This is a genomic window from Faecalibacterium prausnitzii (assembly GCF_019967995.1).
In the GTDB taxonomy this organism is placed as follows: Bacteria; Bacillota; Clostridia; order Oscillospirales; family Ruminococcaceae; genus Faecalibacterium; species Faecalibacterium prausnitzii_E.
Window position 1 is genome coordinate 569,805 of sequence record NZ_CP065377.1, and the last position, 57,671, is coordinate 627,475.

The following is a 57,671-nucleotide window of genomic DNA, read 5'->3' on the forward strand; positions in this document are numbered from 1 at the left end:
ATGGCGTGGAGCAGTTTGCACATCAGCGGCTCGGCCTCGCCGGAGGCTTCGATCTTGTCCAGCCCCGGCCAGACGAAGCTGCGCTCCAGAAAACGGAGCATCAGGGTGTCGTTCCGCAGGGCCTCGATGATGTGGTCGATGACGAAGATCATCTTGTCGGGAAAATCCATCGGCGCGCTGGTGCGCTCACAGGCCGTCACGGCGTCGTCCAGCAGCTGGTAGCTCACGCGGGCCAGAAGCGCCTGGGTCACAGCACCTTTGTCGGCAAAATAGAGATAGAAGGTGCCTTTGCCCACCTTGGCGCGGGAGGTGATATCCTCCACGCTGGTCTTGGATGCGCCCCGCTCCAGGAACAGCTCGTATGCTGCATCCAGAAGCGCCCGGCGCTTTTCCTGCTTTTTGCCTTCCACGGTATTCATGCTTTGGGTCGATTCCTCTTTTCTGCGATGTTCTGTCGTGTAAACATTATTTTAGCAATGCTTTCCTCCCGGTGCAAGCCCCAAATAGCCGATCGGTGTTAGACAATTTTCAGTGGATGATAAAAAAACTGACGTTTGGTCAGTTTTTGTCTTGACACTTTCCGCCAGCTGGTTATAATAGTGCTTGCTCAGAAGTGACTGCGAGTCATTTTTGAGCGCCAATTCTGTTCCAACATTTCAATGGAGGGTTTTCATGAAAAAGATCGCACAGGGCATTGTGCGTCTGCGCAAACTGATCTTAACAGTAGCCATCCTGCTGTTGATCCCTTCCGCGATAGGCGCCGTTGCCACCCGCATCAACTACGACGTCCTCACCTATCTGCCGCAGGAGCTTGACTCCATGATCGGCGAACGGGCATTGGAGGACGACTTCCATCTGGCCTCCACCGGTATGATCACGGTCGAGGGCCTGCCCACGAACGAGCTCATCGCCATGAAGAAGGACATCGACGCCGTGCCCGGTGTCACCCAGACCTTCTGGCTGAGCGATGTGATCGACCCCAGCATCCCTACTGAGATGCTCCCGGCGGACATCCAGCAGTTCATGTTCGGCAAAAATGATTCCACCATGCTCATCGTCCGGTTCGACGGCCCCAGCGCCAGCGACGAGACGATGAACGCGGTCAAGGAGATCAAGAAGGTGCTCCGGAAGGATACCTTCTTTGGCGGCATGAGCGTCATCCTGCAGGACACCAAGGCCCTGATCAATGAAGAGATGCCGCTGTATATCCTGTGCGCTGTGGGCGCCAGTATGCTGGTGCTGTTCCTCTCGCTGGAGAGCACCATCACCCCGGTGCTGTTCATGCTGGGCCTGCTGTTCCCCATCGTGTACAACTTTGGCACGAACATCTTCCTCGGCCAGATCAGCTACATCACCCAGGCGCTGTCCACCGTGCTGCAGCTGGGCGTCACGATGGACTTCTCCATCTTCCTGCTGCACCGCTATCAGGAGGAAAAAGAGCTTCGCTCCTCCAATGAGGAAGCCATGGTCAGCGCCATCTGCAAGACCATGACCTCCATTTCCGCTTCGTCGCTGACCACCATCGCAGGCTTCCTGGCCCTGTGTGCCATGCGCCTGACGCTGGGCCGCGACATCGGCATCGTCATGGCAAAAGGCGTGGCGCTGGGCGTTATCTGCACCGTCGTCATCCTGCCGGCGCTGATCCTGACCTTTGATAAGTGGGTCGAGAAATACAAGCACCGCACCATCATCCCGCAGCTGACCAGGACCAGCTACTTCGTTTCCAAACATGCAGCCCCCATTGTGGCGGTCTTCCTCGTGCTGCTGGTGCCCTTTGTGGCGGCACAGCAGAAGACCGAAGTCTACTACACCCTGTTCGATTCGCTGCCCCAGGACCTGACCGGCATCGTCGGCACCAACAAGCTGGGCGAGGATTTCGGCATGACCACCTCGCACTTCATTCTGGTGCATGACGACCTGACCGCCACCCAGGTCTCCGACCTGTGCGACGAACTCAAGGACGTGGACGGCATCACTCAGGTCATCAGCCTGGATTCCGTCACCGGCCCCGGCTTTGATACCGGCCTGCTGCCCGACAGCGTGACCGAGATCCTGCAATCCGGCGGGTACAAGCTCATCCTCGCCAACAGTTCCTATAAGACCGGCACCAACGCCATCAACAACCAGCTGGACGAGATGAACGCCGCCATCAAAGCGGTGGACCCCGAAGGCGTCATCACCGGCGAGGGTGCCATGACCAAAGACCTGATCGAGGTCGCGGATGTGGACTTCAAGAACGTCAACGTCTGGTCCATTCTGGCCGTTGCCGCCATCATCTTGATCTCTTTCCGCAGCCTGTCCATCCCGGTGCTGCTGGTGGCCAGCATTGAAGCTGCCATCTCCATCAACATGGGCATCCCGTACTTCACCGGCACCCAGCTGCCGTTCATCGCCAGCATCGTCATCGGCACCATCCAGCTGGGCGCAACCGTGGACTACTCCATCCTGATGACCACCCGTTACCACGAGGAGCGCAGCTACGGCCGCACCCCGAAGGAAGCAGCCCAGCAGTCGCTGGAGCATTGCAGCCAGTCCATCCTGACCAGCGGCCTGACCTTCTTCGCCGCCACCGTCGGTGTGGCAGCCATCAGCAAGATGGAGCTGCTGAAGAGCATCTGCCTGCTCATCTCCCGCGGCGCACTCATCAGCATGGCTGTCATCCTGATCGTCCTGCCCGCTGCCCTGATGCTGCTGGACTGGATCATCCGCCACACCACCCTGCACTGGCTGGTCCCTGAACCCGCCTCGAAATCTGAAAAGGAGTAATCACCATGAAGAAATCGCTTCGTTTCGCCAGTGCGGCGCTGGCGCTGACTCTCGCCGCCAGCATGACGATGCCTGCCTTTGCCGCAGGCAAGTCCGATTTTGCCAAGTCTGAGAACGTCTACGCCGTCATGAACGCCGATGGCTCCATCAAGAGCACCAGCGTCAGCGAGCATCTGTACAACGCCAACGGCCTGTCTGGTGTGACCGATGTTTCTTCCCTGACCGACATCCAGAACACCGAGAGCGATGCCGCCTTCACCCAGGACGGCGAAAAACTGGTCTGGAACACCGACGACACCGACGTCTATTATAAAGGGACCACCGACCGTGACCTGCCCATCTCGGCCAAAGTCACCTATACGCTGGACGGCGTGACCGACAGCCTGGAGAACCTGATGGGCAAGAGCGGCCACCTGACCATTCAAATCGACCTGACCAACAACGAGACCGGCACCGTGAATGTCAACGGCACCGACCGCACCATCGTCACCCCGCTCATCACGGCGGTGGGCGTCATCTTTGGGGAGGACGCCTCCAATGTGACCGCTGAGCACGGCGTGATTGAGTCTGCCGCCAAGAGCAACGTGGCCGCGTTCGTCACCCTGCCCGGCGTGAAGGATTCGCTGTCCGGTCTGCTGCCGAAGGACCTGTCCACGGTGGAAGATTATTTGCAGGACAGCGTGACTGTGGAAGCCGATGTGGAAAATCTGGCAGCTCCGCAGATCATGCTGGCCGCAGCCACCAGCCCCGATGCGCTGGGCACGGACAATGTCTTTGATCTTGACAGCATCAACGAGCTGACCGACGGCATCCAGCAGCTGAACGACGCCATGAGCCAGCTCATGGACGGTGCGTCTCAGCTGGAAGACGGCGTCTCGCAGCTGGCCGGCGGTACGCTGGCTCTGCTGGATGGTGCATCCCAGCTGAAGACCGGTGTTGCCGCGCTGGACAACGGCCTCGGCCAGCTGACCAACGGCCTCGACACCCTGACCTCCAACAATGCCGCCCTGAATGCCGGTGCCCAGCAGGTGGCCGACGGCGTTCTGGCTTCCGCAAACAAGACCCTGATGGAGGGCGGCCTCATCGACACCCCCATGACCTGGGACAACTATGAAGCCGTCATCGACGAAGTCCTGACCATGAACGACAAGACGCTGGCCGCTGCCCGCAAGAAGATGGTCCGCACCATCTGGGAGCAGGCCCCCAGCTTCAAGGACAGTCAGCTCGACCTGGCCCTCTACCTCTCCGCGACCAAGACCAATCATGATCTGGAAGCAGCCCTCCGCCTGATGCAGAACTACGACCCCTCCATGATCTGCGGTCTGGTGCAGCTGCTGACCAATGCCGACGCCCAGCAGATCGCCCACGAGGAGCTCAAGCTGCAGGCCGAGAACAGCGACGATATCGCCAGCGTCCGCGCTCTGAAGACCAGCCTGAGCCAGATCCAGTACTTCGTTTCCAGCGTCAACCAGTACACCAGCGGTGTCGCCACTGCGGCCGACGGTGCCCACTCTGCCAAGGACGGCAGCGCCCAGCTGGCCTCCGGCAGCAAGACCCTTTACGATGGCGTGAACACCCTGAACAATGGCGTCAGCCAGCTGACCGACGGTGCCACCCAGCTGAGCGATGGCCTGGTCCAGTTCAACGAGGAGGGCATCTCCAAGCTGACCGGCTCGCTGGACACCGACCAGATCCACGCCCTGAAGACGGTCCTGGACGAGATGACCAGCCGCCTGGAAAACTACACCAGCTTCGCCGGTGCACCGGAAGGCGCTTCTTCCAACGTGAAGTTCATCTACAAGACCGGTGAGACCGTGGCCGCCGCCGAGAATACGGCTGTGGCCGAGACCACCACCCAGGAGGGCAGCTTCTTCACCCGCCTGTGGGAGCGCATCGTGAATCTGTTCAAGTTCTGAACACTTTGAAGTAGAAGGAAAACAGGAACGCCCCCTGGTATCGCTACGATACCAGGGGGCGTTTTGCTGCCATTTGGCAGGATAGAACGTTCTCAGAACCAGTTGATGTCCACGATGACCAGCTCCGGCGGATTGTTGATGCGGGGGACCGGCGTACCCTTGCCGTCGCCCAGACCGCGGCTGATGATGAGGGAGGTGTCGCCGATCTGATGCAGCCCCGCGGTCAGCGTGGGCAGGAAGCCCTGATCCGGCGTGTAAAGCCCGCCGATGCCGGGGATGCGGATCATCCCGCCGTGGGTGTGGCCGCAGAGCGCCAGATCGACCGGCACGTCAGAGAAGAAGCCATCCTCCAGAAAATATTCCGGGTAGTGGACCAGCAGCAGCTTGAAGGCATCCAGCTGCTCAAAACTCTCGAAATATGCACTGGCGTACCGCTCGTAGGAAGCGGGTGCTTCGGCCACGCCGCCGATGGCGATGGTGTTGCCGTTGACCTCCAGCGTCTCAGTCTCGTCTGCCAGGAAGTGGACGCCGATGGCCTCCAGATCTGTCCCGATGGGGGAGTTGTGAAAAACGATCTTGGGCCATTCGTGGTTGCCGGGCACGTAGTACACCGGCGCGATCTTGACCAGCTCGGTGCACAGGTCGGTGACGACGGAATAGTCGTCCACCAGCTTGTCGTTCATGTCGCCGGTGATGGCGATGATGTCCGGTTTGAGCGCGGTGATCCGCTCGATCAGCTCCGCATTGTGGTCGCCGAACTCATGCAGATGCAGATCGGACAGCTGCACGACCCGGACGTTCGAGGTCAGCTTGTCGGACTGGACCTGATAGTAGCTCTCGACGAAGCTCTGATGCTTTGCAATAAGGGTGAAGATGCCCCACAGGGCCGCCAGCAGCACCGCCAGCCCCAACACGAACTGAAAGATGCCCAGGACGATTTTTTTCAAAGGGCCGAAACGGGCCTTGCGGGGTGCGTAATGAGAAGCCAAAGATTATCCCTCCTGTCTGGTTTTAGAGCGCATTGCCTCACGCAGCAGTGCGCGGATGGAATAGGCATTGTTGGCCTTGCTCTCCGAAATGCCGATGGCGTATTCGTAGGTCGCCTCGGTGCTCTCGGCGTTGTAGGCCGCGATGAGGCGGTGGAAGTAATCGGCAAAGCTCTCGGCGTCCTCCATCCGGCACTGGTCGAAGAAGCCGATGAACTGCTGGCCGCCGTTGTAATAGACGGTGCCGCAGGTGGCCGAGGCTTCCTTCAGGAAGCCGGCAAACTGGTCCAGCATCGCGTTGCCGCGTTCGCGGCCGTAGGCGGTGTTGATCTGGCTCAGGTTGGTCAGCTCCACCACCACACAAACGGTATCGTCCGGCAGGACGCGGCTACTGTTGTTCCGGATGAACAGATCACAGGCGGTGCGGTTGGGCATATCCAGCGACTGCTCGGTGAAGAACAGGTATTCCACAAAGTCCTGGATACGGCCCAGCAGGATGGCGCCGCAGACGCCCAGGATGAAGAAGACCGCAACGCCCAGCAGGATATACAGCTTGACGTTGATCTTCTCGCTGACCGTGGTGCTGGCCAGAACGCCCAGATTGACCGCGCCGCAGTATTCATTGTACTCCTTCATGGTGATGGAGAGGCTCTCATACAGGGAGTTCAGCTGACTCTGCAGGGCGTCGATCTCCTGCTCCACAGACTGCTGGGAGAAGGCCTTGTTCTCGCTGGAAACATCCGTGGAGTCGGCTGCATCCTGGAACACGTCGATGATATACTGGCAGTAGGCAGCGTCGATGACGTTGTTGGACTTGCGGTTCAGGATCGTCACGTAGTCGCTGATGAGGGTGTCGTAGACGGTGGTGCGGTCTACTTTGGTGTCATACTCGTAGACCTCGCTCAGCACGAAGCCGCCGGCGTCATCCTCGGTGCCGGTCCGGGCTCCTCTTTGATAGTAGAGGGAGCCGTCCTTGTTCTTGTTGCCGTAGCTCTGGATGACTTCCAGTACGGCGGCGACCTTCTCGGTGTCCACATCGCCGTCCATGATGTAGGTGTTGTAGCGCTCCTGGTATTTTTTGAGCAGGACTTCCCGGTTCTGCGTCAGCTTGCCGCCCAAAATCTCGGAGAAGAGATAGGGGATCTCAACGTCGCCGACGTAGTTGTACTCATCGAGCAGGTCCGAGAGAGACATCCCGGTGTGGGAAGAGATGAACTCTGGGTGCGATTTCTGGCAGTTGATGAGGTTGGAGGAGATCTCGGAAACGGTGTTTTTCAGGATCTCCGCCTGTTCGAGGTAGTCGTAGCCATGGCCGTCCAGCGCAGAGGCATTGTTGGGGATGGTGTAATAGTCCACGTATTTTTCGCCGAAGCTGGCAAAGTAGCAGCTCAGGATCTCATCCAGCATGGTGCGGGCGTACTCGGTGTTGTAATTGCTGCTGAGCGAGAGCGTGACGAGGTATTCGGTGGATTGGTATTCCTCCACGTCCTCACCTTTTTCAATTTTGGCCGCCTGGGTCTTGGCCACATCGTCGGGCACGATGGGGGTGACCGTGCCGCCGGAGCGGATGGTATCCACGTTGACGGTCAGGTCCAGATTTTCAATAGCCTGCTTGACGACGGAGGAAGAGAAGATCTCCGAAACATCCAGTTCGCCGCCGCTGGGGGTCTTGCCGTCCTCGGCCTGGGAGTAGTTGTATTTGATGATGGACTGCGCCGTATAGGCCTGATTGCTGGTGGCATAGCGCATGAAGAACACACCCGCACAGAACGACATCAGCGCGATGAGCGGCCACCATTTTTTCAGATATCGGATGATGTTAAAGCTTTTCATTTCGTTTTGTCCTTATCGCGGATGACTTTGCTCTTGGCGAGGACCCAGGCGCAGAGTGCACAGAACGTGACGCCGCCGGTCAGGATCATCCACTTGATGCTCAGCTCGTCGGCCAGGGAACGTTTCTCGAAACTGATGGTCAGGTAGTTTTTGGTCTTGTAGCGGATGTATTCCTTGTTGAGGATCCGGGAGGTCTCGATAAGGTTCTCCAGCTTCTGCTTCATATCCTGGATCATGCTCTCGGCGGTCGCAACGCTGGAAGGCGTATTGGCCGTCTGGGCATTCATCTGGCGGATGGCGTATTCGTTTTTCTGGATGATGGCCATCGTATCGTTGGCGGAGTCGTTGGCGCTCTCGGCTGCCGAGGCCTGGTAGTCAATGGCGACCTTGGTGCGGGACATATAGAAGTTGTTCTGGGTGTCCAGCGTGGGGATCAGAACAACGGCAGTCAGGGCCGAATCGTAGATCTCGATGGTGTGCAGGCGGTTCTGGTATTCAGCCATGAGTTTCTGGTAGCTGATGTTTTTCAGAAAGTTCTGGTATTCCAGCTTGCTGATGTAGCGTTCCCGGTTTTTGGAGAGGCCGCTCTGCAAAACATAGGAATCGTATTTTTCAAGGTCGATGCTGGTGAAATTGTCCACCATCTGGCGCAGAGAGGTGAAGGTTTCGCCGGTGAGTTCGGAGCGGAAGGTGCCGTTCTCCTTGGCGTTGGTGTTCAGGAAGCGGTGGAGCTTCTGGCACTCCTTATCAAAGAAGGAGCCGATCTCCATGTACTCCTGCTTGTCGCACTCGGACCAATCGGGGGAGATGCCCATCTCGACGTAGGTATAGTCCTCGTAGAAGGCCTCTTTGTAGGACGCGATGATCAAGCCGAGCATATCTCTGGCCGAGATGCGGGGGCCGATCTCGTCGTTCTTTTCGTAGGTGATGGTGTAGGTGGTGGCGATCTTATAGCTCGTGGTGTCGGAAGGCAGCTGCATTCCGTTGACGTTGGAAGCCCAGGCCGTGATGTTTTCAGCCATATCCTGCGCGGTGACCTGGCCTTCGAGGCCGGCCTTCGCGATGGCGCGGTCCAGCACGTCGTCCGATTTGATGAGCGAGATGTTGAACCGGGTGTTGTTGGGGTAAAGCCCTCTGGTGGCTTCCTCGTAGTTCAGGGCGATCATCATCTTTGCGGTGCGGGCTTTCAGGTGGTACATCACGAAGCTGGTGGAGCACATCACCAGAAGGATGAGGGCCAGGTAGAGGAGGCGGTGCTTCCACAGCCCCTGGAAGAGAAGTTCGACCAGCGCCCAGAACTTACTTTTTTGCGGGCGGTTCGGTTGGTTTGTTTTGGGAGATGGCATGGTTGTAGATCACCTCGTTTCGATCCAGCAGCTTCATGGCGTGGCCGATGGGCAGCAGCATGAAGATCGTGTTCATATAGCAGTAAAAGGCGGTGTTGTCGGTCGCGTAGGTCACAAACGCATAAATGGTGCAGTACAACAGCAGGAAAGCGGTCTCGGTGCCGTACTGCTTCTGGCACCAGACGACCTTGCCCTGCCAGCTGAGCCAGATCCAGAAGGAAAAGCCCCAGAAGCCAAGCTCAATGTACATGGTCACAAGGTCGTTGTGCATCCCGCCGAAGTCGTGGGTGCCAAAGACGCCGATGCCCGCTGCGTTCATGATGCTGATATACCGCGTGACCCAGCCGATGCCGTAGCCGCGGAACGTAGGGCTGAAGGAATACAGGTCGGTGAAGGCTTCGTACAGGCCCTTGCGGCCCATGGTGTCGATGCCCAGGGTGTCCACCGTCCAGCTGAACAGGCCCGACCAGATGAAGAAGACGTAGAACAGGCAGGCGGCGATGGCGAAGATGGAGATGGAATGGAGCACAAAGTTCTGCCCCTTGGGCTTGAGCCGGGTGATGAACAGGTGCATCACCAGCACGCCGAGCATACCGATGAGGGCGATGCGCTTGAGACCCAGATAGAAGAAGCCCGCCGCCAGTGTGAGATGGACGACCCGCCGCCAACCTTTTTCAAAGAGGGCGTAATAGAGGACCATCAGACCGAACCCGAAGGTCAGGTCGTGGACTTCCAGCGCTTTGATGGGCGCATTGGTGTCTACGCCGCCGGATTTGGCAAAGGCGATGAAGCCAGTGATGAACTCGCTCAGGCCGTAAGGCCGGAGGCTGTCGAACACCAGGATGCAAACATTGGCGATGCACATGCCGTAGAAGGTGTAGTCGATGGCTTTGCCGCCGAACAGATACACTGCTGCGCACATCGAGGTAAGCGAGATCATGTGGTAGAGGATGGTGGAACACCCGCGGGACATGTAGTTCAGCTGCTGGAAATCCAGCGACCAGACAAGCATGGACCACGCCGCCATCATCACAAAGGGGATGAGAAAGATGATGTAATATTCCTCGATGAGGGGCAATCGGTTGAAGTCTCCGGTGATGAGCAGAAAACAGGCGGCCAGGCCGACCACGGCGGCCTGCACCAGGTACTTCATGAACCAGGGCAGGCCCATGCCGCGGTACCAGAACCCGATGCCCATCATGGCAATGTAGAGCAGCGGCAGCCAGAACGGCCGCTGCGCCGATTTCCGCTTCAGGAATTGTGTTCCTCCATGCTGCGCAAGATACTCCCAGTTTCCGCTGCCATATCCCCCAAAGAGTAGTTTTATAAAACTTTGCATCTGCCCTCCTGTGCGAGCCTGCGGGCAAGCCGCGGCTCTTCGCGTTCGTTCAGTTCAAAAGCTCCACGATGGCCTGATAGTTGCGGGCACAGTTCTGGTCATCCACCTGGTCGAACAGTGCGTCCACACGCTTTGCGTAGAAGGGGGATATCATGCCGTTCTGGGCCAGAGCGCGGTCCAGCTCCCGGAAGAGCGCTGCCTGCTCGGTGACCACAGGCCCGAAGCCGTCGTCCCGGTAGCTGAAGTAGCCGACGTCGTGGTGTACGCCCCAATACTGTGCCTCATCGAACTGGTAATAGAGGAGGGGCTTTTTCATATAGGCAAAATCGAACTGTACGCTGGAAAAATCGCTGACCATGACGGCGGATTCCATCAGAAGGGTCTGCACATCGGCCTGACCCAGCGCCGCGATCTTCACCCGCGGGTTGGCGGTGTGGAAGCTGCTCAGAAAACGCTGCACCTCGAAATGAGGGTAGAAGACGGCCTCATAGCCGTGCTTCTCCAGCAGCGCCTCCAGCTCCGGGCTGGAGATGACGTCCTGCCAGTGCCGGAAATAGTCGCTCTGCTCAAACTCGGCCTGGGTCTTCCGCTCGATGGCGTAGGTGCGCCAGGTGGGCATCAGCAGCAGCTGGCGCTTGGTCTCGTGGGGGCGCAGCAGGGCGTCAAACCGGCACAGACCCAGCCGTTTGACAATACCGGCTGGATAATGATAGGCAGATTCTACAAAATCCCGTTCTTTTTGCAGGGAGCAGACGAAAAGGTCGGTGCGGATGTTGGGGTAGTGATACCATTTCATGTCGTCGATGATGACCCCATGCTGCAAAAAGGCGCGGGGGCCATGGACCACATGGAGCTTGTCGAGCATGTAGTAGCTGTCGATCTCCGGGGTGTAGCCCAGCACATGGGTGCTGATCTTCATTTCCGATGCGGCGCAGAGCAGATAGTGCTTCCAGCTGCGGTAGGGCACGACCCGGCCCAGCGCCTGCACCCGCTCATAGTCCGGCAGGGTGGGGTCTGCCACGAACCAGCTGTTCAATTCAGGATGCTCCCGGTTCAGGTAGGCAAAGATGTGGTAGCCGTTGTCCCGCGCTTCGCGGCCCCGCTCGGAGACGAGCCAGACATGCCGGTAATCCTTGTTCCAGCACTTCAGAACGGCAGCACAGCAGGTGGCAGTTTCATATTTCAGGAGTTCCCGCAGCAGATGGAAGGCGCGCCGGGTCTTTCGCAGCAGATCGTTCATAGACGTCGTTCCTTTACATTCGGTTGATAATACAGAAAAAATTCCAATTCATCAGGCGTTCTTCACCACATCGTCATACAGGGCCAGCAGCTGGTCGCAGTAGCGCTCCAGCGTCATCATACGGTCTTTCTTCTGGATGCAGTGGGCCGACATCTCGGCCAGCAGGGACTTGTCTGCATAGAGTGCCCGGATCTTTTCTGCGTAGGCGGCCGGGGTGAAGGTGTCGTTCAGGATGCCGGTGCGGCCCTCTTCCACCAGTTCCGGGATGCCGCCGATCCGGTTGCAGAGCACCGGGGTGCCGAGGGACTGGGATTCCAGCAGAGCCAGCGGGCAGTTTTCGTACCAAATGGACAGGTGCAGGGTGAACAGCGCCCCGGCCACGAGGTCTTCGAGCGCTTTGCCGGTCTGGAAGCCGACGTACTTCACATTGGGCAGGGTGCAGTTTTTGCACAGATCCTCCATGGGGCCGCTGCCCGCGATGACGAAGGGAATGTCCGGCAGCAGCTTGCAGGCTTCGAGGATGCGGTCGATGCCCTTTTCCTCCGAGAGGCGGCCGAAGTAGAGGACATAATCCCCCTTTTCGGCAGGGGCAGCCGCAGCGACCCGGCTCAGAAAGTTGTGCAGCATCACCGTCTTGCCCCGGAAGCGGGGGACGGTGAGGAGCTTCTTCTCCAGAAATGCACTGGGGCAGATGAAGCGGTCGATCTTGTCGTAGACGTGATTGCACTCGTAAAGGGTGCCCTCCACGGCACCAATGAGGCTCTTGGGCAGCGAGCCGTGGATGCAACGCTTTTTCACGCAGGGCCACTTGCTCTTTTTGCCCATGCAGGCTTCGCAGAGCTTTTTGGAGTTGAACTCCATCATCATGTGGTTGGGGCAGAGCATCTGCACATCGTGCACCGTCTGCACCATGGGCACCCCGCATTCCGCCCCGGCGCAGATGACCGAGGGCGTCAACTGGAAATTGATGTTGTTGAAATGGATGAGGTCGGGCTGGAACTGCCCGATGACCTGCTTCAGCTTCCGTTTTGCCTCAGACGAGTAGAGGATGCGGAAGGGGTAGAGCAGCTTTTCCGGCCCGGCGTTGTGGAAATCCATATTGGTGGTGGCGAGGTGCAGGGCATTGCCGACGGTGTTTTTTTCGTCGTACATGCCAAAATATTCGACCTCGTGGCCCAGGCGGGTCAGCTCCTCGCCGATCTTGAGGAAGTAAGTCTCTGCACCGCCGCGGGGGTAGAGAAATTTATTGACGAATAAGATCTTCACAGGGTCCAGCCTTTCGTTGCGAAAAGTAGAATCGGAGGATTCCCACATAATAGGTATGTATAAACAGTTTAATAATAGCATCATCCCTCTTTTTCTGCAATATGTATTCAAAAAATCATCGCAATTTGGCGGGGCAAACGGCCCAAAACCGCAAAAAACCGTGAGCGGCGGAATGGCATCTTCCGCGCCCACGGTTCGTCAGGGGTGGATATTCGGTCAAAGATCGTAAAGTGCGTTCAAAAATTTATTGCAGCGTACTCGGCGCGTCGCTCAGGTTGTGCACGATGCCGTACCAGCGGCAGTTCGTCTGTGTGCTCAGGTCCACATCGCTGAACTTGGTCACGCCCGAACCGTTGATGTCCGCATTGAAGACCTTGTACATCGTCTTGCCTGCGGGGCTGGCCGGGAAGACGTAGGCCGTCAGGCCGGTGGGCCAGGTATTGGAAGCAACGTACCATTTGAGATTCGTGATGTAAACGACATACTGGCCGGAGCCGAACTGGAACCCCTTCTGGTAGGTGTCGATGTAGCAGTCCGAGAAGCGGGGGCCGTTGCCCCGGATGTATGCGAAGACGGTGTTCTCCAACAGGGCCTTTTTGGTGTCGTTGTCGCTGTAGTTGAAATCGAAGCACCAGGCGTGAATGTTGTGGAAGATGCTGCTGCCGTTGCACGAGAGCGCCGTCTTCACGTTCAGGATGACGGTGTCGCTGTACATCGAATCGCCGGTGTCATAAATGCCTACGGCGTTCGGGTAGTCCAGAGAAGACTCGATCATACAGTTGCGCACCATCAGCTCATACGAGAGGTTCGCTTCCGTCTGACCGTCACTGGTGGTCATAGACGAGTCGTTGAACTTGCCGCAGATGCCGTACCGCTGGAAGTTCTGGATGGAGATATGGTCCAACAGAGTGCATTTCTGCCGTGCCACGGCGATGCAGTCATCTGCCTTGAAGTTCGCGTTGACCTTGCCGTTGCCCCGGATGAACATGTCCTGCTGGGGCGTTTCGGGCGGGTACATCTTGCCGCGGATCTCGATGAACCGGTCCACCTTGGTGCTGGCCGTGCATTTCAGCTCGGCGTTGTCCAGTTCCATGTAGCACTGGTCGAATACCAGCTTGCCGGAAAACGCATACACGCCCTTCGGGAAATACAGCGTCTCAGCCGGGTGCGCGGCGATGAGCGCGTTGAACGCGGCCAGGTTGTCGGTGGTGCCGTCCCCTTTGAAGCCGTGATCCAGCACGTTCAGCATTCCGCTGCCGCCGCCTGTGCTCAGGGGGGTGCCATTCAGGTCGTATACCATATCAGTTTGCCTCCATCAGGGTCGTAATCTGTGTGTCGGTCAGCGCCGTGTCGAATACCTGGAAGTCGTACACCGTGCCATTGAAGAAACGTGCCTTGCCGTCCGTAGTTTCGCCTGAGGCGGCGGTCCACGAAGCACCAAGGATCAGCGAACGATCCACGGTCTTGTTCGCGGCATAGTTCGGGATGTTCTTCCATTCGGTCATGGAACCGTATGACAGAAATCGGAACTGCGTCCCCTTGATCTGGAGCAGAAACTTCAGTTTCTTCCCGGATTCGATCTTGACAAAGTGACTGCCGTAGGTGAACATGTTCATGCCAACGGTTCCGTTGGTCCATGTTGAAACGATGATGCCTCTCTGATCGTTGGTGATATCGCTGAAGCAATCAAGCAACGTTGTCACCGTATTAACTGCACGGTCAGCCACCGTAAAGGTGGCGTACACCGTCAGATCCATGCCGGTGTCGATGGCTGCGAACGGCTTGATTCCCGTGTCGATCCATTCTTTGTTGGCCGGCACAAAGGTCTTCTGAGCCGCCAGTTTATAGCGCGGCGTCGGCAGGCCGTTGTTGGGGGGATTTGGTGTGTCCGGCTGGCTGGGCGTGGGCGGGACATCGGGCAGGCTGCTGCCGCTCCAGAGTGCAGCCAGTGCGTTGTAGTGGGGCAGCATCTCGCCGTTGTCGTAGACGGCGTGGCGGAACAGCGCAAGGATGAGCCCGCGCTCCTCGTCGGACAGGCCGGATGCGGCGTTGCGAAGCTCCCGCTTGACCTGCTGCAAAAACTGCTGCCACGCCGGGGTGCCCGGTTCGGGCAGGGTTGGGTCCGTGGTGCCGGAGTTGCTCAGCACCCTGTAGGGGACGCTGGCGCTGGTCACGGTGCGGGTGCCGTCGGAGCCTTCAAAGGTGACGGTCCCGCTGCCGCCCTGCGCGGTGACGAGGGCAGGCACCTCGACGGCCCCGTCGGCCACAAGAGTGGTCAGCGGCCCGGCCGGACCGGGCAGATGCCAGAACGCTGCAACGGTGGTCCCATCCCACTCGCCGGAGCAGACGACCCGCAGCCGATAGACGCCGGTGTTGTGCGCGTAGCCAAGCAGCAGCCCGCCGGAATAGCCCGAAAGGACGGCGCGGCCGTTGGAGCAGAGCGTGATTTGTTGTTCGATCATAGAAAACCTCCCATCTGTAAAGTGAATCGAGTGCAAGCAGGAACAGGAAAAAGCAGAACGCTGCCCTGTGCAGGGAAAACGACGCTAAGGGGAATGATCCATTCGATTTACCTCCTTTTAGTTGTGAAATGGCTGCGTTTATGTGTGAAAACAGTATAAATCAACAACGGCAAGTTGTCAAGACGAAATTTGAAGATTTTGTAGCGTGGGTTCAGGTGCGTTGCAATCGCGCGGATGGTGCGTTATAATACAACCACACAGACACGACCAGGAAGCCCAAGGGATGCAGTGTAAGAAAGGAACGTGGATATGAACTATATCATGGCGCTGGATGCCGGGACGACCTCGAACCGCTGCATCCTGTTCAACAAGGCGGGCGAGATGTGCAGCGTGGCTCAGAAAGAGTTCACCCAGTATTTCCCGAAGCCGGGCTGGGTGGAGCATGACGCAAACGAGATCTGGACCACGCAGCTGGGCGTGGCGCTCTCGGCCATGAACCAGATCGGGGCCAGCGCGTCGGATATCGCGGCCATCGGCATCACGAACCAGCGCGAGACCACCATCGTCTGGGACCGTGAGACCGGGGAGCCGGTCTATCATGCCATCGTCTGGCAGTGCCGCCGCACCAGCGCCTACTGCGACGAACTCAAGGCGCGGGGCCTGACCGAGACCTTCCGGGCAAAGACAGGCCTGGTCATTGACGCATATTTCTCCGCCACCAAACTGAAATGGATCCTGGACAACGTGCCCGGCGCGCGGGAAAAGGCCGAGGCCGGGCGGCTGCTGTTCGGCACGGTGGAGACCTGGCTCATCTGGAAGCTGACCTGCGGCCGGGTCCATGTGACCGACTACACCAACGCCAGCCGCACGATGCTGTTCAACATCCACACGCTGGAGTGGGATGAGGATATCCTGCGGGAGCTGAACATCCCGCGCTGTATGCTGCCCACGCCCATGCCGTCCAGCTGCTTCTACGCGGAGGCCGACCCGATGCACTTTGGTTCGGGCATCAAAATTGCAGGTGCAGCGGGCGACCAGCAGGCTGCGCTCTTCGGGCAGACCTGCTTTTCGGCGGGTGAGGCGAAGAACACCTTCGGCACCGGCGGCTTTCTGCTGATGAACACCGGCAAAACGCCGGTCGTCTCGAAAAACGGCCTTGTCACGACCATTGCGTGCAGCAGCGGAAAAAGCGTGAATTATGCGCTGGAAGGTTCCATCTTCGTGGCCGGTGCGGCCATCCAGTGGCTGCGGGACGAGCTGCGGCTGCTGGAAGAAGCCCGCGACTCCGAGTATATGGCCCGGAAGGTGAAGGACACCAACGGCTGTTATGTGGTGCCCGCCTTCACCGGCCTCGGTGCGCCCCACTGGGATCAGTACGCCCGCGGAACCATCGTTGGCCTGACCCGCGGCTGCAACAAAAATCACATCATCCGTGCGACACTGGACAGCCTGTGCTATCAGGTGAACGATGTCCTCCACGCCATGGAGGCCGACTCCGGCATCGCCATGAAGGCCCTGAAGGTGGACGGCGGTGCCTGCGCCAACAACTACCTGATGCAGACCATGGCCGACATCAGCAGCCTGCCGGTGGAGCGCCCCTGCTGCGTGGAAACGACCGCTCTCGGCGCGGCCTACCTTGCCGGTCTGGCCGTGGGCTACTGGCAGTCCACCGACGAGGTGGTCCGGAACTGGTCGGTGGACCGCACCTTCCTGCCGGATATCTCGGCCGAGGAGCGCACCAGGCGCATCAAGGGCTGGAACAAGGCCGTGCGGTGTGCGTATCATTGGGCGCTGGATGAAGAGTGAAGCGGGACAATACGGCGGCTGAGAGGAAGCACTTCGCAATGAAATACGAAAAAAGCTGCGGTGCAGTGATCTATACCGTGCAGAATGGAATGAGGCTTTACCTTGTGGAGCAGATGCAGAAAGGGCATGTGTCCCTTTGCAAAGGCCATGTTGAACAAGATGAATCGGAACATGAAACAGCGATACGGGAGATACGGGAAGAGACCAACCTCGAAGTGGAGTTTGTGGAAGGGTTTCGGAAAACCATCGCGTATTCTCCCAGGATGGACTGCATGAAAACCGTGGTGCTCTTTCTGGCATATGCAGAGCATACGGATGCGAGAGCGCAGGAGAAAGAGGTCAGAGCAATTCAATGGCTGCCGTTTGAAAACGCCGTGGAAGCATTGACCTTTGATTCGACCCGTGAAATACTGCGGCAGGCAGATGCGTTTTTGGATGGGGGAGAACGATAGTCTTTGTGTCACCACTGGTGACACAAGTCAGCTGGGCGAATCATCTGCTGATTATGTCTGGTTCCAAATCCGCAGAAGAACGGCATTTTTATCTTTCTCTTTGTGTAAAAGAACATTATTCAAAACGCGAATTGGAACGTCAAATGGACAGTAAACGGTTTACCTGACACTGGGTGAAACGAGAAGTGTGATTGAATTTACGGAGGAGCGAATGGGCGATTTTACGATAGAAGAGATGCTTGCAATGCAGCAGGCCCTACAGGAAAAATACAAAGACAAGTGGGAGCTGATCGGCCCGGAAGCGGGCAAACATAAATTGCTGTGGATGCTCGGTGAAGTGGGAGAGGTCATCGACATCATCAAGAAAAACGGAGACAGAACTGCTGTTGAGGATGCAGCGATACGGCAGCATCTTGTGGAAGAAATGGCGGATGTGCTCATGTATTACAACGATGTCCTGCTGTGTTATGGAATCAGTGGGCGGGAACTGAAAGAAGCGTATACCGCCAAGTTTGAAAAGAATATGACACGCTGGTAAGAAAGCGCAAAAAAACCCCGGCCAGAGATGTTCGTCTCTCTGGCCGGGGGTTTGTCTATCCAAAACTTATCCCATGACCACCGTGACTTCCACGGTTTCGCCGGGGGCGGCGATGGGGAGCACATTGCCGAGGATGGGAGAACCGTTGACGGTGACGCGCTTCACGCCCTTCTGCACGGCGTCGGGGTTCTCGACCCGGATGTGGTACACGGCCCTGCGGTAGCGGCGGGTGACGGTGAAGCCGGGCAGCGTGTGTGGGATGCAGGGGTCGATCTTCAGACCGTCCAGCGTGGGCTGCACACCGAGGATGTACTGGCTGACGTTGAAGAAGGTCCAGGCGGCGGTGCCGGTCAGCCAGCTGTTCTTTGCCTCGCCGAAGGTCGGGGCGTCGATGCCGGCGACCATCTGGCTGTAGACATACGGCTCGGTGCGGTGGATCTCCGAGATGTCCTCGATGTAGGCGGGGCAGGTCTTCTTGTAGACCTCAAAGGCGCGGTCGCCGTGGCCAAGCACAGTCTCGGCGCAGCTGATCCACGGATTGTTGTGGCAGAAGATGCCTGCATTCTCCTTGTATCCCGGAGGGTAGCTGGAGATCTCGCCGAGGTTGAGGCGGTAGGTGGTGTAGGCGGGCTGGAGCAGAACGACGCCGTACCGGGTGTCGAGCCGCTCTTCCACGCTCCTCAGCGCCTGCTCGGCCTGACCGGTCGTTTTGCCGATGCCCGCCATGACGCACATGCCCTGCGGCTCAATGAAGATCTGGCCCTCGTCGCATTCCTTGCTGCCGATGGGCTGGCCGAAGGCATCGTAGGCGCGGCGGAACCAGGCACCGTCCCAGCCGGCGGTCAGAGCGGCCTGCTCGACTTCCGCGATGGCGGCGCGGGCCTCGGCGGCCTCCTCCGGGAGGCTGCGGTGGTCGCACAGGTCGGCGTACTCGCTGCCGTACTTGACGAACATGCCCGCGATGAAAACGCTTTCGGCCACCGGGCCTTCGCTGGGGCCGGTGATCTGGAAGCTCTCGCCGGGGTGCTCGGAGAAGCAGTTCAGGTTCAGGCAGTCGTTCCAGTCGGCGCGGCCGATGAGGGGCAGGCCGTGGGGGCCGAGGTGGGTGCGGGTGAAGCGGAAGCTGCGGCGCAGATGCTCCATGAGAGGCTGTGCCTTGCTCACATCGTTGTCAAAAGCGACGGACTCGTCCAGAATGGACCAGTCGCCGGTCTCGCGGAGATAGGCAACGGTGCCTGCGATGAGCCAGAGCGGGTCATCGTTAAAGCCGGTGCCAACATCGCGGTTGCCCTTTTTGGTCAAAGGCTGATACTGGTGGTAGGCGCTGCCGTCTTCGAACTGGGTGGCGGCGATATCCAGAATGCGGCCGCGGGCGCGCTCCGGGATCATGTGGACGAAGCCCAGCAGATCCTGGCAGCTGTCGCGGAAGCCCATCCCGCGGCCGATGCCGCTTTCGTAGTAGCTGGCCGAGCGGCTCATGTTGAAGGTGACCATGCACTGGTACTGGTGCCACAGGTTGACCATCCGGTCCAGTTTCTCGTCGCCGGAGTGCAATTGCAGGGTAGAGAGCAGCTTGTCCCAGTGGTCGGCCAGCGCTCTGCGGGCCTCGTCCACCTGGGCGTCGGTGGCATAGCGGGCCATCATGGCCTCGGCGCGGGTCTTATTGATGACGCCGGGGGCGGTGAACTTTTCGTCCATGGGATTCTCAATATAGCCCAGACCGAAGAGGATGGTCCGGGTCTCCCCGGCTTCCAGGGTCAGGTGGAAGTGGTGGGCACCGACCGGGGCCCAGCCGTGGGCGATGCTGTTGGAGCAGCGGCCCGCCTTGACGGCTTCCGGCTCGGCGGGGCCGCCGTATACGCCGCAGAAGGCGTCGCGGGCGGTGTCGAAGCTGGTGACCGGGGTGTTGGCCCAGAACACTGCGTAGTGGTCGCGGCGCTCGCGGTACTCGGTCTTATGGTAGATGGCGCTGCCCACGACCTCCACTTCGCCGGTGGAGAAGTTGCGCTGGAAGTTGGAGCTGTCGTCCATGGCGTCCCACAGGCAGAACTCCACGTAGCTGAACACATCCAGCGTGCGGGGGGTGCCGGTCTTGTTTTCCAGCGTCAGGCGGTCAATCTCGCAGGCGTCGCCGCGCGGGACGAACAGCTCCTGCTGGGCGCGGATGCCGTTCTTCTCACCGGTCAGGATGGTGTAGCCCAGACCGTGGCGGCAGCTGTAGGCGTCCAGCTCGGTCTTGGTGGGCTGCCAGCCGGGGTTCCAGATCGTGCCGCCGTCGTTGATGTAGATGCGGTGGCCGTCCATATCCAGCGGAGAGTTGTTGTAGCGGTAACGGGTGATGCGGCGCAGCCGCGCATCCCGGTAAAAGCTGTAGCCGCCGCCGGTGTTGGACACCAGACTGAAGAAGTCCTCACTGCCCAGATAGTTGATCCAGGGCAGGGGCGTGCGGGGCGTGTCGATCACGTATTCCCGATGCACATCATCAAAATGTCCGAATTTCATACGATCAGTTCCTCCTTTGCAAAAACAGGAAACGCGCTGCAACCATCAGAAAAGCGAAAACGATTAAGAACGCGCTGCAAGAAAAGAGAGAACGATTACGCTGCTTTAAGCATAACCGATTCCACAGCGAAATTCAAGTGGTTTTATGAAATATACAACGCACCGGGCAGGAAGCTGATTTCGGCGAAATTGTAAGGATTTTGTAATGATTTTGAAGAGAGAACGAACTTTTTTCATGTGAAGCAGGCGGGGCGGGGGAAGCGCTGCGCCTTTTAGAACCGGCCCACAGGCTCCAAACTGGGAACGAAAATCCCCATTCTAAAGTAATAATAAGATCCTGCCAGAATGTCCCCACTGATACGAAAGCAGGAAGCGAAAAAATATTCGAAAATGAGCGAAAGAGAGCGAAAATAGAGCAAACTGCATAATTTGATTCGCCGAAAATCGAACAAACCGCCAAAATCATGGCAATCGACACAAAAGATTTTCGTTTGCGCTTGATTTTTGATGCGAAATGCGCTATATTGAAGTTGCGAAAACGATTTAGGATTCGTTCAGAGCCAATCGGTTCCTGAGAGGAGGACGACGAAATGTCATCCCTGAAAGATCTGGCGCAGGAATGCGGGGTCTCGGTGGCCACGGTGAGCAAGGCGCTCAACGGCCAGTCGGATATCTCCGAGGCCACCCGCACCCGTGTTCGGGAGGCGGCTCGCCGGATGGGCTATGTTCCCAATATGGCGGCCCGCTCCATGAAGACCAACCGTACTTATAACATCGGCGTCCTGTTCGTGGACGAACGGCAGAGCGGCCTGGCACACGAATACTTCTCCGCTGTGCTGGACAGCTTCAAAGTCCGGGTCGAGCAGCTGGGCTACGATATCACCTTTATCAACCGGAACCTCGGCGGCAAGACGATGACCTATCTGGAGCACTGCCACTACCGCGGGGTGGACGGAGCCGTGATCGCCTGTGTGGATTTCACAGACCCGCAGGTGATCGAGCTGGTGAACAGCGATGTGCCGGTCGTCACGATCGACCATGTGTTCAACAACCGGATGGCAGTCCTTTCGGACAACGTGGCCGGCCTTTCGGCGCTGGTCCGCACGGCATACAGTCAGGGCCACCGCCGCATCGCTTTCATCCATGGCGAGCGGACCGCCGTTACCGAGAACCGTCTGGCGGGCTTCTACAAGAGCTGCGATGAGCTGGGGCTGGAAGTTCCGGATGTGTATGTGCGGGAGGGCATCTACCACGACGCCGCCCGCTGCGCACAGGAAACGAAAGCACTGCTGGCGCTTCCGCAGCGGCCCACCTGCATCCTCTTCCCCGATGACTTCTCTGCCATGGGCGGCTACAATGCCATCGCGGAGGCGGGGCTGAGCATCCCGGAGGACATCTCCGTGATGGGCTACGACGGCATCTACCTCTCCCGCGTCATGAAGCCGCAGCTGGCGACCTACCAGCAGAACACCATGATGCTGGGGCGCACCGCCGCAGACAAGCTGGTGCAGATGATCGAGCACCCGCGTGTGACGCTGGCCGAGCAGCTGCTCGTGACCGGCAAGCTGCTGGAAGGCGACTCCGTCGGCCGACCGGCCCAAACCTAGTTCCTCGGCTCCGGGCGGACCGGAGCTTTGATAAAACAAATCGGATTTCGTTTGCATGAGAACCATTGAAGGAGGTTTTCTACTATGAGAAAGATTTCGCGTCGTAATTTCCTGGTCGCTTCTGGTGCAGTCGCCATCACCGCAGCGCTTTCTGCATGCGGCGGCAGTTCTTCCACTGCCAGCTCGACCGCAGCCTCCTCTGCAGCCGCTTCTTCTGCCGCAGCCGGGCCTGCCGCACAGGGCAAGGTGCTGAACATCTGGTGCTGGAACGACGAATTCCAGAGCCGCTTCAACGATTATTACCCCGAAGTCTCCGCCATCGCATCGGATAAGTCCACCACCACCCTGAAGGATGGCACGACCGTGAAGTGGACCATCAATGCCAACGAGAACAACAACTATCAGAACAAGCTGGACGAGGCCCTGCTGAGCCAGGACTCCGCAGCCGATGATGATAAGATCGATATCTTCCTGATCGAGGCCGACTACGCGCTGAAGTATGTCGATTCCGATTACGTTCTGGATGTCAAGAAGGACATCGGCCTGACCGACGCCGACCTGGCGGGTCAGTATCAGTACACCAAGGACATCGTCACCGTCGATGGCAGCCAGCGCGGCACCACCTGGCAGGCAACGCCGGGCCTGTTCGCATACCGCCGCAGCATCGCAAAGGATGTTCTGGGCACCGATGATCCCACCGAAGTCCAGACCTACCTGTCCGATTGGGACAAGTTCAACGACGTCGCTGCACAGGCATCTGCCAAGGGCTACAAGATGCTGTCCGGCTTCGATGATGCATACCGCACCTTCTCCAACAACGTGGCAGCGCCCTGGGTCACCGGCACCACCGTCACCGTCGATGAGAACATCATGAAGTGGGTCGATCAGACCAAGGAGTACACCGACAAGGGCTACAACAACAAGTCCAGCCTGTGGGACAGCCAGTGGGCATCCGACCAGGGCCCCAACGGCAAGGTCTTCGGCTTCTTCTACTCCACCTGGGGCATCAACTTCACCCTGCTGGGCAACTCTCTGGAGACGCCTACTTCTGAGGGCGGCAAGGAAGAGGTCGGCAACGGCATCTACGGTGACTACGCAGTCTGCGAAGGCCCTCAGCCGTATTACTGGGGCGGTACCTGGATCTGCGGCGCAGCCGGCAGCGACAACCTCGACACCATCAAGGATGTCATGCAGAAGCTGACCTGCGATGAGGCCATCATGAAGCAGATCACTCTGGATACCCAGGACTACACCAACAACGAAAAGGCCATGGAAGAGATCGCCAGCAGCGATTACAAGTCCGACTTCCTGGGCGGCCAGAACCACATCGCGCTGTTCGCAGAGGCAGCCAAGAAGATCGACATGTCCAACGCCGGCCCGTATGACCAGGGCCTGAACGAGAGCTTCCAGACCGCCTTCAAGGATTACTTCACCGGCAACGTGGATGAAGATACCGCAAAGGCAAACTTCGAGACCGCCATCAAGGAGAAGTATCCGGAGCTGACCGACGTTGTCTGGCCCGCATAAGGCAGACGCACTCGCACACAACTGAGATCAGGGGGGCGGGCCGGGCGCAGTGCCCCGCCCGCTCCCTTTTTTTCGGAAACATCCGTCAGGAGGCAGTCACATGGGAGAGAAAACAAAAAAGAAAGGGTCGATCAGCTACGCGAAATGGGGCTACATCTTCATCGCACCGTTCTTTCTCATTTTCGCGGTATTCCAGCTGATCCCCCTGGCATCCACCATCTATTACAGCTTCTTTGAATATTACCGCAGCGGTCTGAAGATCATCGGACCCAACTTTGTGGGCTTGAAGAACTACGTGACCCTGTTTGCAACAGACCTGCCCAAATATTTCAGCAACACTCTGCTGCTCTGGATCATCGGCTTCATCCCGCAGATCGCCATCTCCCTGCTGCTGGCGGCCTGGTTCACCGACCTGCGCCTCAAGCTGAAGGGCCAGACCTTCTTCAAGACGGTCATCTACATGCCCAACCTGATCATGGCATCGGCGTTCGCCATGCTGTTCTTCGCCCTCTTCTCGGACAACGGCCCCGTCAATGCGGCGCTGATGGGCATGGGCATCCTCAAGCAGCCGTTCAGCTTCCTGAACACGGTCTGGGGCAACCGCGGTCTGATCGGCCTGATGAACTTCCTGATGTGGTTCGGCAACACCACCATCATGCTGATGGCCGCCATCATGGGCGTGGACCCCACCCTGTATGAGGCCGCTGAGCTGGATGGCTGCACCCCGAACCAGATGTTCTGGAAGATCACCATCCCGCTCATCCGCCCCATCCTCGTTTACGTCATGATCACCTCGATGATCGGCGGCTTGCAGATGTTCGATGTGCCGCAGATCCTGACCAACGGTAAGGGCGGCCCGGACCGCACCTCCACCACCATGATCATGTACCTGAACAACCACCTGTTCAGCAAGAACTACGGCATGGCAGGCGCGGTGTCTGTGGTGCTGTTCCTCGTCTGCGCAGTGCTCTGCGTCGTCGTTTACGTGAGCCTGACCAGGGAAGACGATGGCCGCAGCAAGGCAGAGCGCAAGGCTCTGAAAGGAGGAAAGAAGTAATGGCTCACACTGCATCGACAAAGTCGGAAAAAGCCACACTGGCTGCCCGCCGCACCGGGTGCTACATCGCGCTGGTGCTCATCAGCTTTCTGTGCCTGTTCTTCTTCTATGTGCTGGTCATCAACTCCACCCGTACCCACTTTGAGATCCAGAAAGGCTTTTCGCTGCTCCCCGGCAAATCCCTGATGACCAACCTGAAAAACGTGCTGAACGACGCGAACATCCCGGTGCTGACCGGTGTGCGGAACAGCCTGATCGTCTCGGCCTGTTCGGCTGCGCTCAGCGTCTACTTCTCGGCCCTGACGGCTTACGGCATTTATGCCTACAACTTCCGGTTCAAGAAGGTGGCGTTCGCCATCATCCTGCTCATTATGACCATGCCGACGCAGGTGTCGGCCCTGGGCTTTTTGCAGCTCATCACGAAGATGGGCCTGAAGAACTCGTTCCTCCCGCTCATCATCCCCAGCATCGCAGCGCCTGCCGTCTTCTTCTTTATGAAGCAGTACCTCGACGCCAGCCTGCCGATGGAGATCGTGGAAGCGGCCCGCATCGACGGAGCCGGAGAGTTCTATACCTTCAATAAGATCGTGCTCCCCATCATGAAGCCCGCGCTGGCGGTGCAGGCCATCTTCGCCTTCGTGTCCAGCTGGAACAATTACTTCATCCCCGCTCTGGTCCTGGATACCGCCGATAAGAAGACCCTGCCCATCCTGATTGCGCAGCTGCGCAGTGCAGACTTCCTGAAGTTCGATATGGGCAAGGTGTATATGATGGTCGCCATCGCCATCCTGCCCGTGATCATCGTCTACCTGCTGCTCTCGAAGTTCATCGTCCGCGGCGTGGCACTGGGCGGCGTAAAAGGCTAAAATTTCGACCACTGCCAGCGGCAGAAACAGGGAGAAATTTTTGGCGCAGCGGTCTGCAAGACGCGAGGCCCGTCCAAGGGCCGAAGCGGATGCAGGGCACCGCAAGAGGGCGCTGCTTCCGCTTCCCGCACGAAAGCCCCAAACGAGCATTCGCCATATCGCATGGCAAACGATTCGTGCAACGCGAGGCCCATCTCCCTACAATCGGCAATGCAGCACGGCTGCACGCAAACGAATTACGACCGTTCCGAATTCTCCTTCCATATCATAAACAGCAGACAGCCCGGAGACGACCTGCTCCGGGCTGTCTGCTGTTTTTTCCGATTTACAAAACTGAACTGAACCAGTATAATAAAGTACGAAGTATAAAACACAGGAGGAGACCCAGTTGATTCATTTGATTGAAACGGTCTATCGTTTTCTCTGGGGCGATTTGTTTGTGCTGCCCATTGCGGGCGGCGTGGGGATCTCGCTGATGGTGGTGCTGCTGCTCACGGCGGGGGTGTTCTTCACCCTGCGGACGCGTCTGCTGCCGGTGCGGCTGTTCCGGGATATGATCTCGGCCGTCTGCGAGAAAAACCAGAGCAGGGACAGCCTTTCGTCGTTCCAGACCCTCATCGTTTCCACGGCCACCCGCGTGGGCATGGGAAATCTGGTGGGCGTTGTGGCGGCGGTGTCTGCCGGTGGCGCGGGCGCAGTGTTCTGGATGTGGGTCACGGCCTTGCTGGGCGCGTCCACCGCGTTTGTGGAATCCACCCTGGCCCAGAAGTACCGACAGCCCGATCCGCTCTACGGCGGCCAGCGCGGCGGCCCGGCCTATTATATCCACATGTGGGCGGAGCGGAAGCGGAAGAAACCGCTGCGGCGCTCGGTGGTCGCGGTGCTGTTCGCGCTGTCGGGCCTCATCTGCTGGTGCGGCATCAGCCAGGTCATCAGCAACTCGGTGAGCTCGGCATTCAAGAATGCGTTCCACATCCCGCCCATTGCAACGACGGTGGCACTGGTGGTGCTGGCGGCAGTCATCGTGCTGCGCAAGAACGCCACCGTGAAAAGCCTGGACGTCATCGTGCCGGTGATGGCGGTCTGCTATTTTGTGATGACGCTTTATGTCATCGCGACCAATATCACCCACCTCCCGGCGGTGCTGGGCAGCATCTTCTCGGAAGCCTTTGGTCTGCGGCAGGTGGCGGCGGGCGGCTTTGGTGCCGTTCTGATGAACGGTATCAAGCGCGGCCTGTTCTCCAACGAGGCGGGCAGCGGCTCGGCACCCTGTGCGGCCGCAGCTGCCGACTGCGATGATCCGGTCAAGATGGGGCTGGTCCAGGCGCTGGGCGTCCTCATTGATACGATCGTCATTTGCAGCTGCACGGCCTTCGTCATGCTGCTGGCCCCGGAATCCGTCACGGCGGGCCTGACCGGCATGGACCTCTTGCAGGCGGCGGTGCAGTACCATCTGGGCAGCTTCGGCGTCATCTTCATCGCTGTGACGTTGGCGCTGTTCAGCTTTTCCACCTTCATCGGTATCCTGTTCTACGCTCGCTCCAATGTGGCGTATCTCTTCGGGGACCGCTGGCTCTGGCAGACCCTTTATAAGGTATTGGCGCTGGGGATGCTGCTGGTGGGCGGTGTGCAGGCCTACACAGTCGTGTGGGACCTTGGCGATGTGGGCATCGGCCTGATGACCATCTTCAACCTCATCGCGCTCTATCCGCTTTCCGGCGAGGCCATTGAGGCTCTCCGGGACTATGAGCGCCGGAAACATCTGGAACCCTGAGCAGGGGAGACGCCCCGCTCCATGAATCGTTCGCAAAACGGCGCAGCCGGAGCGGAGAATTTCCGCTAAGCTGCGCCGCTTTTTTGTCCGCGAAAAAAGAAGCTGAAAAAATGCGAAAAAACGGTTGACAAATCCGCTTTTGTCTGCTAAAATAAACGAGTCGTCCGGCAAGGACGTGAACAGAATCTGGGCGTGTTCCCGAGTGGCCAATGGGGACAGACTGTAAATCTGCTGCTTTTCAGCTTCGGTGGTTCGAATCCACCCGCGCCCACCAAACAAGAAAAATCCGAACCTGTTTCCGATTGGAGAAGGGTTCGGATTTTTCGTTTTCTTCGGGTACAACAACGAAGGTTCCTGTGGACGGCGCAAAACTCCGATACCTTGTCATAGACCGTAAGCCAATAACAAGATTTGGAGGGTATGATTATGAAGTACGATGCAAGAGCTTGCCATTTCAACATGGATACCGGGTGCGTGGAGTTGACTCTCCAAGATGGGAGAAAAATTTCCATTGACTGCACCAGGGTCGAGGATGCGCTGGATGTGACCGTGGCGCAGAGGGCGGAGCTGGACTATCTTATTTACAATGACCCACTGGGCTATGCGGATTTGATTCTGAACGGCAATCTAGAAGAATACTTGAAAAACGTAACTGGGAGCCATGGGTTAGAAGATTAAGAGAAAAGCGCAGAGCACCTTATTCAGAGTGCTCTGCGCTTTTCTGCATCTTGCGCCATTGTTGCGGGGTCATGCCGTACTTTTGCCGGAACAGCTCGTAGAAGTGGGTGCGGTTGGTAAATTTGAGTTGTAGGGCGATCTCGCTGACGGAAAGTGTTGTCTCCCGCAAAAGCCGTTCAGCCTTCTGGAAACAGAAGGTCATGCCGTAATCGAAAAGACACAGACCGGTGCGGCGCTGGACGATGGAATTGAGGTAGCTGCCATTGTAATTCAAAAGCCGTGCCAGTTCACTGCGAGGCAGCCGCCCGTCGGTATCCTCCAGCAAACGGCTGATACGCAGAAAGAGCAGGATTTCGGGGCTGCTGCTCAGGTGAACCGGGGTGACGTAGAACCCGGACGACAGAAAATCGAACAGTTCGCAAAGCGCGCCCTTCAAATAATAGGTGGCGGCGGCACTGGGTTCGTGCAGGATGTGGGTCATGCGGGCGATGAGCGTTGTCAGGGTTTGAACGCTATCGGTGTTTTCCGGTGTGGGGAAAAGATCCTGATATTCCTTTCGGAGGTCCTGGCCCAGATTTGCCAGCATGAACTGCAAAACGGGATTTTCCGGCAGATGACGCTCGGCTTCAAATAATTGCAGGGATGCAGATTCCGTCAGGCTGCGGACAAAATCTACGGATAGACCAATAAAACAGAGCTTGGCGGGGCCTGTGAACCGTTCGTTGTGGAGGATACTGCGGTTCACCAGACAGCAGGTCCCGGCACGGTAGGGATATTCTTTTTCCTCGATCTGTTGGATGACCTCTCCTTCCAGCACCAGCATCAGCTCAAAATAATCGTGGCGGTGCAGCGGACGGGAGCTGAGCGCACGGAACAAAGCATCCATAGAGTTTTCATGCAGCCAGCAGCCATTTGGTGAGAACATCTGAATGCTGTATTGGTCGGTTTCCCCCAGACCGGTACAGGACTCCAGCGTGATCTGCACCGGGGACATGATCTTGTAGAAGGTAGAGAGCTGACTGCCCTGATTTTCAACCTCCAAAATATTCTCGTAGCTGGTGGAATCCGGTTTCATGAAAGCGTCTCCTTTTCTGTAATGTGCGAATATGATACAATCTGATGGATGCGGCACACGATGCTGTCATTGTGAAATGTGAACGGAATTGCTAAAATATAGGCACAATACAAAAACATTCTGTAAAAGCTGTGCGGCCGATGGCTTTATTATAGAGTGCTTTTGAAAAAATGTAAAGCGACAGACGCATTCTGTCGCCGTGAATGATACAGCACATCTTGAAAGGAGAATCCCCATGTCTGCACCTGCAACGACAGAGAAAAAATATCTGAAATGGTATCAGAAGCTGGCCTACGGTTCCGGTGATCTGGCCTCTAACTGCTCCTATGGTCTGGTTTCCAGCTTTGTACTGCTTTATCTGACCGGAACACTGGGTCTGGACAGCGCCATCATCGGCTCTTTGATGCTGGCTTCCAAGGTCCTGGACGGCATCAGCGATGTGATCTTTGGCACCCTGATCGACCGCACCCACTCCAAGCTGGGCAAGGCTCGTCCCTGGATGCTGTTTGGCCAGGTAGGCGTTTCCCTCTGCCTGTTTTTGCTGTTTGCCATCCCGGCTGGCAGCACCACCATGCAGTACATCTACTTCTTCATCGTGTACACGGCACTGAATGCAGTGTTCTATACTGCCAACGGCATTGCCTATTCCTCTCTGGTGGCGCTGATCACCAAGAACAACAATGAGCGTGTGCAGCTGGGCTCCTTCCGTTTTATGTTTGCGGTCGTCACCAACATCTTTATGGGCTTTGCCGTTACCGGCATGGTGGAGAAGTTCGGCAGCGGTGCCGCAGGCTGGCGTACCACGGCTCTGATCTTCGCGATCGTTGGTCTGGTGGTCAACACCATCAGCTGCCTTGCAGTTAAAGAGCTGCCGGAGGAAGAACTGAGCGGCAACACCAGCGAAGCCGCAGAGGAAGGCAAAGCAGTTGCCGAGGAGAAAAAGCATGGCTTTGCCGAGACCGCTAAGATCCTCATCCACAACAAGTATTACCTGATGATTCTTGCCATCTACATCGTGTACTATATCATGAGCAACCTGACCACCGGTGCCGGTGTGTTCTGCGCCACCTATTACTGGGGCGATGGCAGCCTGCTGGGGCAGTTCTCCATGATGAAGATGTTCCCTGTTATCATCGCACTGGCCATTGCGCCTGTCCTCATCAAAAAGACCGGCAGTATGCAGAAGGTCAACTTCTGGGGCTACGCCATCAGCAGCGTGCTGGGCATTCCCATGATCTACTTTGCCATGCAGAAGAACCTTTCCATGTTCCTGCTGTTCATGTTCATCAAGGGCATCTTTGCAGGTACCCTCAGCGGTTCTCTGAATGCCCTGATCGCTGAGGCCAGCGGCTACACCACACGCACCACCGGCATCCACATGGACGGTATGATGTACAGCTGCTCCTCTCTGGGCGTGAAGGTCGGCGGCGGCATCGGTACTGCGGCTGTGGGCTGGCTGCTGAAGTTGGGTGGCTTTGTGGGTACCGCAACGGTCCAGAGCGAAAGCGCCATTCGGATGATCTTCAACCTGTACATCACCTTCCCCTTCGTGATCGGCATCATTATCACGGTGCTGCTGGCTTTCCTTGATGTGGAAAAAGCCAATAAGAAGTGGGATGCTGAACACCAGAAAGAGGCACAGGCATGATTCGACAGAATTTCAACGCAGATTGGACAGTAGAAAAGGGCGATGGCAATTCCCGGATGAATTCCTTTCTGGGAAATACCCAGACCAAAACCGTACATCTGCCCTACGATGCCATGATCCACGAAGCCCGCACCCCGGACACGAAAAACGGTGCACAGACCGGTTTCTACCCCGGCGGCGAGTACATTTTTCAGAAGCATTTCACCGCACCCCAGGCGTGGCAAGGCAAGCCGGTATCGCTGGTGTTTGAGGGCGTATACCAGACGGCGCTGGTCTACCTGAACGGCTGGCTGCTGACCCGGAACGTGAACGGCTATGCGGAGTTTACCGTGGAGGTTGGCCCCTACCTGAAATATGGTGCCGACAACCTGCTGAAGGTCATTGCAGACAACAGTCTGGAACCCAACAGCCGCTGGTATACCGGCAGTGGCATCTACCGCCCGGTGCGGCTGCTGGTGGGAAACAAGGTCTATCTGCCGCAGGATACCGTGTGTATCACCACCCGGGAGGTGGGCGAGGGCTTTGCCCTGCTGGATGTGACGGCGCAGGTGCAGTCTGCCAGCACTGTTACAGAACGGGTGACCCTGCAGCAGACCATCTGCCGGGAGGGCACGGCAGTGCTCACCGACCGGCAGAACCTCCTGCTCCAGCCCGGCGAAAGCAGAACCGTCTCCTTCCGGTACTGCGTGGACAGCCCGGCTCTGTGGAGCCCGGAGAGCCCCAACCTCTACACCAGCATTATGCAGGTGCTGGAGGGCGAGGAAGAACTGGACCGGGAAGAGACCAGCTTCGGCATCCGTACCCTGAGCATCGATGCAGCGCATGGGGTATGCATCAACGGGCAGACCGTCAAGCTGCGGGGTGCCTGCATCCACCACGACAACGGCATTCTGGGTGCAGCTACCTTGCCCGATGCCGAGGAGCGCCGCATTCGTCAACTGAAGGAAGCGGGCTTCAATGCCATCCGCTCCTCCCATCACCCGGCAGGGCGGGCGCTGCTGGATGCCTGCGACCGGTACGGTGTGCTGGTGATGGACGAGCTGAGCGACGTATGGAACCTGCGGAAGAATCCCTACGACTATGCTCTGTACTTTGAGCAGGACTGGAAGCAGACCATCGAGAAGATGGTGGCAAAGGACTACAACCACCCCAGTGTTATTTTGTACTGTGTGGGCAACGAGATCTCCGAGGCGGGCTCGGAAAGCGGAGCAGAGACCAACCGTCGGCTCTGCAACACCTTCCGGGAGCTGGACCCCACCCGTTACACCACCAACGCCCTCAACGGTCTGATGGCAGCCGGTTACCGTCTGCGGGAGATCATGGGGGATGTGATGCGAAAGTTCCCGGCACAGCCCGGCCCAACCGGCGGCGATGGCGGCGGCAGCAATGCTCTGAACAGCTTTATGAGCCTGATGTCCGGGGAAAAGGGGGACTACTTTGCCACCCATCCCCTGCTCACCGAGGCGCTGTCCGGCTGCGAGGATTCTTGCGATGTGATCGGTCTGAACTACCTTACCGGACGCCACGTGCTGGAGCATGAGCTGCACCCCCACAAGGCAGTGCTGGGTACCGAGACCTACCCGGCAGACATCGTGCGGCTGTGGCGCATTGTGGAGGAGAACCCCCACATGATCGGCGACTTCACATGGGCTGGCTACGATTATCTGGGGGAGGCCGGCTGCGGCATCTTCCATTACGATGGCGGTGCCAATTTCAGCAGCATCTACCCGGAACGCACCGCCTATATTGGAGATCTGGATCTGCTGGGCAACCGCCGCCCCATCAGCTATCTGCGGGAGATCGTTTACGGTCTGCGGAAGGCACCTTATCTGGCAGTGCTGCGAATGGAACACAACGGTCAGATCTCCAGCAAAACGCCTTGGATGTTCAAGGATAACCTTTCCAGTTGGACATGGCCCGGTTTTGAGGGACAAACGGCTTCGGTGGATGTGTACTCCGCCTCGGAGGAGGTGGAGCTGTTCCTGAACGGTGCTTCTCTGGGTCGCCGTACCGTGGTGGATTTTACCGCCACCTACAGCGTGCCCTACACTCCCGGCGAGCTGAAGGCTGTGGGCTATACCGGCGGTGTGTGTGACGGCGAGTTCACGCTGCGCACCGCACAGGATGCACAGATGACCCTTACAGCAGATCGTAAGACCCTGCAAGCTAACGGCGAGGATGCCGCCTTTGTGATGATCCAATTCGTGGATGCAAATAGCACTGCAGATCTGCACACCAAGCACACCCTGAAGGTGGAGTTGGAGGGTGCAGGCATTCTGGAAGCCGTAGGCAGCGCAAACCCCTGCTCCGAGGAACGTTACGACACCCCGGAAAGCGAGACCTTTGACGGCTGCTGCATGGCGGTGGTCCGTGCAGGAGAAGCTGCGGGCGAAATTCATCTGACCGTCACAGCAGATGACAGCGTTCAGAAGCAGCTGACGATCCTGATTCAGGAAGCAGAGTGCTGAAGCTCAAAAAGCCGGTGAAGGCTCAAAACAAAAACAGGGTGCGCCCCCGAATAGGACGCACCCTGAAAAATCCACATGCGATAGCAATATGTACAACAGGGCGTTCCCCGTCGGGAACGCTCTGTTTCTCTTTGCTGGTAGTATGATGAGCCTGCTCCGCCTGCCATGCAGCAAACTCCCGCTGGCCTTCCTCGCTGTTCCAGCAGGCAAGGATAGCTGGGTAGAATGCCCGTGCCAGACGGTCAATGACTTCATCGGGATAAGGGGAAGTGTTTGTGGACTTTTTCTTTTTGTTCAAACGCACGCTCCTTTGGACATCTGTGAACAGCATACCATGTGCCTGTTGTTATGCTGTCTGGTCTTTAACATCTGCGAGTGCGGCTTCCAGAGAAGTAAGATAGTCCTTATGCTTGTGAATGATCTCCAGAATCACATCACGCTGTGCATTATCGGGCATCTGCTCCAACTGGTAGTTGAATGAAATACGGAAACGAGTAGTGAGTTCTTCCAACGCCACATACTCGTACCGTACATCCTCCGGGTAAGCATCGCTGTCGTAAACCGATTCAAACTTTCGGAATGGCATGACAGGCGCTTTGCCCGGAACGCGGATCACACCGTCAGCGTCAGGCGTCGGTTCCACCTTCAGCTCCGGGTGCAGAATATCCTGCAAAGTTTGTGCCCGGTCATGGTAGGCCGTCCTGGCAAGGCGGTGCATATCAGCTTTGGACACTTTCGTCTGTCCGGACAGGATGCTCTGCTTTAAGCCTGGTATCAGTTCTTCCGCAATCTCCACGCCTTTCATATACTTCGAGGCGCGGATAACGGTGTCCTTGCTCACTCCGTTTTCTTCTGCGATTCGGTCGCAGGTTTTGCTGTTGTCGATCAAGTTCGCTTTTAGCGAACTTGATTTTGCATCGCGGCTCTTGCGATCACCGCCGTGCGCGGCTTTTTCGGCTTCATACTGTTTGCCCATCAGGTAGTACTTCTGCTCCGGGGTTAAATTGCGCCGCCCCAACTGGTTCTTACAAATCCAAGCGAGGACTTCTTCTCTGCTTTCAAACGGGAGTGGCATTGTGGAGAAATAAATCTCCGGATGCTTCTGAAGAATCGCATAACGGTTGTGGCCATCAATAAGGATATTACCCCAGACAATCAAAGGAGAGAGCAGCTTGCCCTCTTTGAGGATGTTTTCTTCAAGCTGCTTAAATTCATCATCGGTCAGAGGAGGGATCTGGGACTGGAACTCCGGGTCGATTTTCAGATTGATCATACGCACACTCCTTTATCTCTCCTGCTGCGTCTGCTCTTCCTCCCGGAAAAAGGACGCAACATTCTGCTTTGCGGTTTTCAGTTTGAGCAGTTCTTCCTTGGCTTCCTTGTACTGCTCGTAGAACTTTGCCTTTTCGGATGCAAGCTGCGCATACTCGGCTTCCAGCTTTTTCGGGCTGGGCAGCTTGGTGATGTCGTTTGCCTTAAAATAGGCTGCTGCCGCCCGGTGCGCTGTCAGCTCTGCACGGTGCTGTTCTTCAAAGGCTGCGGGTCGTTTTGCAGCTTTTAACTGCTGTGCGATGTTCTTGGTGTTGGTGTAGGCTGCGATGTGATAGCGCAGCTCTTTGTTGACCTTCATGCGGCCTTCGAGGTCTTTCACCATCGCCAGCGAGTCGTGATACTTGGTTTCCAGTTCGGTGATGCGCTGGTTCAGGGCGTCCTCGTCGGTCAAGTCCTTTTCCTGCAGAAGCTTCACGGTCTGTGCCATAACTTTGAGATTGTGTTTCGTGAGCCAACGCTTATAGCCGATGCCCTTGCCCTCGGTCATCCTCGACTGGATGTCGATCAGTTTCCCGATGGTATCCTGCTTGAACTGCGCCTTGGGTTTGCGTTCGGCGTTTGCCTGCAACGTGACAAACACTGCCGCCTTATCGAACTTGTCACCGAGATGTTTCGCTCGGATAAACTTTGTTCTGCCAGCGGGCAGATAGCTCAGACACCCACGGCTTTCCTTGACGGTGATGCCGTACTGCTGCATAAGCCTATCAGAAAAATCTTCAAAGCTGGTGGCACGGTACAGCACCGAAGAAATCTGTTTCCGCAGGGTATCTTTTACGGTTTCAAACTTCTTCTGCCGGGGCTGCTGTCCAGTTGCGGTAAGGGCTGCGTTCTCGCGGTCAAGTTTCATCTGACCGCGCCTGCGTGCCCAATACTCGGCTTCGCTGACACGCTCCTTTGATCCGTTGAGCAGGTCGATCTGGTACAGTCCGGCACCCTCGCACAGCTCCATGACCTCGACACGGAGGTGCCGCATGGTCTGGGCTGTGCTGGAGTGCTTCATACCCTCACACCAGTCGCGGGGCTTTTGCATATAGGGCTTGCGTTCCACTTCTCGCATTCGGATGCTTCCGATCACGATGTGGACATGGATGTTTCCCGAATGGTTGTGCCCATCGGGGTGAGTGCAGACGATGGCGGGATGACCGGGGAAGTTTTCTTTGCAGAATTTCAGGCCAAGGGCCTGTGCCTTTTCCATCGTCAATCCGTTTTCGACTGTATCCCGTGGGTCGAAGCTGATGATATACTGGTGACTTTTGATATCACCATGCTGGGTGTTCTTGCCATACTTGCGGTTTGCCAGCAGACAGGCTGTTGCAAAGGAGAAATCGCCACACTCAAGCGTATTGAGCAGGTAGGATTCCCGCAGCTTCGGCTTGCCCTGTTCATCAAGAAGTTGCTTTCCGGTGAACTCATCGTGCTGGTAAACGAGGTACGCTTCGATGGCGGTGTAGTCCGAGTTTTTATTACAATTCGATTATTCAAATCGTTGGCAACAACATCGAATTGTATGTCGCAAATATGCGGTTTATGGTTGAACAATGCAGTTGCTCTTGCGACTGAGGCGATATGCTTGAGCGTTGCCATACAGTTCACCCAGAACTTTCTCGGCGTGGAGCCGGAATGCGGTCAGGTCTGCAAGTTCGTCAAGGATTTTCGCCCGGATCTGCTCGGTGTCTGCACCGCCGGAATTGAAGTGCCTTGCAAGCTGGTTGAGGTTTCCGCCCACCTTGCAGCACTGAGCAAGCAAAGTGGAAACAGCGGTCAGGGTTTCTTCGCCGCCGCCGGCAACGATGACCGTTTTCTCGATCTTGACGTTGTGGATGGCGCGGCGGATAAAAGTGGAGAGGGAGAGATTCAGGAGTTTGCAAGTGAGTTCCAGTGACGCTTTTTCCTTCGCTGTCACACGGAACTTGATGACGTGCGTTTTGTTGTTCGGCGTGTCGTGGTGCTGGGAATTGCTAGGGGTCAGTTGAACATTCGTTTTGGTCATTGTACCTCCTGTCTGTTCGATAACTCCTCGGTGAAGTTATGTAAAACACGACACGCCGTTGCTGTTCGCACCATCAGGTGCGAACCATGAGCAGGGTTTGGGGTGGGACCGCGTTTGCGAAGCGCAGCGGAGCAATGAAAGCCCCAGTGGGGCTTTTAAGCGGCAGCGCGGTCTGCGATAGCAGATGGAGGGGCGTTGCCCCGACAAGCGCTACCCCAACAAGATCACTTGGAAAACTCGCAAGAGTTTGAGAAGTGAAGTCACGGATGGACAGGAAATTTTCAAGAATTGAAAATTTGTGGCCACGGGACGGTTCTTGCCCTCCACCGCTGCGCTCAAAACGCATTTTCAACAAATGTTTCCAAATTGTTAAGACGCAAAAAATAAGTAGCGGGGCTCTGCTCATGTAATGGGGTCACCGTTTGCTCCGAACGAAGTTCCAGCCCCTGTTTGTGCAGCAGCGTTGTCCGGCTCGCTCACGGAAAGTGTGAGGTCATGGCACGGTATCACGTTCAGACGGCTTATGAAGGATTCAAGGTTCAGTATGAAGAAAGCTAGGCGCAGCGCAGCGATGATTTTGTCGGGTGAAACAGCGGCAAAATGAATCGGGTGTGTTGCGGGGAGGTATCGGAACTCCACACAGCGTCTTAAACAAAAGAAAATGCGAGCGACGTCAGTGACGGCACTCGCACAAAAGATTACTCTTTTTAATATCAATGATATTATATGTGAACTAATTCAACTTGTCAACAACTTTTTTCAGAAATTCAAAAGAAGTTGCTATCAATTTGTTTCCTTCTGGACCTTCAAAATAATCTATATGCCTTTGCATTCGACCGTTTACGAATTCAGTGAGTTGCTTTATCCGACGTTTTTTGACGGAAGGGCTAACAATTTTGTTATAAGCATATAGCAAGCAGACAATTTCAAACATCGGACGGCTTGTCAATTTGCTGCGGCGTTCACCAGCTGAGATATTGTCGAGTGATGCAATAAAGGCCGAGATCTCAGGTGATGGCCTTGTTGTGCTCGTGCGAGACAGCGCATTGAGCAAACAGTTATTATGCGCGCAAGCATTGCGCAAACTTTTGACCGGATTCAAAACTCTTTGGGGTAACAGTGGTGTAAACTGTGGATTTCGTTCTGCATAAAAACGGTACATACGCAAAAATTCGCCAAATCCAATCAGTTCTTCCAGAACCCACATTGGACAATCAACGTCATAAATACGTGTTGATAGATACGCCTGCGGACTCTGTGCCGGGAAAACAGAACATACTGCAAAATACTTTTCAATTAGTTCGCCTGTAAAGGAGGCGTCTGTTTTTCGTTCGATAGCTGCCAAAATCTCCGGGTATTGTGCAAGAAAATCACGGACGATTGCATAGCCGTCTTCACTCGGATTTTCTTCTAATTCACGCAGAAGCGAAACTTTCAAATCATGCTCTACATCAATGCACATTTGCAGAAGAAGCTCCCTTAGGTAAAAATCCAGTGTAGACAGCTCAGTCAAATATGCAAACTCAAGATGGATGTATTTTCCTGCATTTGGGCCAGCAATATGTTTGGGGTAATTTTTTCGATAAGATGCTGTGCGCAGATAATTGTTTCTCTGTGAAAAACATTCTACGGCCTGTTCTTCTGAAATGAGATGAAATTGGATACCTTTTTCATCATGGAGCATCTGAACAAGTTCTTCCGCAGTCTTTTTCGGTTTCATTTTAGAATTTTCGATTATGCTCACATCCTGTTCAATCGTTCTTTTTCAGTTGCCCCATCAATTCCTGAAAACTTTCCAGAGCACTCTGCAAATTTTCAATAATATCCGCGGCAAGTTCGTCCGGCGCAGGGAGATTGTCCAAATCGGCAAGCGACTTGTCCTTCAGCCAGAAAATATCCAGACTGGTTTTATCACGTTCCAGAATTTCATCTACCGTGAATCTGCGCCAGCGGCCTTCTGGATTTTCCTGTGACCATGTTTCTGTGCGTTCGTGGCGGTTTTCTGGATGATAGCATTGAATGAAATTCTGCAAGTCAGCGTCCGTCATGGGATGCTGACGAAGCGTAAAGTGAACATTTGTGCGAAAATCGTAGATCCAGACTTCCTTTGTCTGACGCTCTGGGCTGGCGGGACGCTTATCGAAGAAAATCACATTTGCCTTTACACCCGGCTTGTAAAAAATGCCAGTTGGCAGGCGGAGAATGGTGTGCAAGTCCGTGGTGTCCAACAGCTTTTTACGGATGATCTCGCCTGCACCACCTTCGAATAGAACGTTATCCGGTACAACAACGGCCGCCTTTCCGGTCGGCTTCAGAATCGTATTGATATGCTGGATAAAGTTGAGCTGTTTATTCGAGCTGGTCGTCCAGAAATCCTGCCGGTTGTAGACCAGATCCTCTTCTTCCTGCTCCTCTTCTTCATTGGTGAAGGTGATGGAGGATTTTTTACCGAACGGCGGGTTCGTCAGTACATAGTCCACACGATAACCCGGGTCAGACAACAGCGCATCCCCACGCATGACAGGGACTTTGCCGTACAGGTCACCGATGTTGTGCAGATACAGATTCATCAGACAGAGTTTGAAGGTTGCGACCACAAGTTCAGTTCCATAGAACGTTTCGTTTTTCAGGAATTCTTTCTCTGTACGGTCGAGTGCATAGTTCTTTGGGTCAGCCAAGAACGCCTGTGCAGCAAGGAAAAAGCCGCCGCTTCCACAGCAGGGGTCAGCAATCGTCTTTTTCGGTTCCGGGCGCAGACAGGCCACCATTGCTTTGATGAGCGGGCGGGGTGTAAAATACTGCCCTGCACCACTTTTTACGTCCTCGGCGTTCTTTTGCAGCAACCCTTCGTAGATCTCGCCCTTCACATCGGAAGACATGGACACCCAGTTTTCCTTGTCGATCATCTGCACCACGCGGTACAGGATGGAAACATTGCTGATTTTGTTGACGGCCCCTTTGAAGATCTGCCCTAAAATGCCGCCCTCATCGCCCAGCCGCTCCAGTATAGCGCGGTACTGATTTTCCAGCTCTGCGCCCTTGAGCGTGTTCATATCTGACCAAGTGTAACTTTTAGGGATGCCGGTTTCTCGCTTATACGGCGGGCGGGAGTATTCATCGGACATTTTCAGGAAAATCAGGTAGGTAAGTTGCTCAAGATAATCGCCGTAAGATACACCATCATCTCGCAGCGGATTGCAAAGTCCCCATACTTTGGAGATGATATTCGAAGATTGTTCGCTCATTCAGATTCCTCAGTTGTATTAAATTGTTTGGTATTTTGGGCAATTGCCCGGATACTTTCTTTCATTCGTTTTAGTTCAGCAGTTTGATTTTTCATTTCTTTTAGAAGCTTTTCTTCATCGCTTTCAAAAGAGAAAATCGTTGCATAGTGTTCCGTATCAATATCGAACTCACTTTGATAATTTACGCCATTATCCTCATAATAAATGGTTCCTGTTGCAGGCACTTTGTTTGGAATCTGAATATAGGTATCATTTGCAAAGAAGAGGTCATAGTGCTGGTCAACGCCGATGACACATTTTTTTCCCTTTTGCTTTTTCAATAACTCCGCAAAGTTTGTGCTTCCCAAACTATCAATAAAAGCGTCACTTAATTGAATTTCAACATTTTGCGCAGTCGATTTTCCGTGATTTATAAAGCGCAATCCGTAGAATGACCGTCGTTCAAATAGAAATTCAACCTCAATATGTGGCCTGTTTTCCTCTGCATATTGTTTTTGCATTTCTTCCAGCTGTTTCTTGGAAGCATTCGCTGATTGAATGTTTGCTATGCAAATAGCAATAGTAGCAACGACATAAACAACCGTAATAAGAAATGTTAAACCACCGCTATTATCGTTTAGTAATTCAAAAAACTTGGAAAGACCAGTTAAAACATCCATTTTGACGCCTTCCTTCTAACGACATTTAATGTATGGTTATATGATAACTGTTTATATTTTTGCACCTAAACCTTGGCGCTCTAAAATATAATCCAGCAACTTATAATCTTTTTGATCTTTCCAGTCACATATAAAAGCATTCGCTTCATGGATGGGCGGTTCATCGAAGTGTGCAAGAGGAATGACCCATTGCCAAAAGCCATATAAACATAGCACTCCGACAAACTGATTTTGAATCATTCCAAACTGACACCAGTGCGATTTCTCTGGTACGATTTTGTGGAGCACTTCTGCTTCTTCTACTGCGCTCGGAAGGCGGCAGAATTTCTCCGAATGATTTCCATGCAGAATCCATGCGCGGACTTCATCAAATTCTGGTCTCTCTGCAAATTCTTTTCCATAAAGATATGCAGTTGCATTCAGCAAAATCTTTGCGCACATTCTGGACGTTTCAGGTGTTTCCTGAAGCTGGAATCCCATTTTTACGTGTGTTTGTTCCTCTCTCATACTGTTAACATTTAGCACGGCATCTGAATAGGACAAAAAGACTTTTATTTCCTTTTCGATATGATAGCAATCTTTCTTGGAGGGATGAAACGCAATATAGTACTTTCCTTTGTGATATCCGACTAAAACTTCGTCTGGTGAAATATCCTGTGACGTGAGCGTCACATATTTCGTTTGTTCACCGAATTGGTTTAAGATCGAAATAAATTTGGAGGCCGCGTCCGGCATATCCTTGACTGCAAGACAAATCCGGTATTGTTTTGCACCGCGGCAAAAATGACTAATATTATATGGAGTACCTAACGCCATATAGCTGAGAACGCGGTCACCCTTTTCATCTATGCCAACGCACACGTCGCTTTGAGCAGCATTTTTAGTCGTAAGAGAGCCCCTTTTCCCCGGCCCGAAAAGAGCACGTTCTGTTGAAATCAAAGAACGTCTTGTGAGAATTTCTTCCATAGGGGAAAACAGCTCATTTGCCTGATCGGATACCCATCCTTTGGGAAGCATTGTTTTGCATCCCAGCGATGCCGGAAAAACATGTTCACGTTTATTATAGGTTAATCCCTCTTGGTTTCCGTAATAAATACAGGACACAAAACTCACTCCTTTTTACAATGTTCCTTCAAACGCCTGTTTCAAAATACTCTGCCGCATTGCATCCGCCTGTGCAAGTGCGGTATCAACTGTTTTTTCAATGCTATCGCAAACGGAAAGCCTGTCCGATATTTGTTTTACCAATTTTTCTTGCTCCTGCAAATCCGGTACACCAATAGGAAGATTTGCATAAGCAGATACATTTAGGTGACCTTGTGCGGCACCTCGTTCATTTTTCTTTACAATAGCTCTACCCATCGGAGAATTGGTGTATTGTGCTAAGAATTCTGGAATAACTTTGGATATATCCGGAACGGCAATGACCACATCTATTGCATTGTATCCATTATACCGCGCAGGAACGACCGATGCCATTCCCAAGTTTGCTCCGGAACGTGAGATAAGAACATCATTTGTGTGAACTTCACTTCTACAATTTTGCTGGTGACCTTCTTTTGAAATCATCACCCAGTCAGTATCGTTAATATATCCTCTACGAACATTTGCATTGCGAAAAGCAGGAACACCATTTTCGGAAACATAATATTGAGTTGGTTTTATAACAATTCCAACCTTTATATCTAAGCAAACGTCTTTTATATGAACCGATGTTGTTGAGACAGAATCAAAAATTTCCTTTAGCACAGCCTGCCGATATACCTCTAACTGCTCTTTTGTAGTTTTAAGAGTATCAACAGCCTTGTCAAGCTCAGAAAAAAGCTCGTCGATTCGGGTAACGATTCGGGATTGCTCGTCTAATGGGGGAATTAACACTTTAATTTTTGAGTAAGATTGAATCCAATACCTCTTATGCGTGCTATGGTCGAACTGGATGATTTGTAGACGATAAAAGATATACTTTGGAATGACTAAATCGGTGTTAATATGCAAAATCTTCATTGCTGAAGATTTTACTTTGAATCTGAAATTCACAAATTGAGTTGCAGTTGTAAAGTCATCAAAAATGATGACTGGCAACTGGTCAAAAATACCATCGGTTTCATTTGTTTTTCCCAAAATGAAAGACTTTCCTGCGGTTAAAACCGGCGTGGCATAGGCATCGCTATAGTCGGTAGACTTTACAATATATGCTGTTGGTTGCTCAAATGGCAATAATTCACCCAGTTCATATTCTGTATATTGCACGTTTACTGTTTTCCTTTCGATGCTTCCTTAGCGCAATCCACCATGAGTTTGTAGGCTTCTTTTTGTTCAGATGTCATGCACTGATTGTTGTCTGCCATTTCCTTAAGTAATTTACAAGCAGCTTCCATTTCTGCTGAGGATACAGACATTTGCCCATTCATCACAGTTGAAAACAATTTTGCGAAGCTAAATAATTCAAATGGGTTCATATAGTTCTCCTTACGCTACCAATTCCTCATTCATTTCATCCAAAATCTCCTGATACTTTTCTCCGAACACCCGATAGAACCCACCTAAGCCGCCTTTGCTGTCAAACGGCGTATACTCCAAGTCCTCCGGCAGAATGCTCAGTGATGTGATAATATGCTCCTTGATCAGCCGCAGCCATTCCATCTGCTCAGCGGTAAAGTGAACCGCACCGGTATTGCGGCGGAAAGTCCACTGTTTGAAGTTATAGTTTACCCGGTCGGCAAAGGGCGAAAGGGTATCCGTATAGCCCATCTGAAAACGGATAATAGAAATCAGATCGGTCAGCTGAGCGAGTGTGCCTTTCTTTACCTTGCCAGGCTGCTTGATGGCATAACAATCCCACAGACGCTCGACCGTGATGCCCTTTGCTTTGAGTTTTTGATACAGTTCCGTCAGATTTTTCAGTACCATCGGACGTTTTTTATACGTTTCATTGTAGATGATGCGCAGGGCAATGATCTCATCTTTATTTTCCTCGATGAAATCCTTGAATGTAGAAATCACCCGGTCTGCCGTTTCCTCCTGATTAGTGTCATAACCGGCAAAGAGTACCTTGTCCAAATTGACGCTGTCGATGATCTGGTCATGGCTGCGGCGGACATTTTCAATAAAATCGCGAACTTCCGGCTTCTGGAAAGGTGCAACGGCCTGTTCGATGAGCTCTTTCTGGGTCTGTGCAAGCTGTTCCGGTGCGGGCGTAAGCACACCGCTTTTTGTTTGCGCTTTGGCATGAATGACATCTTCATCAAAGGCATTCAGCAGATTCTCCGCAACCTGCTCTGCGGTTTCCCCTACGGTTTCTTTGAACTGCTTGTGTTCGCTGCGTTCCATCCTGCGGCTGAGACGAATCACACGGTTTGCAAGAGAAGTCAAGGTATCCTCATCCCGCGCACCGAGTGCAATGTTCATCATCAGTTCCTTCATGGAAACCGCTGGCTTGCGTTCCAGCGTGCGGGTCTCGGTCTTTTTGGATTTGGTTACACCCACTGCATCCACGATCACAAAATGATCTTTGTTTTCCGTAGCAGAAGGTGTTACCTTTTGTAAATCATCCTTGCTCAGCGTGCGGGTGCCGCGGCCTTTCATCTGCTCGAAGTAATTGCTGCTGCGCACATCCCGCATGAACAGCAGGCACTCGATGGGCTTTACATCCGTACCGGTCGCGATCATATCCACAGTAACGGCTATACGTGGGTTGTAGTCATTCCGGAACGAGCTGAGAACGGCTTCCGGATTCTGCGCACTGTAAGTGATCTTTCTGCAAAAATCGTTTCCTTCGCCGAATTCTTCCCGGACGATCTGCACAATATCGTCTGCATGGCTGTCCGTCTTGGCAAAAATCAGCGTTTTGGGGACTTCTTTCCGGTAGGGGAACAACGTGGTATGGAGTGCTTCTTTGAAGGTGCGAATCACAGCACGGATCTGGCTTGGATTTACGACATCCTTATCCAACTTGGACTGTGTGTAGAACACATCCTCGTCCATCTGCTCCCAGCGTTTTGCGCGCGTCAGGCGGTTACGCCGCTCGATCAACTGCTTTAGGATGGTTGCACCATTTTTCGTCACATCGGTTTCAATCAGATAAATGTCCTCGCCAACGTTAACGCCGTCCAGAACGGCCTGCTCTCGCGTATATTCGCTGACAAAATTTTCATTGAAGTAGCCGATGGTTCGCTTATCCGGCGTAGCGGTCAGGCCGATGATAAACGCATCAAAATAGGAAAGCACTTGACTCCATACATTGTAAATAGAACGATGGCATTCATCTACAATGATACAGTCAAAGAACTCCGGCGGAATTTTGGCATTGTAGACGACCTCTTTTGGTGCTTTGCTTTCGGCGGTGACATATTCCGCAAAGGGAATCTCTTCTGCCTGTTCGTCCAGTTCTTCCCCTTTTAGAATGGAATACATCCGCTGAATCGTACTGATGCAGACCTGTACATCCCCGGAAATATAAGAGTTTTTTAACCGGCGTACACCATACAATTCCGAAAAGCTGCGAGGATCATCATTGGGCTTGTATGCCATGAACTCGCGCTCGGCCTGTTCACCAAGGCTGCGGGTATCTACCAGAAACAGGATGCAATTCATTCTGCCGTATTTCAACAGCCGATAGGCGGCAGTAATGGCTGTAAAGGTCTTGCCTGCGCCGGTTGCCATCTGCACAAGAGCGCGCGGTCGATTTTCTGAAAAAGAAGTGTCCAGACCATGAATTGCACTGATTTGACATTTGCGGAAGCCCGATTCATCCAGCTGCGGGATACGCTTCAGATTGTTGCGCACAGTATCCGGTTCAGCAAGCCAGCGTTTCAACGTCTCCGGGCGGTGGAACGAGAATACCTCGCGCGAACGGTATTTAAGATCTGCGTAATCGGTAAAACGCACCAATTCGCCAGTGGCTTCGTAGGCGAACCGAACCTTGTACTCCCGCTTTACCCATTTGAACTGGCTATTTGCATAGCGGCTGGACTGCGTTTCCACATCTGTCAGTGCTTGACCTTCTTCGTCTTTCTTTGCCTCTACAACACCAACTGGCACTCCCTCAATGAAAAGTGCATAATCCACCGGACCGGTATTGGTAGGGAACTCGCGCACTGCAACACCGGAAGCAACCGTCAGATTTAGTTGTTTCAGATCCTGAATTGTCCAGCCACTTTGCCACAATCTGTTATCGATCTGTTCCCTCGCTCTTGCTTCCGGAGTCATAACGATGCACCTGCCTTTGCTATCTTAGAGCAAACTGTTGATACCTCTATTTTATAAGATGCAACACAATATTACAAGTGTTTCCTTTTTATAAATTTCAAGGCGATATACCTCATGAGAATTTTTCAAAGTAATTGAAAATACGTAAAATTCATGGTATAAATTATACGAAACAATTGCTGCGTAGTATCTGTTGCTCAACAATATCTAAATGGGAGGTGCCTGCCATGACCGCCGTGATCTATGCCCGCTATTCATCGGATAACCAGCGCGAAGAATCCATCGAAGGCCAGATTCGTGAATGTACGGCTTATGCCGAAAAGAACGGCATCACTGTGGTCAAGCACTACATCGACCGTGCCCTTTCCGCCAAAACCGACAACCGCCCGGACTTCCAGCAGATGATCAAGGACAGCGAGAAACGGTTGTTTGACATTGTGCTGGTCTGGAAGCTCGACCGCTTTGCCCGGAATCGCTATGATTCGGCACACTATGAGTACCAGTTAGAGAGGAATCATGTCAAGCTGGTATCTGCCACCGAGCCAATCTCGGAAGGGCCTGCCGGAATCATGGTCAAGAGTATGCTCACCGGCATGGCTGAATACTACTCGGCAGAGCTGTCTGAAAAGGTCGTACGCGGCATGACCGAGAATGTTCTGAAGGGCAAGTACAACGGCGGTACCGTTCCCATCGGCTTCAGGGTGGACGAGGAGAAGTTCTTTCAAATCGACCCGCTGAAAGCTCCCTTTGTGGTCGAGGCATTCCAGAAATACGACGATGGTGCGAGCATGAAGGAAATCATGAACTGGCTGAATGATAGCGGCGTGACCACCAACCGCAACCAGAAGTTTACCTACAACAGCGTCTGGAAGCTGCTGTCAAACCGTCGGTACATCGGAGAAAACCACTTTAAGGACATCGTAATGCGGACAGCATCCCCGCCATCGTGGACAAGGAGCTATTCGACCGCGTACAGGCGAAAATCGAAAAGAACCGCCGCGCGCCTGCCCACCACAAGGCCGAGGACGATTATCTGCTGACCACCAAATTGTTCTGCGGAATGTGCGGTGCGATGATGTTCGGGGAATGCGGCACAGGCCGGAATAAGGTGGTACACCATTATTATAAGTGTGCCAACGCCAAGCGCACCAAGACCTGCAAGAAAAAGACCGTCCGCAAGGAGTGGCTGGAAGATCTGGTCGTGGCGGAAACCATGAAGTTGATTCAGGATGATGCGGTCATTGATGCCATCGTTGCCGAGGTGATGGAACTGCAAGAGCAGGAAAACACCACCCTGCCCCTGCTGGAAAAGCAGATGCACGAGGTAGAGAACAGCATCGAGAATATGCTGAACGCCATCCAGGCAGGTGTGCTGACCAACTCCACCAAGGCACGTCTGGAAAAGCTGGAAGAACAGCAGAAAGAGCTGGAAGTCCGCATTGCCGAGGAGAAAATTGCAAAGCCTCGGTTGAGCGAGAACCAGATCCGTTTCTGGCTGACCCGACTCCGCAAGCTGGACACAAGGGTGAAAAGCCACCGGGAAACGCTCATCAACACCTTCGTGAATGTTGTTTATCTCTATGATGAAAAAGTTTTGATTGCGTTCAACTACAAAGACGGCACAAAAACCATCACTTTCGATGAAATCGCCGCCAAAGATGCCCCAGCGGGCAATGGTTCGGATTTGGTTGACTTCGCTCCACCAAAAAAGCTTCAACGTAACTATTACGTTGGAGCTTTTTGTTTTGTATGTGCGTGAAACTCACGAATGCGGGCGGATTCGAACAGCATCGGCCCACCGTACAGTCCGGCGGGCAAAAAAGCCCCAGTGGGGCTTTTTTAGATGCGCGGCTCGCGCAATCCACCCGCGCCCACCCATCTGACAGCTCCCGTGTGCAAACACACAGGGGCTGTTTTATTTTTGTCTGCGCATGGTGCAGCAGCATGCAGCACATCCTCGAAGTTGAGAAAAACGGAGCATTCGTCACAAACTTATCACAAAAAGGTTACAAACCGACTTTTTCCACTCAAAAAGATTGTGAAACGATTGTTTATCTGGTATCATATCGGGGTGGCTGGCAAATGTGCCGGTCTGCGAGAAGAAATGAATCAAGATCAAGGAGAAGTATCCATGAAGAAAAAGAACGTTCTGGCTTCGCTGCTCCTGGCAGGTGCGATGTTCCTGACCGCATGCGGCGGCAGCGCATCCTCCACCAGCGCAGCAGGCGGCGTGTCCGGCAGCTTTACCGGCACGGCCAAGGGCATGGGCGATGTGTCCGTCACCCTGACCCTGACAGACAACGTCATTACCGACTGCACCGCCAAGGGCGACGAGGAGACCCCCGGCATTGGCTCGGTGGTCATTGAGCAGTTCCCCGGCGAAGTTGTGGAAGGCAACACCATCAACCTCGACAGCATCAGCGGTGCAACCATCACCTCCAATGCGTTCGTGGAGGCTGCCAAGGCTGCTCTGACCGAGGCCGGCCTGAACCCTGACGATTATATGGCCAAGGCAGACAAGACCGCCAACGGCGAGACCGTCAGCTATGATGCCGACGTCGTCGTCATCGGTGCCGGCGGCGCAGGAATGACCGCCGCCATGACCGCTGCTGATGCAGGCCAGAAGGTCGTCATCCTGGAGAGCCAGGCCATGGTGGGCGGCAACTCTGCCCGCGCTACCGGCGGCATGAATGCAGCCAAGACCGTCTATCAGGACGAGAACGAGTTCGATCAGGCTGCCGGTGTGGAAAAGACGCTGGCAACGGCTGCTGAAAAGTATGCCGACAATGAGACCATCACCGCACTGGCCAAGACCGTTTCCGAGCAGTGGGCAGCCTATCAGGCCAACCCCACCGGCTACTTCGACAGCGTAGAGCTGATGGAGTTGGACACCATGGTCGGCGGCAAGGGCATCAATGACCCGGAGCTGGTCGAGACCCTGTGCGAAGGCACGGCAGACGCCATCGACTGGCTGGATGAGAACGGCATCACCCTGCACAACGTCTCCAGCTTCGGCGGCGCATCCGTCAAGCGCATCCACCGCCCGGTCAATGAAGAGGGCAAGGTCGTCTCCGTGGGCGCTTACATGATCCCGCTGCTGCAGGAGAACTGCGAGAAGCGCGGCATCGACATCGTGCTGAACACCACCGTGGATACCATCCTGACCGATGCCAACGGCGCAGCCGTGGGCGTTTCCGGTACCGATAAGGACGGCAACACCGTCGTCGTCAACGCTAAGAGCGTCATTCTGGCCACCGGCGGTTTCGGTGCCAACCTCGATATGGTCACCCAGTACAAGCCCGAACTGGCAGGCTTCATGACCACCAATGCCGCAGGCGCACAGGGCCAGGGCATTGAGATGGCGACTGCCATCGGCGCAGGCACTGTGGATATGGACCAGATCCAGATCCACCCCACCGTCGAGGCCAACACCGCCGCCCTCATCACCGAGGGCCTGCGCGGTGACGGCGCGATCCTCGTCAACGCCAACGGCGAGCGCTTCGTCGACGAAGTCGGCACCCGCGACGTGGTCTCTGCTGCCGAGATCGCACAGCCGGGCAGCTACAGCTGGCTGATCGTCGATCAGGCCATGGCCGATGCGTCCAGCGTCATCCAGGGCTACATCAAGAAGGGCTACACCAAGACTGGTGCGACCTACGAAGAGCTGGCCAAGGAGCTGGACGTTGATCCTGCTGCCTTCGCCAACACCATGGAGACCTGGAACAGCTATGTTGAGGCCAAGAACGACCCCGACTTTGGCCGCACCAGCTTTGCAAACCCGCTGAACAATGGCCCCTACTATGCCATTAAGGTCACCGCCGGTGTCCACCACACCATGGGCGGCGTGACCATCAACAGCGCCACCGAGGTGCTGAAGGAAGACGGCACCGTCATCCCCGGCCTGTTCGCAGCCGGTGAAGTGACGGGCGGCGTTCACGGTGCAAACCGTCTGGGCGGCACCGCCGTGGCCGACTTTGTGGTCTTTGGCCGCATCGCCGGTGAGAGCGCAGCCAACTACGCAAGCGCACAGTAAAACCGAATAAAAGGCCGGGAGGCCGCCTCTGTTGAACGACTGGGGCGGCCTCCCATTTTTTGCTGGGAAAATTCCCTTCCCCCTGCGGGGAAGAGCATGGTATAATCAGGGCATCAAAAAGAAAACCGGAAAGAGGTATCTGCTATGATGTACACACTGCATTACGATTCCCCGCTGGGCGGCATCCTGCTGGCGGCAGATGATGTGGGCTTGACAGGGCTTTGGTTTGACGGCGAACTGTATTTTGCCGAGGGTCTGGACCCGGAACACACAGCGCAGAAAACGCCCATCCTGCAGCAGGCAGAGCGCTGGCTGGAGGTCTATTTCAGCGGCCGGGAACCGGGTTTCACCCCGCCGCTCCATCCCATGGGTTCCTCTTTCCGGCAGGCAGTGTGGGAGCTGCTGCTGCAGATCCCCTACGGCCAGACCACGACCTACGGTGCGCTGGCAAAGCAGCTGGCGGAAAAGCAGGGCAGGCCCCGCATGTCTGCACAGGCAGTGGGCGGTGCCGTCGGGCACAATCGGATTGCGATCCTTATCCCGTGCCACCGGGTCGTCGGAACGAACGGCAGCCTGACCGGCTATGCGGGCGGCATCGACAAAAAGGAAAAACTGCTGCGGATGGAACACGTCAACATGGAGCAGTTCTTTGTGCCGTAACCGGGGGAGAAGACTGCGATGCCATCCACTTGGGAGCCGGATGACTGCCGCATCCGGCATCCGGGCAAGTAAGTGCAGGCAACGGTCGTCGTTGTTGCTGTTCAAGTCCTCTGATCTGCGTAGAAGAGCGCAAGGAAAAAACAAATCAGCGGGAGTTCTCCCGGTAGACATTCCTATGGGTCCAGGAACCGCGGGCTAAGCAACAGCCCACTGGGCTGATTGCTTGCGGCGCTATGCGCCGCCGCCCTGTTCAAGTCCTCTTTCGCACCGAAAAAGAAAAAACAGTACACAATGTGTACTGTTTTTTCTTGGTGCGGATAAGAGGACTTGAACCTCCACCGAGTTGCCCCGATTAGAACCTGAATCTAACGCGTCTGCCAATTCCGCCATATCCGCATATTTTGTTTTCGTTCGTGAGCCGTGTCGCTCGGAACGATAGTAATTATACCATGGAAACCGGAAATGTCAAGCGCTTTTTTGAAAAAAGTTTTTGGTGGAAGAATCCCCTGCTTTCAGGCCCGGTTCAGGTCGTGCGGGCGGGGTGGATGCTGACCTCGCCGTGGCGCAGGGCGACCGTGCGGCCGTTCTCGCGCTCGACGACGAGCTGGCCGCAGCCGTCGATGAACAGGGCTTTGGCGGCGTAGGTCTCGCGGTTGGTGCAGACCGTGACCCAGTGGCCTGGCACGAAGCAGAGGGCGCGGTATTCGTCGAGGCACGAAAAGTCCGGGCAGAGGGCCAGAAGCTCCCGCGCAATGGCCCCAGCCAGTGCGGCGCGGCCAACGGGGGAGGGGCCGCCCGGATACAGGCTGCCTGCGGTGCGGGCCAGTTCCTCCGGCCAGTCGGCAGGGGACGTGGTGAGGTTGAGGCCGATGCCCACCACCAGCCATTCCAGCTGGCCGCTCTCGATGTCGGTGCCCGCCTCGGTCAGAATGCCGCAGACCTTCCTGCCCTGATAGTAGAGGTCGTTCACCCACTTGATGCTCAGCTCCAGCCCGCAGAGGGCCTTCACGGCCCGCGCCACAGCGACAGCGGCCCCGATGGTCACGGTCTGGGCATCGGCGGCGGAAAGGTCCGGGCGGAGCAGCAGCGAAAGGTAAACGCCCTTGCCGGCAGGGCTTTCGAAGACTCGGCCCATCCGCCCGCGCCCGGCCTGCTGGTGGCCGGTGAGCACCAGCGTCCCGTGCGGGGCACCGGTCAGCGCCAGCTGCTTGGCCGTCAGATTGGAGCTTTCGAGGCTGTCGTAGAGGTAGATGGGCGCAGGGTAGCTGCCCACGGCCTCGGCGCAGAATGGGTCGCCGCCGGTCAGCCGGTAGCCCCGGCGGGGGGCGGAGTGCAGCGCGTACCCCTGGGCCGCAAGGGCGGCAGCGGCTTTGTGGACGGCGGCGCGGCTCACGCCGAGCGTCTCGGCCAGCCGCTGGCCGGAAATGTAGCCGCCCTCGGCGGCGGAAAGCGCTTGCAGCAACGCCTGCTTCGTATTTGAGGCCATCGGCTTTTCCTCCTGCGGTTTTTGTGATAATATCATTATAACAGAACGCTTCCTGCTTTGCCAGTAGGGCGGCAGGCAGAAAAATTTTTGGATCTTTTGCAGGAAACGTTCGGCCTGTTTCGTATGAAGAGACAGAGGGGCAGCAAAACCGCCCCGGACATTGCAGAAAGGAGGTCCTGCGGACCGTTGACCACACTGGAATTCAGCGCGCTGGTGCAGAAGTATCAGGGGCTCGTCTACACCGTCTGCCACCAGCTCGTACCGGATGCAGGCGATGCGCAGGACCTGGCCCAGGAAACGTTCCTGGCGGCGTGGCGGGCCATCGACCGCTGCCCGCCCGGCTACGAAAAGCAATGGCTGGCGCGCATTGCCTCCAACAAGGCGAAGGATCATCTGCGCAGCGCGTGGGTGCGGCGGGTGAATACCCCCGGCGACGATGTGCTGGCGCTGGAAGGTGCCCCGCCCGGTTATGAGCCGGAACAGCGGGTGCTGGAGGAGCTGGGCGAGGCGCGGCTGACTGACATGATCCTGAACCTGCGGGAACCCTACAAGACGCCCTGCCGCCTGATGCTGCTGGAACAGCACACCGCTGCCGAAGCCGCTGCCCTCTGCGGGCGGCCGCAAAAGACGGTGGAAGCACAGGTCTACCGGGCAAAGAAGATGCTGGCGGAAACGATCCGCCAGGAAAGGAGGAGCGAAGATGGAATGGTTTCGGGATGATGGATGCCTGACGGACGAGGGCCTCCGCGCCCTGACGGCGGGGCAGCTGGATGAATTGGGGAGGCTGGAGACGGCAGAGCATTTGTCCTACTGCGATGCCTGCATGGACCGCTATACGGCTCTGCTGACAGCCGATGCGCTGGAAACACCGCCCCGGTCGATGCGCGGCACCGTGATGAGCACCATCTGGGTGCGGCTGATGCAGAACACCTATGGCCGGGTGGCCGTGGCCAGCGTGGCGGCGGTGCTGGCCCTGTCGATGTGGAAAGCCGGGACCCTGGGGCGGATCACCCGGCTGGGAAGTGAGCTGAACACCATCCTTCCTCCTGCCCAGAGCCAGGAGGCCGAACCGGAGCCGCAGAAGCCGGAACCGCTCGGCAAGCCGGTGGAAACGAGGGCCGACCGCGAGAGCGCGGGCAAGCTCCCCAGACCGCTGCAAAAACTGCTGGATGGCGTAACGAACAGCCCCCGCACGACCCCAAATACTTGAGAAATGAGGGAATCCACTTATGAAGAAAAACGGAATTCTGACCCTGCTGTTTGCGCTGATTCCGGGCGCAGGTGAGATGTATCAGGGCTATATGAAGCGCGGCCTGTCGATCATCACGATGTTCTGCCTGTCCGTCGCCCTGGGTGCCTGGATGGGAATCGAGATCTTTTATATCGGCGCACCCATTCTTTATATGTACAGCTTTTTCGACACCTTCAATCTGCGGGCGCAGATCGGCCTGGACGCTGCACCGGCGGACGATTACCTCGTCCATTTTGACACGAGGGACCGGCGTCTGGAACAGCTGATGGCCGAACGGCACAAGCTGCTGGGCTGGCTGCTCATCGCATGCGGTGGCATGATGGCCTATCAGAACATCATCATGAACACCCTTGGCGACCTGTTCTGGCGCTGGGGCAAGGAGAGCCCGATCTTCCGGGCGCTCTATCTGGTGATGGATCAGCTGCCGGAAGTTCTGGTCTGCGTCGTGCTCATCGTCTGCGGCATCTGGCTGGTCAAAGGCCCCAGGACCGCAAAAAAGAGCGCCCCGAAGACCGAATCGGCGGAAGAGGACTTCACCGAATACCAGCCTGCCCCCAAAAAGGTGAACGTGCAGGCCATCCTGAACAGCATCAACCGCAGGAGCGCAGAGGACGACGAAGCGGCTGCCGGGGAGATGGAGACGGGTGACACCACGGAGGGCAACGATGGAATCGAATAAGACCGAGAAAGCTCCGGTGCGTCGGGTGGGCAGCCTGACGCTGGGCTTCGGCCTGATGGCGGTGGGCGTGTTCTTCCTCTGCTATTATTTCGTGCCGCAGTTCAACTGGGAGCTGGCCCTCAAGATCGCCCCGGCGGCAGGGCTCTGCCTGCTGGGCGGCGAGGTGCTCTACTTTGCAGCGAGGCCGGAAAAGTGGAAGTACGATTTCCTGTCCGTCTTCTACTGCCTGCTGCTGATGGTCGTCTGCCTGTGCGTGGGGGCACTGCCCATGATGCTGGACCGCTTCGGCCCCGAAAACGAAATGCGGGTGGCCAGGATCGCCGCTGAATACGAAGAGGGGCTGTACCATGCCATCGGTGAAGAAGCACCGGAGATCGAACTGCGGAACCTTTCCGCCTGGCTGCAAAACTACTACGGCGATGCCGAAACGGTGGACGCTGCCGCAGCGGAACTCAACAGCGGCCTTGGCACATTGCAGCTGAACATCGAACTGTTCGGCCCCTATGAGAAGAAGGCGGCGTTTGCCATGGACTGCCGGAAGCTGACCGACATCATCCAGAAACAGGCGGCCCGGCCTGCTTCTGTGACCTTCTTCTACGACGGCACCGCAGGGAACGCGGAAGAAGACTTGAACCGCGGGAGCGTAAAGCCGGGGTGCAGCTACACCCTGACGCTGAACGGCGAAGTCCAGCTGAACTGGTCTGCGGATCGGATGGCCCAACAGACCGAAGCCACCGCACTGTTGGAGGAAGAAAACGACAGCTTTGCAGAATATGAGGCTGCGGAAAGCGAAGCCGCAGACTGAAACACGAACAGCCACTGCACGTTTGGTGCGGTGGCTGTTTTGGTGTACGGAAAAACAACGCCCCCGCCCCTCAGAGCGCTGCAACGCGCCGAAGGGCGGGGGTGGTTTGATTCAGAGAGGACCGTCAGCCGGGGTATCTCCGGACCTCCAGCAGGTCCTCAGCCCGGCGGACCTGTTCCGCAGTGGGCGGAACCGCGTCGGGCAGGGGATAGGGGATGTTCAGCTTTTGCCACTTGAACAGCCCCAGCGTGTGATAGGGCAGCACCTCCACCCGCTGCACGGTCTTCAGCGAACGGATGAAGTCTGCGGTCCTGCGCAGACCCTCTTCGTCGTCGGTCAGGCCGGGCACCAGAACATGCCGGATCCAGAGCGGGACGCCCAGGTCGGAGATGTGCCGGGCCATGGCAAGGATGTTGGCGTTGTCCCTGCCGGTGAGCTGGCGGTGCTTTTCGGGGTCGATCTCTTTCAGGTCCAGGATGACCAGGCTGGTGGACTGCATGAGCGCGTCGAAACGGGCGAGATACGCAGGGTCCTGCCGGAACGGCTCCCCGGCGGTATCCAGCGCGGTATGCACGCCTTTGGCGCGGGCCAGCTGGAACAAGCGGGTCACGAAGTCCATCTGCCGCAGCGGTTCGCCGCCGCTGACGGTGATGCCGCCCTTTTTGCCCCAGTAATTGCGGTAGCGGTAGACCCGCTGGAACAGCTGTTCCGGGGTCCACTCTTCCCCGCCGTCGGCCCAGGTCTCCGGGTTGTGGCAGTATTTGCAGCGCAGCGCGCAGCCTTGCAGAAAGACCACGAACCGGACGCCGGGCCCGTCCACGGAGCCGAAGCTCTCCAGCGAGTGGACGTACCCGATGGGGTTACAGGGCTGCATGGCAGGTGCGGGAGATGACGTCCATCTGCTGCTCGCGGGTCAGGTCGATGAACTTGACCGCGTAGCCGGAGACGCGGATGGTGAAGTTGGCGTACTCTTCCTTTTCCGGGTGCTCCATGGCGTCCAGCAGCTTCTCCTTGCCGAAGACATTGACGTTCAGGTGGTGGGCACCCTGGTCGAAGTAGCCGTCCATGACCTGGACCAGATTCTCGATGCGCTCGCCCTCGCTGTGGCCCAGCGCGTCGGGGTTGATGGTCTGGGTGTTGGAGATGCCGTCCAGCGCCCAGTGATAGGGCAGCTTGGCCACGGAGTTCAGAGAGGCCAGCAGGCCGTTCTGCTCGGCACCGTAGCTGGGGTTCGCGCCGGGGGCAAACGGGGTGAAGGCGGCGCGGCCATCGGGCAGAGCGCCGGTGTACTTGCCGTAGACGACGTTGGACGTGATGGTCAGGATGGAGGTGGTCGCCTCGGAGTTGCGGTAGGTGTGGCGCTTCTTGATCATCTCCAGGAAGGTCTTCAGCAGCCAGACGCCGATCTCGTCGGCGCGGTCGTCGTCGTTGCCGTATTTCGGGAAGTCGCCCTCGATCTCAAAGCCGGTGGCAAGGCCGGTCTCGTCGCGCAGGGCCTTGACCTTGGCGTACTTGATGGCGCTCAGGGAGTCGATGACGTGGGAGAAGCCTGCGATGCCGGTGGCGAAGGTGCGGCGGACATCGGTGTCGATGAGGGCCATCTCAGCCTCTTCGTAGTAGTACTTGTCGTGCATATACTGGATGAGGTTCAACACATTGACGTACAGACCGGCCAGCCAGTCCAGCATCTGGACGTACTTGGGCAGAACTTCGTCATAGTTCAGGTACTCGCTGGTGATGGGGGCGTAGTTGGGGCCGCACTGCTCGTGGCTCTTCTCGTCCACGCCGCCGTTGATGGCGTACAGCAGGCACTTGGCCAGGTTTGCACGGGCACCGAAGAACTGCATCTCCTTGCCGGTCTGGGTGGCAGACACGCAGCAGCAGATGGAGTAGTCGTCGCCCCAGACGGGCTTCATCACATCGTCGTTCTCATACTGGACGGAGCTGGTGTCGATGGAGACCTTGGCGGCGTACTTCTTGAAGGCTTCGGGCAGGGCAGAGGAGTAGAGAACGGTCAGGTTCGGCTCCGGGGCAGGGCCCATGTTTTCCAGCGTGTGGAGGAAACGGTAGCAGTTCTTGGTGACCATGCTGCGGCCGTCCATGCCGATGCCGCCCACTTCCAGGGTGGCCCAGACCGGGTCGCCGGAGAAGAGCTGGTTGTAGCTGGGAATGCGGGCGAACTTGACCATGCGGAACTTCATGACCATGTGGTCGATAAGCTCCTGGGCCTCGCTCTCGGTCAGGATGCCCTGGTCGAGGTCGCGCTGGATGTAGATATCCAGGAAGGTGGAGATGCGGCCCACGCTCATGGCAGCGCCGTTCTGGGTCTTGATGGCGGCCAGGTAGCCGAAGTAGAGCCACTGGCAGGCTTCCTTGGCGTTCTTTGCGGGCTGAGAGATGTCGTAGCCATAGGCCTCGGCCATCTTCTTCATGCCCTTGAGAGCGTTGATCTGGCGGGCGATCTCCTCACGCAGGCGGATGACGTCATCGGTCATGGTGCCGTCGCCGCAGTTGGCGAGGTCTTCCTGCTTGAACCGGATCAGCGCGTCGATGCCGTACAGTGCCACGCGGCGGTAGTCGCCGACGATGCGGCCGCGGCCGTAGGTGTCGGGCAGGCCGGTGATGATATGGGTGTGACGGGCCTTCTTCATTTCGGGGGTGTAAGCGTCGAAGACAGCCTGATTGTGGGTGCGGGTGTAGTCGGTGAAGATCTTGTGCAGCTCTTCGCTGGGCTGGTAGCCGTAGGTGGTGCAGGCCTGCTCTGCCATCTTGATGCCGCCGTAGGGCATGAAGGCGCGCTTGAGGGGCTTATCAGTCTGCAGACCGACGATCTGCTCCAGATCCTTCAGTGATTCGTCGATGTAGCCGGGGCCGTAAGAAGTCAGGCTGCTGACGACCTCCGTCTCCATATCCAGCACGCCGCCTTTGGCGCGCTCTTCCTTCTGAAGCTTCTGCAAAGCTCCCCACAGCTGGTTGGTCGCCTCGGTGGGGCCGGCCAGGAACGACTCGTCGCCGTCGTACGGGGTATAGTTCTTCTGGATGAAGTCGCGGACGTTGACTTCCTCTTTCCAGATGCGGCCCTCAAAGCCTTCCCACTGTTCAAAATCGATCATTGGAACCTCCTTGCTCTTTACCATTTTCTCGATGGTTAGCATAATCTAACTAATGAG

General features: G+C 56.0%; 45 protein-coding genes, 2 tRNA genes and 1 pseudogene (1 of these 48 only partly in view). 22 read left to right on the forward strand and 26 right to left on the reverse strand.

Annotation, left to right across the window (positions count from 1 at the left end; all coding sequences use genetic code 11):
• Positions 1-419 carry the 5' portion of a TetR/AcrR family transcriptional regulator gene (locus I5P96_RS02785; RefSeq protein ID WP_223382995.1) on the reverse strand. The gene continues 175 nt to the left of window position 1, outside the view, so 419 of the gene's 594 nt are visible here — the first part of the coding sequence; it begins with the start codon at positions 417-419; the stop codon falls past the left edge of the window.
• A 253-nt stretch (positions 420-672) separates the two neighbouring features.
• Between I5P96_RS02785 and I5P96_RS02790 the strand changes: the two genes are divergently transcribed.
• Positions 673-2,766: an efflux RND transporter permease subunit gene (locus I5P96_RS02790; protein ID WP_223382996.1), complete on the forward strand. Its 2,094-nt coding sequence runs from the start codon at positions 673-675 to the stop codon at positions 2,764-2,766.
• Positions 2,767-2,771: 5 nt separating this feature from the next.
• Positions 2,772-4,682: a hypothetical protein gene (locus tag I5P96_RS02795; RefSeq protein WP_223382997.1), complete on the forward strand. Its 1,911-nt coding sequence runs from the start codon at positions 2,772-2,774 to the stop codon at positions 4,680-4,682.
• Positions 4,683-4,774: 92 nt separating this feature from the next.
• Here I5P96_RS02795 and I5P96_RS02800 read toward each other — a convergent pair whose 3' ends face one another.
• The 8 genes from I5P96_RS02800 to I5P96_RS02835 all read right to left on the reverse strand — a co-directional run bounded on the left by I5P96_RS02800 (position 4,775) and on the right by I5P96_RS02835 (position 15,154).
• On the reverse strand, positions 4,775-5,671 hold the full coding sequence (locus I5P96_RS02800) for a metallophosphoesterase (protein ID WP_223382998.1): 897 nt from the start codon (positions 5,669-5,671) through the stop codon (positions 4,775-4,777).
• A gap of 3 nt (positions 5,672-5,674) precedes the next feature.
• On the reverse strand, positions 5,675-7,501 hold the full coding sequence (locus tag I5P96_RS02805; RefSeq protein WP_223383000.1) for a diguanylate cyclase domain-containing protein: 1,827 nt from the start codon (positions 7,499-7,501) through the stop codon (positions 5,675-5,677).
• A complete protein-coding gene (locus I5P96_RS02810; protein ID WP_223383002.1) occupies positions 7,498-8,847 on the reverse strand; it encodes a hypothetical protein in 1,350 nt (449 codons plus the stop codon). The genes I5P96_RS02805 and I5P96_RS02810 overlap by 4 nt, the downstream gene beginning before the upstream one ends.
• On the reverse strand, positions 8,801-10,186 hold the full coding sequence (locus I5P96_RS02815; protein ID WP_118554004.1) for an O-antigen ligase family protein: 1,386 nt from the start codon (positions 10,184-10,186) through the stop codon (positions 8,801-8,803). Before I5P96_RS02815 ends, I5P96_RS02810 begins: the two co-directional genes overlap by 47 nt.
• A gap of 49 nt (positions 10,187-10,235) precedes the next feature.
• On the reverse strand, positions 10,236-11,426 hold the full coding sequence (locus tag I5P96_RS02820) for a CDP-glycerol glycerophosphotransferase family protein (RefSeq protein WP_223383003.1): 1,191 nt from the start codon (positions 11,424-11,426) through the stop codon (positions 10,236-10,238).
• 51 nt (positions 11,427-11,477) lie between these two features.
• Entirely contained in the window at positions 11,478-12,692 is a 1,215-nt protein-coding gene (locus tag I5P96_RS02825; RefSeq protein WP_223383004.1) for a glycosyltransferase, read from the reverse strand.
• 244 nt (positions 12,693-12,936) lie between these two features.
• Positions 12,937-13,992, reverse strand: a complete 1,056-nt coding sequence (locus I5P96_RS02830) for a glycoside hydrolase family 55 protein (protein WP_223383006.1) — start codon at positions 13,990-13,992, stop codon at positions 12,937-12,939.
• Between the two features lies 1 nt (position 13,993).
• Positions 13,994-15,154: a hypothetical protein gene (locus I5P96_RS02835; RefSeq protein ID WP_223383007.1), complete on the reverse strand. Its 1,161-nt coding sequence runs from the start codon at positions 15,152-15,154 to the stop codon at positions 13,994-13,996.
• Between the two features lie 309 nt (positions 15,155-15,463).
• Here I5P96_RS02835 and glpK point away from each other — a divergent pair, with 309 nt between their 5' ends.
• Genes glpK through I5P96_RS02855 form a run of 4 tightly spaced genes read left to right on the forward strand, consistent with a single transcriptional unit; the run spans position 15,464 to position 17,950 of the window.
• Complete coding sequence (gene glpK / locus I5P96_RS02840; RefSeq protein ID WP_118554001.1) at positions 15,464-16,960, forward strand: glycerol kinase GlpK; 1,497 nt, start codon at positions 15,464-15,466, stop codon at positions 16,958-16,960.
• A 38-nt stretch (positions 16,961-16,998) separates the two neighbouring features.
• Positions 16,999-17,412, forward strand: a complete 414-nt coding sequence (locus tag I5P96_RS02845; protein ID WP_223383008.1) for a bis(5'-nucleosyl)-tetraphosphatase — start codon at positions 16,999-17,001, stop codon at positions 17,410-17,412.
• Between the two features lie 17 nt (positions 17,413-17,429).
• Positions 17,430-17,579 carry a DUF1016 N-terminal domain-containing protein gene (locus I5P96_RS02850; protein ID WP_411703513.1) on the forward strand — a complete coding sequence of 50 codons (150 nt, stop codon included), beginning with the start codon at positions 17,430-17,432 and terminating at the stop codon, positions 17,577-17,579.
• A 44-nt stretch (positions 17,580-17,623) separates the two neighbouring features.
• Entirely contained in the window at positions 17,624-17,950 is a 327-nt protein-coding gene (locus I5P96_RS02855) for a dATP/dGTP pyrophosphohydrolase domain-containing protein (protein WP_223383009.1), read from the forward strand.
• A 66-nt stretch (positions 17,951-18,016) separates the two neighbouring features.
• On the opposite strand, the gene I5P96_RS02860 is transcribed toward I5P96_RS02855, so the two are convergent.
• Positions 18,017-20,452, reverse strand: coding sequence for a GH36-type glycosyl hydrolase domain-containing protein (locus I5P96_RS02860; RefSeq protein ID WP_223383010.1), 2,436 nt, complete (start codon positions 20,450-20,452; stop codon positions 18,017-18,019).
• Positions 20,453-21,042: 590 nt separating this feature from the next.
• Here I5P96_RS02860 and I5P96_RS02865 point away from each other — a divergent pair.
• The 7 genes from I5P96_RS02865 to I5P96_RS02895 all read left to right on the forward strand — a co-directional run bounded on the left by I5P96_RS02865 (position 21,043) and on the right by I5P96_RS02895 (position 27,961).
• Positions 21,043-22,059 (forward strand): LacI family DNA-binding transcriptional regulator, encoded by a 1,017-nt coding sequence (locus I5P96_RS02865; protein WP_097791384.1) that lies wholly within the window; start codon positions 21,043-21,045, stop codon positions 22,057-22,059.
• 84 nt (positions 22,060-22,143) lie between these two features.
• On the forward strand, positions 22,144-23,586 hold the full coding sequence (locus tag I5P96_RS02870) for a twin-arginine translocation signal domain-containing protein (protein WP_118553994.1): 1,443 nt from the start codon (positions 22,144-22,146) through the stop codon (positions 23,584-23,586).
• Positions 23,587-23,686: 100 nt separating this feature from the next.
• Complete coding sequence (locus I5P96_RS02875) at positions 23,687-24,643, forward strand: carbohydrate ABC transporter permease (protein WP_223383011.1); 957 nt, start codon at positions 23,687-23,689, stop codon at positions 24,641-24,643.
• Positions 24,643-25,509, forward strand: coding sequence for a carbohydrate ABC transporter permease (locus I5P96_RS02880; protein ID WP_223383012.1), 867 nt, complete (start codon positions 24,643-24,645; stop codon positions 25,507-25,509). Before I5P96_RS02875 ends, I5P96_RS02880 begins: the two co-directional genes overlap by 1 nt.
• Before the next feature lie 388 nt (positions 25,510-25,897).
• A complete protein-coding gene (locus tag I5P96_RS02885) occupies positions 25,898-27,283 on the forward strand; it encodes an alanine/glycine:cation symporter family protein (RefSeq protein WP_223383013.1) in 1,386 nt (461 codons plus the stop codon).
• 188 nt (positions 27,284-27,471) lie between these two features.
• Positions 27,472-27,557 (forward strand) — tRNA-Tyr (locus tag I5P96_RS02890).
• 152 nt (positions 27,558-27,709) lie between these two features.
• Entirely contained in the window at positions 27,710-27,961 is a 252-nt protein-coding gene (locus tag I5P96_RS02895; protein ID WP_223383014.1) for a DUF6061 family protein, read from the forward strand.
• 19 nt (positions 27,962-27,980) lie between these two features.
• On the opposite strand, the gene I5P96_RS02900 is transcribed toward I5P96_RS02895, so the two are convergent.
• Positions 27,981-29,036: a helix-turn-helix domain-containing protein gene (locus I5P96_RS02900; protein WP_223383015.1), complete on the reverse strand. Its 1,056-nt coding sequence runs from the start codon at positions 29,034-29,036 to the stop codon at positions 27,981-27,983.
• A gap of 235 nt (positions 29,037-29,271) precedes the next feature.
• Between I5P96_RS02900 and I5P96_RS02905 the strand changes: the two genes are divergently transcribed.
• Positions 29,272-30,684, forward strand: a complete 1,413-nt coding sequence (locus tag I5P96_RS02905) for an MFS transporter (protein ID WP_223383017.1) — start codon at positions 29,272-29,274, stop codon at positions 30,682-30,684.
• On the forward strand, positions 30,681-33,152 hold the full coding sequence (locus tag I5P96_RS02910; RefSeq protein WP_223383019.1) for a glycoside hydrolase family 2 protein: 2,472 nt from the start codon (positions 30,681-30,683) through the stop codon (positions 33,150-33,152). Before I5P96_RS02905 ends, I5P96_RS02910 begins: the two co-directional genes overlap by 4 nt.
• Positions 33,153-33,174: 22 nt before the next feature.
• On the opposite strand, the gene I5P96_RS02915 is transcribed toward I5P96_RS02910, so the two are convergent.
• From I5P96_RS02915 to I5P96_RS02965, 11 genes are all read right to left on the reverse strand, one after another.
• Positions 33,175-33,450 carry a transposase gene (locus tag I5P96_RS02915; RefSeq protein ID WP_223383020.1) on the reverse strand — a complete coding sequence of 92 codons (276 nt, stop codon included), beginning with the start codon at positions 33,448-33,450 and terminating at the stop codon, positions 33,175-33,177.
• 48 nt (positions 33,451-33,498) lie between these two features.
• Positions 33,499-34,425, reverse strand: coding sequence for a hypothetical protein (locus tag I5P96_RS02920; RefSeq protein WP_117506076.1), 927 nt, complete (start codon positions 34,423-34,425; stop codon positions 33,499-33,501).
• Positions 34,426-34,437: 12 nt separating this feature from the next.
• Positions 34,438-35,925, reverse strand: a complete 1,488-nt coding sequence (locus tag I5P96_RS02925) for a relaxase/mobilization nuclease domain-containing protein (protein ID WP_223383717.1) — start codon at positions 35,923-35,925, stop codon at positions 34,438-34,440.
• A gap of 84 nt (positions 35,926-36,009) precedes the next feature.
• Positions 36,010-36,474, reverse strand: coding sequence for a plasmid mobilization protein (locus I5P96_RS02930; RefSeq protein ID WP_223383021.1), 465 nt, complete (start codon positions 36,472-36,474; stop codon positions 36,010-36,012).
• A 733-nt stretch (positions 36,475-37,207) separates the two neighbouring features.
• Positions 37,208-38,194: an Abi family protein gene (locus I5P96_RS02935; protein ID WP_223383023.1), complete on the reverse strand. Its 987-nt coding sequence runs from the start codon at positions 38,192-38,194 to the stop codon at positions 37,208-37,210.
• Between the two features lie 31 nt (positions 38,195-38,225).
• A complete protein-coding gene (locus I5P96_RS02940; RefSeq protein WP_223383025.1) occupies positions 38,226-39,719 on the reverse strand; it encodes a class I SAM-dependent DNA methyltransferase in 1,494 nt (497 codons plus the stop codon).
• Positions 39,716-40,378, reverse strand: a complete 663-nt coding sequence (locus I5P96_RS02945; RefSeq protein ID WP_223383027.1) for a hypothetical protein — start codon at positions 40,376-40,378, stop codon at positions 39,716-39,718. The genes I5P96_RS02940 and I5P96_RS02945 overlap by 4 nt, the downstream gene beginning before the upstream one ends.
• A gap of 51 nt (positions 40,379-40,429) precedes the next feature.
• Entirely contained in the window at positions 40,430-41,482 is a 1,053-nt protein-coding gene (locus I5P96_RS02950) for a hypothetical protein (RefSeq protein ID WP_223383029.1), read from the reverse strand.
• Positions 41,483-41,497: 15 nt separating this feature from the next.
• A complete protein-coding gene (locus tag I5P96_RS02955) occupies positions 41,498-42,628 on the reverse strand; it encodes a restriction endonuclease subunit S (RefSeq protein ID WP_223383030.1) in 1,131 nt (376 codons plus the stop codon).
• A gap of 2 nt (positions 42,629-42,630) precedes the next feature.
• Positions 42,631-42,837: a hypothetical protein gene (locus I5P96_RS02960; RefSeq protein WP_097778893.1), complete on the reverse strand. Its 207-nt coding sequence runs from the start codon at positions 42,835-42,837 to the stop codon at positions 42,631-42,633.
• A gap of 10 nt (positions 42,838-42,847) precedes the next feature.
• Positions 42,848-45,586, reverse strand: coding sequence for a type I restriction-modification enzyme R subunit C-terminal domain-containing protein (locus I5P96_RS02965; protein WP_223383032.1), 2,739 nt, complete (start codon positions 45,584-45,586; stop codon positions 42,848-42,850).
• A gap of 227 nt (positions 45,587-45,813) precedes the next feature.
• Between I5P96_RS02965 and I5P96_RS02970 the strand changes: the two are divergent.
• The 3 genes and pseudogenes from I5P96_RS02970 (at position 45,814) to I5P96_RS02980 (ending at position 50,279) form a co-directional block, all read left to right on the forward strand.
• A pseudogene (locus I5P96_RS02970) lies at positions 45,814-47,469 on the forward strand (recombinase family protein).
• A gap of 248 nt (positions 47,470-47,717) precedes the next feature.
• Positions 47,718-49,619 (forward strand): flavocytochrome c, encoded by a 1,902-nt coding sequence (locus I5P96_RS02975; RefSeq protein WP_223383034.1) that lies wholly within the window; start codon positions 47,718-47,720, stop codon positions 49,617-49,619.
• Between the two features lie 144 nt (positions 49,620-49,763).
• Complete coding sequence (locus I5P96_RS02980; protein ID WP_223383035.1) at positions 49,764-50,279, forward strand: methylated-DNA--[protein]-cysteine S-methyltransferase; 516 nt, start codon at positions 49,764-49,766, stop codon at positions 50,277-50,279.
• A gap of 309 nt (positions 50,280-50,588) precedes the next feature.
• On the opposite strand, the gene I5P96_RS02985 is transcribed toward I5P96_RS02980, so the two are convergent.
• Positions 50,589-50,675 (reverse strand) — tRNA-Leu (locus I5P96_RS02985).
• A 127-nt stretch (positions 50,676-50,802) separates the two neighbouring features.
• Positions 50,803-51,765 carry a biotin--[acetyl-CoA-carboxylase] ligase gene (locus tag I5P96_RS02990; protein ID WP_223383037.1) on the reverse strand — a complete coding sequence of 321 codons (963 nt, stop codon included), beginning with the start codon at positions 51,763-51,765 and terminating at the stop codon, positions 50,803-50,805.
• A 210-nt stretch (positions 51,766-51,975) separates the two neighbouring features.
• On the opposite strand from I5P96_RS02990, the gene I5P96_RS02995 reads away from it, so the two are divergent.
• Genes I5P96_RS02995 through I5P96_RS03010 form a run of 4 tightly spaced genes read left to right on the forward strand, consistent with a single transcriptional unit; the run spans position 51,976 to position 54,501 of the window.
• Positions 51,976-52,485, forward strand: a complete 510-nt coding sequence (locus I5P96_RS02995; RefSeq protein WP_118554013.1) for an RNA polymerase sigma factor — start codon at positions 51,976-51,978, stop codon at positions 52,483-52,485.
• The gene (locus I5P96_RS03000; protein WP_223383040.1) at positions 52,466-52,975 is read left to right on the forward strand and encodes a hypothetical protein; all 510 of its coding nucleotides are present in this window, start codon (positions 52,466-52,468) and stop codon (positions 52,973-52,975) included. The genes I5P96_RS02995 and I5P96_RS03000 overlap by 20 nt, the downstream gene beginning before the upstream one ends.
• A gap of 19 nt (positions 52,976-52,994) precedes the next feature.
• Positions 52,995-53,696, forward strand: coding sequence for a hypothetical protein (locus tag I5P96_RS03005; RefSeq protein WP_223383041.1), 702 nt, complete (start codon positions 52,995-52,997; stop codon positions 53,694-53,696).
• Complete coding sequence (locus I5P96_RS03010; protein ID WP_223383043.1) at positions 53,683-54,501, forward strand: hypothetical protein; 819 nt, start codon at positions 53,683-53,685, stop codon at positions 54,499-54,501. The genes I5P96_RS03005 and I5P96_RS03010 overlap by 14 nt, the downstream gene beginning before the upstream one ends.
• Positions 54,502-54,625: 124 nt before the next feature.
• On the opposite strand, the gene pflA is transcribed toward I5P96_RS03010, so the two are convergent.
• Both pflA and pflB read right to left on the reverse strand, forming a co-directional pair.
• A complete protein-coding gene (gene pflA / locus I5P96_RS03015) occupies positions 54,626-55,375 on the reverse strand; it encodes a pyruvate formate-lyase-activating protein (RefSeq protein ID WP_097791362.1) in 750 nt (249 codons plus the stop codon).
• A complete protein-coding gene (gene pflB, locus I5P96_RS03020) occupies positions 55,362-57,614 on the reverse strand; it encodes a formate C-acetyltransferase (protein ID WP_207686744.1) in 2,253 nt (750 codons plus the stop codon). The genes pflA and pflB overlap by 14 nt, the downstream gene beginning before the upstream one ends.
• Positions 57,615-57,671: the final 57 nt, after the last annotated feature.

What these genes read in the sequence shown, in the direction of transcription:
- I5P96_RS02790 (WP_223382996.1), top strand. Translation starts at nt 673, where the DNA reads ATGAAAAAGATCGCACAGGGCATTGTGCGTCTGCGCAAACTGATCTTA.
- I5P96_RS02795 (WP_223382997.1), top strand. Translation starts at nt 2,772, where the DNA reads ATGAAGAAATCGCTTCGTTTCGCCAGTGCGGCGCTGGCGCTGACTCTC.
- I5P96_RS02805 (WP_223383000.1), bottom strand. Translation starts at nt 7,501, where the DNA reads ATGAAAAGCTTTAACATCATCCGATATCTGAAAAAATGGTGGCCGCTC.
- I5P96_RS02810 (WP_223383002.1), bottom strand. Translation starts at nt 8,847, where the DNA reads ATGCCATCTCCCAAAACAAACCAACCGAACCGCCCGCAAAAAAGTAAG.
- I5P96_RS02815 (WP_118554004.1), bottom strand. Translation starts at nt 10,186, where the DNA reads ATGCAAAGTTTTATAAAACTACTCTTTGGGGGATATGGCAGCGGAAAC.
- I5P96_RS02820 (WP_223383003.1), bottom strand. Translation starts at nt 11,426, where the DNA reads ATGAACGATCTGCTGCGAAAGACCCGGCGCGCCTTCCATCTGCTGCGG.
- I5P96_RS02830 (WP_223383006.1), bottom strand. Translation starts at nt 13,992, where the DNA reads ATGGTATACGACCTGAATGGCACCCCCCTGAGCACAGGCGGCGGCAGC.
- I5P96_RS02835 (WP_223383007.1), bottom strand. Translation starts at nt 15,154, where the DNA reads ATGATCGAACAACAAATCACGCTCTGCTCCAACGGCCGCGCCGTCCTT.
- glpK (WP_118554001.1), top strand. Translation starts at nt 15,464, where the DNA reads ATGAACTATATCATGGCGCTGGATGCCGGGACGACCTCGAACCGCTGC.
- I5P96_RS02845 (WP_223383008.1), top strand. Translation starts at nt 16,999, where the DNA reads ATGAAATACGAAAAAAGCTGCGGTGCAGTGATCTATACCGTGCAGAAT.
- I5P96_RS02855 (WP_223383009.1), top strand. Translation starts at nt 17,624, where the DNA reads ATGGGCGATTTTACGATAGAAGAGATGCTTGCAATGCAGCAGGCCCTA.
- I5P96_RS02860 (WP_223383010.1), bottom strand. Translation starts at nt 20,452, where the DNA reads ATGAAATTCGGACATTTTGATGATGTGCATCGGGAATACGTGATCGAC.
- I5P96_RS02865 (WP_097791384.1), top strand. Translation starts at nt 21,043, where the DNA reads ATGTCATCCCTGAAAGATCTGGCGCAGGAATGCGGGGTCTCGGTGGCC.
- I5P96_RS02870 (WP_118553994.1), top strand. Translation starts at nt 22,144, where the DNA reads ATGAGAAAGATTTCGCGTCGTAATTTCCTGGTCGCTTCTGGTGCAGTC.
- I5P96_RS02875 (WP_223383011.1), top strand. Translation starts at nt 23,687, where the DNA reads ATGGGAGAGAAAACAAAAAAGAAAGGGTCGATCAGCTACGCGAAATGG.
- I5P96_RS02880 (WP_223383012.1), top strand. Translation starts at nt 24,643, where the DNA reads ATGGCTCACACTGCATCGACAAAGTCGGAAAAAGCCACACTGGCTGCC.
- I5P96_RS02895 (WP_223383014.1), top strand. Translation starts at nt 27,710, where the DNA reads ATGAAGTACGATGCAAGAGCTTGCCATTTCAACATGGATACCGGGTGC.
- I5P96_RS02900 (WP_223383015.1), bottom strand. Translation starts at nt 29,036, where the DNA reads ATGAAACCGGATTCCACCAGCTACGAGAATATTTTGGAGGTTGAAAAT.
- I5P96_RS02905 (WP_223383017.1), top strand. Translation starts at nt 29,272, where the DNA reads ATGTCTGCACCTGCAACGACAGAGAAAAAATATCTGAAATGGTATCAG.
- I5P96_RS02910 (WP_223383019.1), top strand. Translation starts at nt 30,681, where the DNA reads ATGATTCGACAGAATTTCAACGCAGATTGGACAGTAGAAAAGGGCGAT.
- I5P96_RS02920 (WP_117506076.1), bottom strand. Translation starts at nt 34,425, where the DNA reads ATGATCAATCTGAAAATCGACCCGGAGTTCCAGTCCCAGATCCCTCCT.
- I5P96_RS02930 (WP_223383021.1), bottom strand. Translation starts at nt 36,474, where the DNA reads ATGACCAAAACGAATGTTCAACTGACCCCTAGCAATTCCCAGCACCAC.
- I5P96_RS02935 (WP_223383023.1), bottom strand. Translation starts at nt 38,194, where the DNA reads ATGAAACCGAAAAAGACTGCGGAAGAACTTGTTCAGATGCTCCATGAT.
- I5P96_RS02940 (WP_223383025.1), bottom strand. Translation starts at nt 39,719, where the DNA reads ATGAGCGAACAATCTTCGAATATCATCTCCAAAGTATGGGGACTTTGC.
- I5P96_RS02945 (WP_223383027.1), bottom strand. Translation starts at nt 40,378, where the DNA reads ATGGATGTTTTAACTGGTCTTTCCAAGTTTTTTGAATTACTAAACGAT.
- I5P96_RS02960 (WP_097778893.1), bottom strand. Translation starts at nt 42,837, where the DNA reads ATGAACCCATTTGAATTATTTAGCTTCGCAAAATTGTTTTCAACTGTG.
- I5P96_RS02965 (WP_223383032.1), bottom strand. Translation starts at nt 45,586, where the DNA reads ATGACTCCGGAAGCAAGAGCGAGGGAACAGATCGATAACAGATTGTGG.
- I5P96_RS02975 (WP_223383034.1), top strand. Translation starts at nt 47,718, where the DNA reads ATGAAGAAAAAGAACGTTCTGGCTTCGCTGCTCCTGGCAGGTGCGATG.
- I5P96_RS02980 (WP_223383035.1), top strand. Translation starts at nt 49,764, where the DNA reads ATGATGTACACACTGCATTACGATTCCCCGCTGGGCGGCATCCTGCTG.
- I5P96_RS02990 (WP_223383037.1), bottom strand. Translation starts at nt 51,765, where the DNA reads ATGGCCTCAAATACGAAGCAGGCGTTGCTGCAAGCGCTTTCCGCCGCC.
- I5P96_RS03000 (WP_223383040.1), top strand. Translation starts at nt 52,466, where the DNA reads ATGGAATGGTTTCGGGATGATGGATGCCTGACGGACGAGGGCCTCCGC.
- I5P96_RS03005 (WP_223383041.1), top strand. Translation starts at nt 52,995, where the DNA reads ATGAAGAAAAACGGAATTCTGACCCTGCTGTTTGCGCTGATTCCGGGC.
- I5P96_RS03010 (WP_223383043.1), top strand. Translation starts at nt 53,683, where the DNA reads ATGGAATCGAATAAGACCGAGAAAGCTCCGGTGCGTCGGGTGGGCAGC.
- pflA (WP_097791362.1), bottom strand. Translation starts at nt 55,375, where the DNA reads ATGCAGCCCTGTAACCCCATCGGGTACGTCCACTCGCTGGAGAGCTTC.
- pflB (WP_207686744.1), bottom strand. Translation starts at nt 57,614, where the DNA reads ATGATCGATTTTGAACAGTGGGAAGGCTTTGAGGGCCGCATCTGGAAA.